Genomic DNA, 57484 nt, shown 5'->3' with positions numbered 1-57484 from the left:
TCAACCTGGGACACGGGGTTACTCCTGATATCAAGCCAGAAACATTGAAGCGATTGACTCATTTAATCCATGATTATTCAAGTGAAAATTAAGAGGTGACTCCCTTTGGCAAAGAAAAAAATGGGCCTGTTGGTTATGGCCTATGGAACTCCTTATAAAGAAGAAGACTTAGAACGTTATTATACGCACATCCGCCGTGGCAGAAAGCCTTCAGAGGAAATGCTTACGGATTTACGGGAAAGATATGATGCGATCGGCGGTATTTCACCGCTCGCCCGCATTACGGAAAACCAGGCGAAAGCCATTGAACAGAAACTGAATGATATGCAGGATGACGTAACATTCACCTATTATCTTGGTCTAAAACATATTGAGCCATTTGTAGAGGATGCTGTTGCTCAAATGGCGGAGGATGGCATAGAAGAAGCAGTATCCATTGTTCTTGCCCCTCATTACTCTACTTTCAGTGTCAAATCGTATAACGGCAGAGCACAGGAAGAGGCCGCAAAATATGACAATCTGACCATCCGGTCTGTTGAAAGCTGGTATGACGCACCTGGATTCATTGGTTTCTGGAAAGATCAGATTCTGTCTGTCTACGATAAAATGGATGAAACGGAACGAAATAAGGCTTGCCTGATTGTCTCTGCCCACAGTCTCCCGGAGAAAATCCTGAAGGGAGGAGACCCTTATCCGCAGCAGCTGGAGCAAACGGCTGCCTTAATTTCTGAAGCGACAGGGATTAAGAATTATGAAATCGGCTGGCAAAGTGAAGGGAACACCCCGGATCCTTGGCTTGGTCCGGATGTGCAGGATCTGACAAGGGATCTTTTCCATGAAAAAGGATACCGTGCGTTTGTGTATGCACCAGTCGGGTTTGTGTCTGATCACCTTGAAGTGTTATATGACAACGATTACGAGTGTAAAGTGGTCTGTGAGGAGGTCGGAGCAAGCTATTACCGACCGGAAATGCCGAATACAAACGCCAAATTCATCGACACCCTGGCCCGTGTTGTTCTTGATAAAGCCAGGGAGTAGGAGGTCTGTATGACAGCGCATAAACAGATAGCTATCATCGGTGGAGGCATTGCTGGCTTGACAGCAGCCTACTACTTGCAAAAGGAAATAAAGGAACATCAGCTTCCCTACGAAGTTAAACTGCTTGAGGCGAGCGATCGTCTTGGCGGGAAAATCAGCACTGTGAAAAAAGACGGGTTCACGATCGAGCGTGGTCCCGATTCCTTTTTAGCACGGAAAAAAAGTGCTGCAGAGCTTGCCGAAGAGGTTGGACTTGGTGATAAGCTCGTTCCTAATGGGACAGGACAGTCCTATATACTTGTTAAAAATAAGCTTCATAAAATGCCGAGTGGCTCTTTCATGGGGATCCCTACGAAAGTCCGGCCATTTTTGTTTTCCAGCTTATTTTCTCCTGCCGGAAAACTCAGAGCCGCCGGAGATTTCATCCGGCCAAAAAGTGAACCACGCGAGGACCAGTCACTCGGAGAATTTTTCCGCCGCCGCCTTGGTGATGAAGTCGTCGAGAATTTGATCGAACCACTTCTATCCGGAATTTATGCAGGCGATATCGATAATCTCAGCCTGATGGCCACCTTCCCGAATTTTTATCAGTTGGAACAGACACATGGCAGTCTGATAAAAGGATTGAAGGAGACTATGCCTGCAGCTAAAAGAAAGGCTAAAAAAGCAAAAAAACCAAGCATGTTCCGGACTGTGGAGAATGGTCTCGAGTCTCTCGTGAGGGCGATTGCAGCGCAGTTGGATGAAGGGACAATCCAAACAGGAATTGGTGTCGACCATATCGAGAAAAAAGAAGATCATTACCACCTTCTCTTAAGTGATGGGGAAGTGATGAAGCCGGATGCTGTGATTATGGCAGTTCCACATCATGCTGCTGAGCGGATGCTGAGCAAGTACGAATTTATGGCACCTTTTAAAGAGATGCCTTCAACATCCGTTGCCAATGTTGCGATGGCATTTGATGCATCTGCCATCAAAAAGGATATTGATGGAACTGGATTTGTCGTTTCGAGAAACAGCAAATTCCGGATTACTGCTTGTACATGGACGCACAAAAAGTGGCCCCATTCCACGCCAGAAGGGAAAGCACTTTTACGCTGTTATGTAGGAAAACCTGATGATCAGGAGGTCGTTGACCTTACCGATGAGGAAATCACGGATATTGTTCTGAAGGATCTTAATAAAACCATGAAAATTACTGCAGAGCCTGAGTTTACAGTGGTTACACGCTGGAAAAATGCTATGCCCCAATATACAGTTGGTCACAAAGCACGAGTGGAAGCGATTAAAGCAGACATGGCACAGGAGCTTCCGGGCGTATATCTTGCCGGTGGGTCATATGAAGGTTTAGGTCTGCCTGATTGTATAGATCAAGGGAAACACACGGTTGAGGAAGTGCTGGAATTTTTAAAATAAATATAAGATATAGGCCTGTTGAGCAGGTCAGCTTGTGGGGACATTTTCCGCAAGCTTTTTTCTTACCTTCAGGAACCGAGGACCCTTGAGGCAACTGAAATACTGATTCCACCATGAGCATCTGCCGATAAGTGTTCCTGCGAGCAAATTTCATTGCTGGGCGATCGTATTCTTACCAGCGTGCAACTCTGCCGTGAGCATACATCTTTGCCAAATACTGTTGTAGAATAGCAAGAGTATTTACTTCCTAACTGCAGACAATAAGGTCGACCAATTTTTTAAGAAAGAGGTTGACCTAACAGTGAAAAAAATGATCTTAGCAAGTTTATATTCCTTACTTCTGATCGGTTTGATCGGATGTAATGGACAAAATGATGGTGGAAACGGAGACGGAACAGCTGCACCTGAAGCTGTCAATTATGGTCCTGGAACGATGCAACGTGAAGGGGATATCCGTTTTTTCACTGAAAGAAATGCTGATTATGGTGTGTTTCCAGAGGATTTCAACTGGAACGACGGGGTTAATCAAAGGATTGCCCGTAATGATGGCCAGGATGGTAACAGACAAAGAAACACACAGGGAAACACACAGCAAAATGGGCAAGAAAATCAACAAAATAATCAACAAGTTAACGAACAGGCAGTTGGTGATTTCCAAAAGCAGGTGGTCCAGCTTACGAACGAGCGAAGAAAAAACAATGGACTTAAACCGCTGAAGATCGATAACCAAGTGATGAAAGTTGCCCAGAAAAAGTCAGAGGATATGGCGCAAAATGGTTACTTTTCGCATACTTCTCCGACTTACGGAAGCCCGTTTGAAATGATGAAGCAATTCGGTGTCGATTACCGTACTGCTGCGGAAAATATTGCTGCTGGCCAGGACACTCCTGAACAGGTTGTGGAGGGCTGGATGAACAGCCCAGGTCACAGAAAAAATATTTTAAATGGTGAACTCACCCATATCGGTGTTGGTTACGCAGAAGAAGGCGGAGCAAGAGGCACATACTGGACACAAATGTTTATCGGAAAATAACTTGTAAGGGTTCCGGTCTTGGATCGGGGCCCTTATTTTACATTAGGAATGTATAATAAATAGGTTTTTTCTAATTAGAACAAAAAAAAAGAACAGCTGTTTTGCACGGCTGTTCGAGAAGGAGAAAAGTGTTTCTACATGGTAATAATTGTGGAATAGGATAACAGCACCTTAACGTGCTGGGTCATCACAATCATCACAGAGGTTACCGTAACAATCAGCTTTTTCATCAATCTCGTGTCCGCAGTTTGCGCATTGCTTCCGTGGCAGGTTTCTAAAGAACTCAACAATACTCATCATGTTCATCGCCTCCCTGACGTTTAGAAGAATATTACAGTTCCATTGTATTATAACAATGGAATATTTTCAATAGTCTGTTATAAAACAATGTAAAATGAGTACATAGCCCAGATAGGAGGAAACTGGTTTGAAATGGACCGTAATTGGATACTGGGGGGCTTATCCCGCCAGTGGCAGTGCAACTTCTTGTTATTTGCTCGAAAAAGATGGTTTTCGGCTTCTTATTGACTGTGGAAGCGGAGCATTGTCCAGGCTCCAGGAAACAATCGATCTCATGAGTTTGGATGCAGTGATTCTATCCCATTATCATCATGATCACAAAGCGGATATAGGCGCACTTCAATATGCATGGCTGGTACAAAACACGCTAAACAACACGGAAAGAATCCTTCCTATATACGGACATGGATTTGATTCAGATAATTTCGCAGCTCTGAGTCATCATTTCACTGAGGGAATAGCTTATGACCCTTCGAAAAGTCTTACGCTGGGTCCATTCGACATTCAGTTTCATAAAACCCAGCATCCTGTCCCTTGCTATGGAATGAAAATAGCTGACGGAAATGCCAGCATCGTCTATACGGCTGATACGGCTTTTTCTGAAGACTGGATTCCATTTGCCAAAAATGCTGATCTGCTGATTACGGATACAAATTTTTATAAAGGAATGGATGGCAGAGGGCCAGGGCATATGACGAGTGAAGAAGCAGGAATTCTCGCGTCAAAAGCAGGAGTGGGACAATTATACCTAAGTCACCTCCCACATTTCGGCGATCATAAGGAACTTGCCAAACAGGCTAGCGAAGTATACAGGGGCCCGATTGAACTTGCCAGGGAAAATCTCAAATGGACCAAAGATAGGTAAGAGGACGCATTGTAATTGTTTCTTCCGTCGTATTTGATTACAATATGAGATGGCAGTATTTTTGAAAGGAATGATCGCATGTTATTTATTGACAACGAAGGTATCAATGACCCTCACATCAACCTTGCTATAGAAGAATATGCATTGAAGAACCTCGATATCAATGAAACATACTTACTTTTTTATATTAATGAGCCTTCTATTATCATCGGGAAAAATCAGAATACGGTAGAAGAAATCAATACTGACTATGTCGAGGAGAACGGCATTCACGTGGTACGTCGTCTATCCGGTGGAGGTGCTGTTTACCATGACCTTGGCAACTTGAACTTCAGTTTTATTACCAAGGATGATGGGGACAGCTTTCACGATTTCGCGAAATTTACAGAACCGGTCACCGAAGCTTTGCAGAAGCTCGGTGTAAATGCGGAATTATCCGGGCGTAACGACCTCGTTGTGGAAGGCCGTAAAATCTCTGGGAACGCGCAATTTTCCACAAGGGGACGCATGTTCAGTCATGGGACTCTTATGTTTGACTCGGAGGTGGAGCATGTCGTTTCCGCACTCAATGTCAAAACGGAAAAAATCAAATCAAAAGGCATCAAATCTATTCGCAGCAGGGTGGCGAATATATCCGAATATCTCGATGAATCGATTACGATGGACGAGTTCAAAAGCATGATTCTTCGTTATATTTTTGATGTGGAAAAGGTAGAAGATGTCCCTCAATATGAATTGACCGGCGATGACTGGAAGGAAATCCACAATATTGCGGAAAAGCGCTACAAAAATTGGGAATGGAACTATGGAAAGTCACCAAAGTTCAACATCCAGCACACAAAGCGGATTGAAGGGGCAGGAAGCTATGATGTCCGCCTGGATGTAGCGAAAGGAATTATCAATAATGCCAAGATTTACGGAGATTTCTTCGGGGTCGGTGACATAAGTGAAATTGAGGATCGTCTGATCGGCACCAGATATGAGAAATCGGCAATAGAAGAGAGCCTCGGGGAAATCGATATATCCCACTATTTAGGTAAAATTTCAAAAGAAGATTTTTTGGATATCGTTTATTAAGAACTTTGCCTCGGGGATTCCCGAGGTTTTATTTTAGGAAATAAACTCTTTGCAAAGAAGCCCCTCCATATAGTGAATACTTGTTTTTACTGAGTTAGCAGGTTAAAGAAAGAATATTCTGACAGAAAATAGTAATAACGCAATGGCTTTGCGGAGTACCGCAATATCTTTTCGGTGAAGGACGGACATGTCTATATTACAATAAGGACATAGGTTGGCTGAAGGATTCAAACGGAATCCTGAAGTCAATATCCCATTGCATACCCTTGCAATGGATGGATTTCCATAATTGGTGTTATGGAAATCCCGATGGAAAAGCCTTCGATACCAGCGAAGCTTTTTCATTATTTAATTCCCTCACTCAAAAGTTTAACCAGTCGTCTCTTTGCCAATATCCTTGATGGATATTGGCCTTTTTTTATACTTTAAGAAATTTTAACTTTGTTAAGGATGTAAAACTAAGACTTTCGACATAAGGACTTGGTGACTAGCCAAGTTTTTCTAATGCAAAAAAAGTGCGTTCCTTCAAGAAGGACGCACTTCCAAAATTTCAGGACGGTTTCCGATAATCAATCAGGAATTCATCTTCGGTGATATAAAATTCTCTGACTGGGCGGTAGGGAAGAAGGTTCAGCCGCTCCAGCTTAAAGTAATTGACCCGCTTATAGGGGTCGCTGTCTATGACTGGAAGCTCCTTTGTCTGCTTCATATAATTGTCGACCGCTTTTTGGACATGGTCCAGGTCGATAGCAAGCTGACGATCGGCTGCAGGGAAAATTTCATAAGTTTCACGAGACATATAATAGGTTTCAGTTGGAATTCCTTTTAGATAAGGGGCGATCAGGTCATAGTCAATAGTTAAATCATTCTTAATTATTACACTCAGCTCGACACCTTTAGGCAGCTGGCTGGCATAATCATTGACTGCTTTACGCACCTTTTCGATGGGGATGCTCTTTTTCTCATAGTTATCGGCAGGTTGTTCAGAAGGTTTTCTTTGCTTTTTCCTCTTCCACATGAGCTCGAGCCTCCTTTGGTTAGATTATCGGCGGTTTGTACACACTAATGGTGGAGGTGTGTAAGATGGAGACGGAGTTTACTGAACCTGAACTGGAGGTTTATACGTTGCTGAACCCTGATTTTGGCTGGCCGGTGGATGATTGCTGGAATGATGATCACCGTAAAGAGATAGAGTCTAGAAAAGATCCTTTATCCTGATTATAGCATTTCCCCGGGACAAACAGAAAATACCAGCTGCTGCCCCCAGCCTTCCCCGGGAGAAACAAATATTTCCAGTTAGGGGTATTTAGACATAAAATATTTTTGTGGATAATCAGGACTTTGTTCGTGTTTTCTGCTATATTAAAAAAGGATAGAAGCAATTACTGCTTCTATATCTTGATATATGGAAAGGAAGATGACATGAATGAGTCAAACAGAAAAAATAGAGTTTGAATTAACTGCACAAACACTAGCATTAATTGCCGTGCCTGGCCCGTATGGAAAGGTGATAACCGAAGCTATTGAAAACAGCCATACGCACGAAATCTACGTCCACCCGGGCAAAGTGATCGATGAGGCTTGCCGCTACTTTGCTTCCAGCCTTGACGGCAGGCTGGCAGGCACGAAACAGGTTTCCGGATTTTCCCACAAACCCCCGATCGTCATCTCACACACTATGGGTATTTACTTCTTCCCGATTTTCTCTCCAAAACGAAAAGACTGCTCCTGGATAGCCCACAGTCATATCCAATCCTTTGAAAGCCATGACGGCTATACTACACATATACATTTTTCTAACGGCACTTCCGTCCAAGTCCCGGTATCAGAAGGCATGATCGCCAATCAAGTACAGCGCACCGCCCAGTTCCGTTTTATGCTGGAAAATCGTATTAAGCAGTCGGTGCTGTACACCGCTGAAAAAGTAGCTGAACCGATGCAGGGAAGAGGTTTGGGTGCTCAGTAGAATAAAGATCATGGCAGCCACTCCTGGTGCTTCGTAAGTGCGGGAATCATCCATCTTGGTGATCATAACCAAAGTCCATCGTAAAGTTCTCTGATTGTTAGATAATAAAAAAAGACACCCCCTCTTGATGGAAGGATGTCAGGCTTTTTCCTGGTTTAATCTCTGTTAAATGAGCTGTATCCGGGATGGAACAGGATCAAGCATTCTTTTGGGTATATTGCGGGGAAGCGTGCAGGGCTTTTTGCATGAGGTCGAACAGGATGTTTTCGACTTTTTTGCGGATTGCCGGGTTGAAGTAGTTCCTTTTTTCTTCGTAGCCATGAGCGAGGAAGAGGAAAGAGGTGAAAGAATCATTTTTGCTGACCTGGACTACCTGCAGCTTTTCCTGATCCATTTTCGCACGCAATTCCTTTCGTTCAGAGCGGGCCGTGGTTTCCATCTTCCCGAGCAGTTCAAGGTAATGCTCTTTGATTTTGAACTGCCCTTTCTCGATATGGCGGCGGTCCTGCTGAATAACGACCAAGGCCATCGAAAGAAATAAATAGCGGGAGATAAGTGCTAATTCTTCTTCTTTCAAATAACGCATAACATTTCCCTCCGTAGCGAACGTTTGTTCTGTATTGTTATTATATCACGAACAAAGAAAATGTATGCAAGTTTTTTTTGGGAATCATGGAAACCTCATGCTGAATTAGCAAAATTTGGGGTAAAATATGGATATGCCCATATACATTGCTATCGTTAGTCAAAGATCTGGTTTTTGATTAGAATGGATGTAGTAGACAGGCATATGAAGGAGTTATTTCCATGTATTCCCTTACGATTACTTTAGCTAAAGTCAAGCAACTTTACGAAGATGAGATGCTTTACGAATATATCATGGCCCAGCTTGAAAAATACGAAAGCCTCGGTCCTCTTCCCGGAATCCTCCTTCCGATGATTGAATCATTCCTTCCCATTCTTCCGCTGGTCGCTTTTGTGCTGGCTAATGCAGTTGCCTATGGTTTGTTGAAGGGGTTTTTCTATTCCTGGATCGGTTCGAGTGTCGGAGCTATCATTGTATTCACCATCATACGAAGACTTGGGAAAAAAAGATTCATGCAATTTATCAGCGAGCGCAAACAAGTGAAACGGGTCACTTCCTGGGTAGAAGAGCACGGTTTCGGCCCATTGTTTTTGTTGATGTGCTTCCCATTTTCGCCTTCTTCGATTATCAATGTAGTGGCGGGACTGTCCGGTGTAAGTAGACAGCAGTTCGTATTGGCAGTTCTGCTTGGAAAATCCGTGATGATTTTTACGATTGCTTACGTCGGCGCCAGTATCAGGTCATTCGCTGAACACCCGGTTAAAGCGATCGTCGTCGCTGTCTGCATCGCGTTATTTTGGATACTAGGAAAATTCCTCGAGAAGTATCTCCAGCGCAAAGCAGAGCGTAATCGGGTACGGGAAGATTAAAACGGTGTCAAAAGGGGTAAGATGTTGATAGAAAAAACCCCTGGAGGCATAGTAATGAAAAAAAGCAACTTTTGGAAAATAATCCGTACAGTAGCATTCGCCTTGCTGCTGGCAGTGTTTTTCCGTTCTTATTTGTTTGCCAGCTATATAGTCGAAGGCGAATCGATGGAACCAACTCTGTATGACGGAAATCTGTTAATGGTCAACAAGATCGTTTATGACTGGCAAAATATCAATCGGGAAGATGTGATCGTCTTCCACGCCAATGAAAAAGAAGATTATGTAAAACGGGTCATCGGAGTCCCCGGAGACCATATAGAATTCAAAAATGATCGGCTGTATGTAAACGGTAAAGAACATCCAGAACCTTATTTGGAAACATTACGCCCGGACGATGGCAAGTTATTTACAAAAGACTTTACGTTAGAAGAAGTGACCGGGTTTGAAGAAGTACCAGAAGGACATTTGTTTGTCATGGGAGATAACCGCCGGGACAGCTTAGACAGCCGCTATTTCGGATTCGTCCCAATGGAGAGTGTCGTAGGAAAAGTGGATGTCCGTTACTGGCCGATGTCCCAGCTGGCCATTCAGTTTTAAAACGTGGTGAATACCGTGGATAAATCGAAGCCACTAAAAAACTGACATTTTTAAAAAAACGGTCTGTATGGAGAGTTGTTATCCATACGGACCGTTTCGTTTTTGTCCAGAGAATTTTAAAAATGGATGGTGATGATAACTCTTTGGAGCTGTTTTGAAGGCGAGTTGATCCATATGTTTTTCTGATTTCAAGCTGGCTGAAGAACTTTTGGCTTTAGCCCCAGATTTATAACACTCTTCCTTAAGGGGACAGGTTACTGAAGTTTATGACGACTACAGTTATATCACTGTTGCTTCGACGATGAGCAAGAGGCGGTGACGCCTGCGGGAACAGCGCGAGCCGAGGATCCACTTGGTCAAGCGATCTTTTTGACCAAATTAGCTGAGGTCGTGCCCGCGGCAAGCATCCGCCGGCAAGCGATTTGTGAGAATCAATAACAAACTTTAACAGCTCCTTTAAATTAAATTATAAGGACTTTTCAATCACTTCGGAGAAAATCCGGGGTGTTTTTTTAGTCTTTCGGGTGTAAAACGAGTTATCCCCTGCCTTTCAGATGGCCGGCTAGGAGCGGCTGGGCCGCAATTTTTCACAACGGGCAGCTGATATCGAAAGCATGATTAGTATACAGAATAACAAAGCCAGGAAACAGATAACCGCATGAAAAGGGAAGAAGGGCGCGGCGAATGAGCCTGCGCTTGCTCCTGTAAGGAGGACAAAGGAATAAATGGAAATAGCACTTCCCCGGTTATGGACAGCTATTTTTCCAATCATCAAGATGACCATCGGAATGGTAACGGAGGTGGAGGCAATCATCAGAACCGAAGCCCAGAGCAGTGTGCCGGTTGTCAGCTGAAACATAGCAGGAAGGAAAGCCGCTACCATGATGGCAAGAAAAGAGCACAGCAGGGTAGACGGGTGAAAATAGGTCTGTAGCTGCCGGACGAAAACAGAGGGCAGGATTCCGATCAGTCCGATCATTCGGAACTGCTGTAACGTGAGACCGAGTGGGTTGTTGTTTTGGTCCATATACCATTCGAAACTGCTGTAGAACAGCATGATGGTGAACAGCAGAAAGAAGCTGATCATATATAGTTTTCGCAAGGAAGATTGCCGGAAAAATGATAGAATAATAGAGAAGGAAAGTGATTTGTTTTTACCTGTAAAGCGGTCTGATGGGCGAAGGGCGGCGAACAGTCCCAGCGCACAAAAGCCATACAACAGGAAAAATAGGATGAACACTGCCTGGTAATTGTAAGTGAGGCCGAAATGGGCGGCGATGAGCTGGCCGAATATCCCGGCGAACAAAAAGCCGGTATTAATCATAGCGATGACAAAAGCCTGGGTATTGCCGGTGAACTTTTTAAAAGTGTAACTGAAGGCGGTCGGAGCAAAGCTTGCTGCCAGGAAACCCTGGATGGCGCGCATGAAGCATAAGACGGTCAGGGAATCTGTCAGAGCAATAAAGCCGGTTACAAGCATCACCGCGCTCATTCCGACTTTTAACAGGCGTGTATTGGAATAAATATCTGCAAGCATTCCAAAAAACAGCAAGCCGACAGCATAGCTGGAAATGAACAACGTGCTTGTGAGTGAAGTTAACGATGCATGTGTAGCGAAGTGATCAGCAAGTGCAGGGTGGAGGGGGAGCATGGTATACAGGTTGCTTGCGATGAATATGCCGCACAGTACCAGTACCAATGCTTGAACCGAGTTTTTCATAGGCAGACTTCCTCCATCATTTTGAATATGTATAGTGTCACCATATGTAAAAAGAGCAGCAATGTGCCTGCCAAGGAGGAGTACAGTAATGGGGATTCGTTTTTTGCTCGGACGGGCAGGTGCCGGCAAAAGCACGGCCTGTCTAAAAGAGATTGAGAATAAATTAAAGGAAAACCCCAAAGGGCCGCCGATCATCTACCTTGTCCCGGATCAAATGACGTTCCAGCAAGAATACGCAATGCTGAAGCAGGACGGTATTGAAGGTTCAATTCGGGCCCAGGTCTTCAGCTTTTCCAGACTGGCGTGGAGGATTTTACAGGAGACTGGGGGAAATACGCGCAAATACATAAGCTCAACTGGTATCCAGATGATGCTTCGGAAAATAACCGAAGAGCGGCCAACAGAATGGCGCGTTTTTCAAAAAGCGATCGAAAAGCAAGGTTTTATGGAACAGCTGGAGGGTATGATAACGGAATTCAAACGTTACCGCATTACACCCGACATGCTGCATCAGCAGATGGAGACTATCGACAAGTATACCCATCAGTACAGTAGTGAAATTGCACTTCGCAATAAGCTGGAGGACCTTTCCTATATTTATGATCGGCTTACCCTTGCTCTGGAAAATCAATACATTGACGGGGAGGATCAGCTCCAGCTTTTGGCGGATAAGATACCAGAGACGCGTTTCCTGGAAGGTGCAGAAGTGTATATAGACGGTTTCCATAGCTTTACGCCACAGGAGTTGATGGTGATTGAAGCGCTGCTTCAGAAAACACAGTGCGTCCATGTCGCGCTGACATTGGATGAACCGTCACGGGGAGAACGTTCGGAGCTTGATTTATTTCATGAAGCTGGTGAAACGTATGAAATACTCGCCCAAATAGCAGAAGAAAGCGGGATCAAATGGGATGGAGCAGAGCATCTGGATCATCAGGAAGGCAGATTCAAAGAACGTCCGTATTTCCGGCATCTTGAGCAGTACTTTGACGAACGGCCCGCCCCGCCGTATGAAGGAAAAGCGCCGATTCAAATTGCAGAAGCTGTCCATCCGAGAGCAGAGGTGGAGGGGGTGGCCCAGGAAATGCTGCGGCTTGTCCGCGAAGAAGGCTACCGTTTTAAAGAGTTCGCCATCCTTATGCGTGAGCCGGAGGTATATCATGATTTAATTACGACCGTTTTCCGTGATTACGATATTCCGGTATTCCTGGATGAAAAAAGGACGATGCTCAATCACCCGCTGATTGAACTGATTCGCTCCGGTATTGACGTTGTGGAAGCGGACTGGCGTTATGATGCCGTATTCCGCCTGTTGAAAAGCGGATTCAGTATCTCTGATGACGATCGTTACCCATTAGATGAAGACGCCATTGATGAACTGGAAAATTACGTACTGGAATATGGTATTCGCTCACGAAAACGGTGGTGCAGTGAGGAACCGTGGGTATATCAGCGTTTCAGAGGGTTCGACCAGGCTTCCCAGACAGATGAAGAAAAGGCGAAGCAGAAGCGGATCAATAAATACCGTAAGCAAGTGGTGGATGTGCTCGAAAACTTCGATACCGATCTTCGAAAGGCAGAGACTATTGGGGAAAAATGCCGGGTCATATACACGTGGCTGGAATCGATGCGCGTACCTGAGCAATTGGAACATTGGCGGGATGACTTTGATGAGAGCGGGGAAATAGAACGAGGGAGGGAACAGGAGCAGGTATGGGATGCGATCCTCCAGCTGTTAGAAGAAATCGTGGAAATGGCAGGGGAAGAAACAATGTCCCTGCAAGTGTTCCGGAACACAATGGAAAGCGGACTGGAGTCACTCCGTTTTGCTCATGTACCGCCCAGCATGGATCATGTCATCGTCGGTACAGTTGACCGTTCCCGTATTTCCGGTATCAAAGCTGCATTTTTGCTTGGCGTGACAGAGGGCATCTGGCCGATGAAGCCATCTGGTGACGGAATGATCAGCGAGGATGAAAGAGAGCTGTTGGCTGGTCATGGTATGAAGCTGGCTGATGGAAGCAAACGTCAGCTCCTCGATGACCGTTTTTATGTTTATCTCGCCCTGACTATGCCAAAGGACAGGCTTTGGGTCAGCTATCCGCTCAGTAATGAAGAGGGGAAATCGAAAACCCCTTCGCAGATCATCCAGAGGCTGGAAGAGATTTTTCCTTGCTGCCAGGATCACCTGCTGCTGCAGGACCCGGATGACCTGGAGGATGCGGAACGGTTCATTACCACAAAGACAAAAACAAGGGGAGCTTTGACATCACAGTTATCCCGTTACTTGAAAGGTTATCCGATGCGGTCTGTCTGGTGGGATGTCTTTAATTGGTATGTTCGCCATGAACAAAAAGACGGACTGACCAATAGAATTTTACACAGTCTGTTCTATAAAAATAAACCAGTTAACCTGACGAAAGAAACAACGAACCAGCTATACGATAAGCAGGTGAAGGCAAGTGTCTCCCGGCTCGAAATGCATAACAGGTGCTCTTACCAGCATTTTGCCAAATACAGCCTGCAGCTTGAGGAGCGCAGGACGTATAAGCTGGATGCCCCCGATATCGGACAGCTTTTCCACGAGGCGCTGAAAAAAATAACGGAATGGATCCAATCGGAAGGGAAGGATTTCTCCCATCTGAACAAACAGGAGAGCTCGTTGTATGCATCACGTGCGGTTACCGAGCTTGCCCCGATATTGCAGCATCAGATTCTGCACAGCTCGAACCGCTACCAATATCTGCAGCATAAGCTTCAGAATGTTATTGCAAGGGCAGCATTTGTGCTTAGTGAACAGGCGCGCAGCTCCAAATTTTCCCCAGTCGGTATGGAGTTGGGTTTCGGTCCTGATCAGCAGCTGCCACCGCTTACGCTCGATTTGCCGAATGGTTTCGAACTGATGCTCCGCGGCCGGATCGACAGAGTTGATAAAGCAGTCGGCGAAGAGGATTTGTTTTTACGGATTATCGATTATAAATCGAGTGCCAAAGGGCTGAACTTAGTTGAGGTCTATTACGGCCTTGCCTTGCAGATGCTCTCGTATCTCGATGTCGTACTGACCCATGCAGAGCAGTGGCTTGGTGCGAAAGCGACACCTGCCGGGGTGTTGTATTTCCATGTCCATAATCCAATGATTTCCGGTAAGCAGAAAATGGCCGATCAGGCAATTGAGGATGAAATCTATAAAAAGTTCAAAATGCAGGGATTGCTCCTTGAGAATCAACGGATCGTACAGATGATGGACACCAAATTGGACAAAGGAAGCAGTAATGTCGTACCTGCCGGTTTGAATGCAAAAGGCGGGTTCTATAAATACTCCAAAACAGCAGACATGGACATGTTCCAGCGCCTCCAATCCTATATAAGGGACATAATGGTCAAGGCAGGGACTACCATGACGAGCGGGGAAGTAAAGCTCGATCCTTTCCAGCAGGATCAGCAGGTTGCCTGCACATACTGTCCGTTCCGTTCTGTCTGCCAGTTTGACCCGACACTTGATGAGAATAATTACCGGAAGCTTCAGAACATGAAGGATGAGGACGTGCTGGAGCTGATATCGAAAAAGGAAAGAGAGGAGGATCAATAATGGTACGTTGGACAAAAGAACAGGAACGAGCCATCTACACGAGCGGCAGGGATGTCCTCGTATCAGCTGCAGCAGGTTCCGGAAAGACAGCTGTGCTTGTAGAGCGCATCATCCAGAAGCTGCTCCATAAAACAGACCCTGTCGACATTGATTCCCTGCTTGTGGTGACATTCACCAACGCAGCGGCCCAGGAAATGCGAAACAGAGTCGGTCTTGCCCTTAGTAAGGCGCTTGAGCAGGAACCTTCTTCTACTCATCTGAAAAAGCAGTTGTCCTTGCTGCAAAACGCTTCGATATCAACTTTGCACTCCTTCTGTATGGAAGTAGTCCGTCGTTATGCTTACCTGCTCGACCTCGACCCCGGTTTCAGGATTGCGGATGACATCGAGGCGGATCTGCTCCAGCAGGAAGTGATCGAAGAATTATTCGAGGACTGGTATGGTAAAGAAGGTCCTGAACGCGAAAAGTTTTTCGCTGTAGTGGACCGCTTTTCCAATGACCGGAGTGATGTGGAAGTAGAAGCCTTAGTCATAGACTTGTTTACGTTTGCCATGCAGAATCCCTCGCCTGAGGCATGGCTGGATCAAATGGTTTCCATGTACCATGTGGAAGAAAATGTATCTGAAGATGATATTACGTGGTTGAATATCCTGAAGAAGGAAGTGAATAGTCAGCTGAAGGCGATGGAAGCAGAAGCAGAAAAAGCCATGGCCATAACGCGTGATTCTGATGGTCCTTACCATTATGCCGAGGCGATCGAAGCGGATCTCGCCATGATACAGGAAGCGAAAGGGAGACTTGCTGTTTCGTGGTCTGAGCTTCAGGAATACATGCCTGCAAGTAAATTCGCCAAGCTTTCCGGAAAACGAGTGGATTGCGATGATCGGAAGAAGACAGAAGTGAAAAAGCTAAGGGATGGATATAAAAAAAGGTGGAATGATCTTGCCGAGGAATGGTTCACCCGTTCCTTGACGGGTTATCTGCAGGATATGAATGAGCTTTATCCCGTCATCCTCCAGCTGGTCGAACTGGTCAAGGATTTCCGCGATCGTTACACCCGGCTGAAAAAGGAAAAAGCGATCGTCGATTTTTCCGATTTGGAACATTATTGCCTGGATATTTTACGGGATGAGGAATCAACTGCCGGGCAGTTCATCCCATCGAGTGTCGCCATGGATTTTCAAAAGAAATATACCGAAGTGCTCGTCGATGAATACCAGGATACGAACCTTGTCCAGGAAACACTACTGAGGCTGATAACTGGAGACCAAGGCGGGAACCTGTTCATGGTAGGAGATGTGAAGCAAAGCATCTACCGGTTCCGGCACGCTGAACCAACGTTATTTTTAAACAAATATGAACAGTTCAAATTGGAAGAGAATTCGGGAGAACGAATCGATCTTGCCCGTAATTTTAGAAGCCGTAAACAGGTGCTGACAGCAACGAATTATATCTTCAGGCAGATTCTTGACAAGGAAGTCGGGGAGATGGATTATGATCCGGACGCGGAACTGATTTACAGTAATACGATTTACGACGAATTGGCGTCATCTGATGCGGAAGCAGAACTGCTGATCATAGACAGGGAAACACAGGAAGAACAGCAGACAGATGGCGAGGATTATCGCGATCTGGAGAAAGCGCAACTGGAAGCCCGTGCTTATGGCCAGTTGATCAAACAGTGGATTGGGCACGGTGACGAACCGGCATTGCATGTGATCGATAAAGATACGGAAATGCAGCGTCCGATCCAGTATCGTGACATCGTCATTCTGATGCGCTCCATGACATGGGCGCCGACGATTGTGGAAGAACTCAAGCAGCAGGGGATTCCTGTCTATGCCGAATTGTCGACAGGGTATTTCGAAGCGATCGAAATCAAAGTCATGCTCAGTCTCTTGAAAGTGATCGACAATCCTCAACAGGATATTCCACTTGCAGCTGTGCTTCATTCACCAATTGTCGGTCTGGATGAAGAACAGCTCGCGCAAATCCGCCTAGCGAAAAAGAGGTCTACCTACTACGAGGCAATGAAAGAATTTGCAGGAGATATAGAGATAAAAAGAAAAATCAACCACTTTCTCGAGCAAATTCATTCCTGGAGGATCAGGGCACGGCAGGGTGCTCTATCCGAATTGATCTGGGAAATTTACCGGGAGACCGGTTATTATGATTTCGTCGGAGGCATACCAGGCGGCCGGCAGCGACAGGCTAATTTGCGGGCGTTGTATGACAGGGCCCGTTCCTATGAGGCGACATCCTTCCGGGGATTGTTCCGGTTTCTCCGGTTTATTGAACGTATCGAGGAACGGGGAGATGATTTAGGTGCGGCTCGCGCATTGGGAGAGCAGGAAGATGTCGTTCGGATCATGACCATCCATAAAAGTAAGGGTCTTGAGTTTCCTGCTGTCATCCTCGGTGCAATGGATAAACAATTCAATCAGCAGGATTTGCGTTCCAAATATCTGCTTCATAAAGATTACGGTTTTGGTACCCGTTATATCAATCCGGAAAAGCGGATCATGTATCCGACACTTGCATACCATGCATTAAAACAGGAAAAGCTTAGAGAAATGCTCGCGGAGGAAATGCGTGTCCTTTATGTGGCACTTACCAGAGCGAAGGAAAAACTCGTCATGGTTGGTAACGTAACTTCCTTCGAAAAAAAGCAGGAAAAATGGCAATCCTTTATGGAACATCCGGACTGGGTACTTCCGCCGCGTTACCGTTTGGAATCAAAAAGCTACCTGGACCTGGTCGGGCCAAGTCTGATTCGCCATCATCAAGCCCATCCGTTAAAGCAGCCTGACGTCGAAGTGAAGACAAAGGAAGATATATATCGTGATGAATCAGAATGGCGCGTCAAAGTCAAGCATGGCAGTGTGTATAATGAACTGGATGAGCTTGAGAAAAAGCGCGATGAACGTCTGCAGCAGGCAGTTCGCGATTGGGTGGAAGTCGATGGCAAGGAACAGGAGAAGTTCGTAGAGAAACGATTGAGCTATGAATATCCACATATGCAAGCAGCAAAATCACGGGCTAAGCAATCAGTAACAGAATTGAAGCGGCATCAGGAAGGGCTCGATGAATATGGAAGCACAGAATTGATTAAACCGTTCAAAGCACCAATCGTAAAACGCCCAAGGTTCATGCAGGAAGAAAAGACGTTATCCGCTGCAGAGAAAGGGACAGCCATGCATACAATCATGCAGCATATTCCCTTTCACCGGTCTTTTTCTGAGGACGAAGTCCGGGAATTTGTTTTGGGACTGGTAGAGCGGGAGATTCTGAGGCAAGAGGAAGCGGATGTTATTGACACAGCTGCCATTGCAGCGTTCTTCGAGACGGAGATCGGAAAGCTTGTCCTGCAATCAGACCGGATCGAACGGGAAGTACCATTCAGCTTGACGCTTCCTGCCCACCAGGTCTATAAGGACTGGGAAGGCGGGTCTGATGAACACGTATTTATCCAGGGTGTAATCGACTGTATGGTGCCTTATGATAACGGCTGGCTGATTCTTGATTATAAGACAGATACGATTAATGAGCAGATTACTCCGGATGTAGAAGAGAAGCTTGCGAATCGTTACCGGACCCAGCTGGGTCTTTACCAGACAGCTCTTGAAAGGATATGGAAAGAACCCGTCGTGAAGAGATGTTTATATTTCTTTGACGGCCCATTACTTGTCAGTCTGGATTAACCGCATAAGGAGGGGGACATTATCAGTAAGGAAACTTGCGGACTATGTGGTCGTTCTCCAGTTAAAACCAGTATCCATCACTTAATCCCGAAACAGTATGACGGAACGATGGGTCCTACTGTCCAGCTATGCGGGGCCTGTCACAGACAGATTCATGCATTGTTTCATAATGATGAACTGGCAAGATTTTACCATACCGTAGAACGGATTGCTGACCATCCTGATGTGGAACGGTATCTTCGCTGGGTGAGAAAACAGGATCCCAGGAAGCGAATTTTAACCAGAAAGTCTAATCGTAGGAAGAGATAATCAAAAAGTGTCCGTCATGGCCTTGACCAGCCATGCGGACACTTTTTTACGTGCGTGAGGAAAGACTGCGTTTTTGTCTCATCCAGCTGTTGCGCCTACCCCTTCGAGGTCTTAAGCCATTCCTCTCTGTGACAAAGACCGTCACTGCAAGGCTTGACTTAAGCTGGTCGGGGGTGGACAAGGCGCTTCAGCATTTGTCTCATCCAGCTGTTGCGCCTGCGTTTTTGTATTTCCTAGGCATTTCCCACCACATTTTGGTCATTCACATCCGGATCGAATGGATTGGTGGTGCTGAAGCCGTTATTCGTATTGATAAAGTCTCCAGTGTTTATGGAGCCGGAGCCGGCGTTTGTTTTGGAAGTACTTTTCGGAGCCAAGTAAAAGGCATCTCCAAAATTAATAACCCCACCGCCAACACTGTTGATTTTTATGGGGCCTACAATAGATGGCATCTTACCCCTCCTTCTAGAATGGGCTTTCCTATATAGTATGCAAAACGCTTTGGCAAGTTCGTTTTAATAACCCTGAGTCATTGGCACATTCAGTCTCTTAAGATACGGATATGCTTGACTCTGGATTCAGCATCCAGGTATTCAAGACTCCCGACCTGGAGCATGGATGAAGTGGAAATCCCGATGATACGCACGGAATCCACATGAATAGTTGTATTTCGGTGATAATGTCTGTCATCAATCTGTGCCTCTGGAAGCGTCTCTTGCAGCTGGAGGTCGAAAATTGGAAATTGCTCAAATTTGACCATGTTCTCTTTATAAAAAGCGCCTTCCTTCTGAACAGCTATGACCCGTGAAAATGGGCGTGCCTGTTGGGAGTCTCCGATTACAAATGTAGAACTGAAAACAAGGTCATATAAATCAATGTTATTAACCTTGACCAGGCGGTTAATCATCCTTGGCACCTCCACGGGCGGCATCCCCCGCGCCTCCGCCTGCTGAAAGTGGGACAAACCCTCCAACTATGAAGGATTCAGGAGGCGTATCAAAATAAGAATTAAGACGGATTTGCCGATTGTCACCAATTAAAAAAACAGAAGAGGACGTTATGCCGGTAATTTCCACGTTGCCGACATGAAGTCCCCAGTTGTGAATGATGAAGGACATTACATATCTTCTCCTTTTTGCTGTATCAGGAACTGGGCGATAGAATGCTGGATTTCCTGTTTAATCTGTTCGATTATGACGTTAGGCTGTGGAGGCGGGTCGGCTTTTTCATGATAGGTGATCCTTTCAGGAAGCTGATTACGGATGTCCTGAATGATATTATGCTCCATTTCACGGGTGGTCTCGATGCTCTGTTCGTTTCCGAGGTCTCGGATAAGTCCGCTTCCTTGTTTCAGTAAAAACTGGTCAAGCTCTTCTAAGATTTTCTGGTTCGCAGGCTTTTGTACCTGGTAATGGTTTTTCAGTAAGGAATGGTCATCCATGTCGTTCAATTCCTGGGGACTCAATCCAATATGGAGCGTCCCTTCGAGAGTTTCAATTTTCAGCTGGTCAAAATTATATTCAATTTTTTCAATGACTGTCCTGGGCTGTTCGGAATGGTTCTGCTCTAATTTATCGAGTTTTTCATACAAGGCTTTGATTTCCTTTTGCTGCTCATTAAGCTGGAGAAGCAGTTGTTCCATATACTGCTGCCAAGATCCGTAATGATTCATTCCCACCCCTCCTCCAGGCATTCTTTAGTACTAATTTATGCAAAAAGCCCAGTTCCGTGATTCCTGACCAAAATTAAACCATTTACGTCGGCCCGGACAGTGGAACAAGTGGCACATCATCGGGAGCAGATTCAATCACAGCGTCCTGGCCTAATGGTTCTGCAGGAGGTGCAGGCTTCGTATAGCCTCCAGTATTATACATTTCTGCACGGGATTGGATAGTGCCAGCACTTCCTATTTGCAGGACAGACGAATTAGAGATCGCCCCGATTTTGAGCAGGTTGATACAAATAGACTGATGGATAGTAATTCCCATAATTTTTCCTCCTACACTTCCACTGTAGTGGATTGGTCGGTATCATCTGAATCATTTACATAGGTGATTGAACGATTCAAATCGATTCGGATGCCATCACCTGAGTTGAACGAGCCGCCCCCTGCAAAAGTTTTTGCGGAGCTTGTTGGCATGATGTTGTATACGTCTCCAATATTGAAAATGCTTGAGGAAGAAATAGATAATACTTTCACAGCCCCGACCTGTGCAGGCATGGTGAAATCCCCCTTTCAAAAAATATATTTTTTAAACCTATCCACGATCTGGCCATAACAAGTAAAATAGAAGTATAGGAGGGTGGTAAATTGAAAGATGTTGGCACACCGCTGACAGAAGCTGATCGTCTTCACTGGATTGATGCTTCTCGTGGCTTCGCAATATTCGGCATATTCATGGTCAATGTTCCCGCCTTTCATGCCCCATATTTTCTATATGGAGGAGGAAGGGTCTACTGGCCGACAGAACTGGATATATTCATACAGAATGTGATTGATATTTTTTTTCAGGCTAGCTTTTATACGTTATTTTCCTTTTTATTCGGTTTTGGAATCCAGATGATGAAGGACCGGCTGAGTGAAAAAGGATTGGCATTTAAACAGGTTATCTTCAGGAGATTACTAATATTAATTGGATTTGGTCTCATACATGCATTTTTAGTCTGGCACGGTGATATTTTATTATCATATGGAATTATTGGGCTAGCGTTATTAGCATTCTTGAATCGGAAAGATGGGACGATTCTTGCATGGGCAGCTGGGATTCTGATGTTTTATGAAGTCCTTTTCAGTTATGCCTTATACCAAGTCCGTAATAGCCTTGGGGGAAATATAAATCAGGCGGCGATCGAACAGGCAATGGATAACTATGGAAATGGAACATTACTGGACATTTGGTCGCAAAATTTCAGGGACTGGACATATTCCAATGCGTTATTCAACTGGCCGTTTCTCATCATGAGCCTGCTGCCGCTTTTCTTACTCGGAATGTACTTCGCAAGGAAACGATGGCTGCACAAGCCTACACAAAACCGGTCTGTTCTCATTAAATGGTGGAGTGCTGCGCTTCTTATTTTCTTGGTTTTTAAAGCAGGCCCATATTTGTTTGGTAATCCCGAATGGTTCCAAATTCTTCAGGATAATGTTGGCGGGAGTGCCTGTGCTTTGTTTTACGTGACTTCAGTAACCCTTGCAAGTCAATCTACTCCAGGGCAGAAACTGTTCCAACCGTTTGTCAGTGTCGGCAGGATGTCGTTATCCAACTATATCCTCCAGTCTCTATTTGCTTTTCTTTTATTTTATTCGGTGGGCTTTGGGCTGTATGGGCAGGTGTCCCCATTAGGGAGCGTGGTCATTGTCGTTCTGTTTTTCAGCTTACAGGTTTTACTCAGTAAGAAATGGCTTGAAGCATACCGGTTTGGTCCGTTGGAATGGTTGTGGCGTTCATTGACTTATGGGAAGAAGCAAGCATTAAGAAGGAGAGAACGAGGTTAAGTACAAGAAAGGCAGGGGGTCCAAGATGAATCGTGATCACATCAGAAAAGAAGGCAGGAAGTGGGTAGAAAAAGGGATCATTGATGAAAGCCAGCTGGAAGAACTGGTGGAGTTGTATCCAGGTCGAAGCAACCGGCCGCTGTTACTGACATTTGCGGCTATTTTCATCGGCTTGGGCTTTTTAAGCTTTATCGCTTCCAATTGGTCTGCTATTCCTGATATTGGAAGGATGACGATTATCATCCTGGCTTTGATTGTTTTTTATTTAACAGGAGATGTCGTTTACCGGAAAAAATCCCGGCCGGTCGGGCTAAGCCTGATAACTATCGCTGTGCTTATTTTCGGATCAGGCATTTTCCTTACCGGACAGATGTACAATTATACGTCGTTCAGTGCGTTCCCGTTTTTCATCTGGGCAACGGGTGCCTTCCTGGTATTCGCCATTTATGCTGACCGGTTGTTATTTACTCTGGCCATTATCATTGCAACTATAGGGCAAATCTACAGTGCCATTAACTATATGGAATTTTACAGCTTGATCGGATTGTTACTTTTGATTGGATTCGGCTACTTTGTTTATCGTCATGCTGACTGGCTGTATGCCACATTATTTTCACTCAGCTTCGTTTTACAGGCGTTGATCCTGACTGTTACAGAGCATCAAGTCTTTTATTGGCTGATCGTTTACCTGCTCGGATTATATGTAGCAGGAATATTAATTGCAAAGCCGAATATCCGATTGCCTTTCATCCAAGTCAGTGTAACGGGCATGTTTCTGCTGGCGGTTTGGCAGGTGTTTTTCCTTGAATACGAATTTGTGACAGACAACATTGATGGGGGCTTCTTATTTCCACTGATTTGGACCGTATTGATGGCAGGTGCACTCCTTGTAAGCTGGAAAGGGAAAGCTTTTTATACTGCGATCAATCTTCTATTGTTCCTGCCAGTTTTCTATGTTGAAAGCGGGGCAGTACTTGTATTGTTATTATTGTTCGCGTTTTCCCTTGGCTGGTTGATTTACGGGTACCAACAAGGGAGCGCCTCCCAGATCAACAAAGGAACGATCAGTTTTGTCTCCAGCACAGTGATTGCCTATACACAGCTTGCCTGGGATTTCATGGATAAATCGCTATTTTTCTTCCTCGGGGGAGTGCTATTGTTTACGCTCAGCTTCTTCCTTGAGAAAAAACGCCGTGACTTTACGAAAAGGGGGAGGGCGGAATGAAACGTATCGCATTTTATGTAATCGTTGCACTGCAGGTTTTGTTTCTTGCGGGTATGTCCGCTTCTTATTATGCGATGGACACATTTGGAGAAACCATTCATTTAAAAACTGCCCCTGTCGATCCGACTGATCTTTTCTACGGGGACTATGTTATTTTGAATTATGAAATCGAAGAGATCACGGAAGAAAAATGGAGTGGGGAAGAGCCATCTCATGGTGAAAAGGTGTACGTACTACTTGCTGAAGCAGAAGAGGGAGTGTATGAGGTAAAGAAAGCTTCCACCGAAAAACTTGAAGCTGGTAAAGGGGAAGTAGTGCTGAAAGGGAAACACCAATGGACGGATATGTCGAGCAGCCTTCACCGCATCAGCTATGGCATCAACCGTTATTATGTAGAAGAAAATACAGGAAGGAAGTATGAACAGAACCAAGGAGGGATGATTGTCGAAGTAGTTGTTGCCCCTTGGGGACAAAAGAAAATTGTCGCCATTAATGAATCATAAACTTAAAAAACCGTGCTGCTGATAGCACGGTTTTTAGTTTGTAGAAATAACTTGTACTTTTCACCAACTGATTCTAACTGGAGGAAAGCGTTTTTAGGAGATGGGAATATTGCCGTTGAGGAATTTCATCTTTTCCGTAACCCGGGGGCGTGGACTTTCTCGACAGCTGGTATATTTATATGAAACTTTATGGTTGGAAGAACGACACATAACATGAATAGGCTACATACTAGTTTTTGATTTTCATCGAGTGTCCATCATGAAGGCTATTTCCATAGCTGGAACGGTAGTGGAGATCGTAAGAACCGTAATAATCCCATTGACCGTTTCCTGCTGCTTCTGCGGTAGCAACCGCACCCACACTGACAAGACTAAACAAAATCACTGCAAAAACGAATTTTTTCACCCATATTTTCCTCCTTTTATCTTTTGAATAACACAAGTCCCAGCCCTGCCAGCATTCTTAAAATCGCTGGCAGAGCTTGCCCTGTTTACGTCTGAATGACTTCAGTGTTAATTTAATAGTTTCTTGATGTCTCTTAGTTTTACTGACATCTCATCGGAAATACTGCCATTATCAATCTGCCTCTTTAATAGTAAAAATGTCCTGTAGATAGTGTGGCCCTTATCGCTTAATAGATAGACTTTACTACCTGCCTTGAATTTACCGCTTCTATAAGTAACGATAAAATCATTCAAACTCTTCAATTTATGAGGAGCGATATCATTGTTGTCTCCTCCAAACATATAAGGTTCTAAACTTTGAATGACATCCAGGGAATCTTCTTTTACGCTGGAGTGGAGCCCGTTATGAATTTCATAATTTGGATAAAGTCCCTTAATCTCATCTGGAATTTCCTGTGCTGAAAGATAGGATAGGACTATTTTTCGATCTTGCTTGTAGGGGTTGCCCCTCCCAGGAGATGGCCTATCGGGATCGGTAAACCTCCTCATCATATTGAGCTGATTGATGATAGCTTGTTCCAGATCATTCATTCGATATTTATCTCCGTCGGTGTCAATGAAGGTACCAGCCTTGTATTTATCTTGAAACTTATCTAATACTTCTCTTTCATTTTTATGAAGCGGCCGTTTTTCCTTAAATGCCTGATCAAGGATGGACAGTATCTGAAGTGAATCTTTCTTGACATCATAATGGATTAGTCCCCAGCTTTCCGCATGAGAGTCAGGGCATGCTGCAAGTACAAGAAACGTCAGCGTCAGTAGTATAATCCGACTCATCTCGCCATCCCTTCCTGCTATGTATTACCTTTATTTTATACGAATATCGAAATGATGGAAGACCATAAATTAGAAAACCTTTGCTTCAATAGAAATTCTCAGCTGAAAACGAGTAATTAATAGCATGCAGCACAGCGCTCACGAACAGAAAAATCCCGCGTGGAAATAAAAATTTCCATGCGGGATTTACCTTTGTTATGTTTACCTGGTCTGAATCAGGAAAGGACTTCTTTGATTTGGTCAATTGCCCACTCAAGATCGGTACGGTTAATGATGAGCGGAGGAGCGAAACGGATGACGTTCTCATGTGTTTCTTTACAGAGAAGTCCCTTTTCTTTCAATTGCTCACAGTATTTGCGTGCCGGTTCGTGGAGTTCCACACCGATGAACAGACCTTTTCCTCGTACTTCTTTGATGACAGGGTTATTGATTTTTCGTAATTCACCCATCATCAAGTTTCCTAGCTCGAGGGAGCGATCAGCCAGCTTTTCGTCTTCGATAACATCAAGGGATGCAACCGAAACGGCACTTGCCAGTGGGTTACCGCCAAATGTTGATCCATGAGAGCCTGGGTTGAAGACACCTAGAACTTCCCGGTTTGCAACAACACAGGAAATCGGGAATACGCCGCCGCCCAATGCTTTACCGAGAATCAGCATATCTGGTGTGACATCCTCCCAGTCACATGCGAACATTTTTCCGGTACGGGCCAGGCCAGCCTGGATTTCATCGGCAATAAATAAGACATCGTTTTCTTTACATAGTTCAGATGCTTCTTTTAAGAATCCTTCCGGAGGGATGACGATACCGGCTTCACCCTGGATCGGCTCGATAAGGAAGCCTGCTGTATTTTCCGTAATAGCTTCCTTCAAGGCGTCGATATCGCCGTAAGGAACAAGTTTGATTCCTGGAAGCAATGGGCCAAAGCCGCGCTGATACTCTTCCTCTGAAGATAAAGAAACAGCTGTCATGGTGCGTCCATGAAAGTTTCCGGTACAGGCAATGATTTCTGCCTGATTTTCCGGAACACCTTTCACATCATAAGCCCAGCGGCGTGTCGCTTTGATAGCTGTTTCCACTGCTTCAGCCCCTGTGTTCATCGGAAGAGCCATTTCCTTGTTTGTCAGCTTACAGATTTTCTCATACCAAGGCCCGAGCTGGTCGTTATGAAAAGCACGGGACGTCAGGGTGACGCGGTCCGCTTGTTCCTTCAAAGCGTCGATGATTTTCGGGTGACGATGCCCCTGGTTGACTGCTGAATAAGCACTGAGCATATCCATATAGCGGTTACCTTCAGGGTCTTCCACCCATACGCCTTCCGCTTTTGTGACAACAATCGGGAGTGGGTGATAGTTTTTTGCTCCAAATTCCTGGGTCTGGTCGATGATCTCTTGACTTGTTCGTGACATAGTATCCCTCCATAACTAATCAAAATCTTGTTACATTATAACAGGTTTTTTCTAAATTTTCTTTTTTGTGACAGAATTTCGTACAAACAGGTTTCATTATGTATATCTCGAGCAATCATGGTACTATATCCATAGATTGCTAAAAAAGGAGGAATATACAGTGGCACATCTACATATCACCTCATGGGTGATTGCACTCGCGCTTTTAATACTCGTCCTGACTTTTTCACGAGCAGGCAGAGCGAAACCAGCCAAGATCACACAAATGATATTACGTCTTGATTATTTACTAATTCTTTATTCAGGAGGAAGCTTGTTCGCTTCCTATGCATCTATTGATCTTCTTGTTATTGTCAAACTGCTTGTCGGACTTTGGGCAATCGCGTCTATCGAAATGGTTGCTATCAAAGTTTCGAAAAGTGAATCGGCATCCAGCTGGTGGATACAGCTGCTAGCAGCGTTTGCACTTGCATTAATATTAGGATTCGGAATTCTTCCAATGGGAATTCTACCGGCCTGATCAATAATGGGAATAAAAAACCTGGCTCCTTTTGGCGCCAGGATTTTTTTATGCTTTAAGAAAGTTTAACCTTGTTAAAGGATTATTGTATAAGTAAAACGAAGGCTCGCCATAAGGACTTAGCGACAAGCCAAGTTTTTCTTATGCTCGCCAATGCGCTGAATACGCTTGCTCAGGGGCGCTTTAGGCTCGTGAACGTGCAAAATACACTCGCCCAGGCCTTTTTACGCTCGCCAATGTGCAAAATATGCTCGCTCAACTTCTTAATGCCCGCAGTAAGTAAAAAGGTGGGCAAGTCATTCTGATTTCGTTTCTAAATAAGGAACAAAAAACAAAAAGAAGCTGTCCTGGCGGGTTTTAGCCAATTGGACAGCTTCAAGGGGGTTATTTTTGGATTACAGCGTGAGCAACAGTTTTCTATGTTATTGGGGGGTAACGAAAGTAAACTGTTGTCTTACAATTTAAATGATAATAATTATCATTATCATTGTCAAGGGGAATAACGTAAAAACTTATCCTACATACGGACATGTCTTTCGTTCATATATTAGAATATCTTTTGGGTTACAGACAGAAGGAGTGCATGCCTATGTGTGGCATTGTTGGATGGACAGATTTTGGCAAGGATTTGAGGGAGCAACAGGCTGTCATCGCACAGATGGGGAGGAAACTGGAGCATCGCGGTCCTGATGAATCGAATCAATGGCACACTGCGCATAATGCATTCGGACACCGCCGGCTCATCGTAATCGATCCTGCGGGCGGACGCCAGCCTATGAAAAAACAGGCTGGGGAGAAGAATTATGTCCTCTGCTATAACGGGGAGCTTTACAATACGGAAGATATACGGTCGACCTTAAAGAAAAAAGGTTGGTCTTTTCATTCCCATTCCGATACGGAAGTGCTGTTGACAAGCTATATGGAATGGGGGGAGGCTTGCGTAGACCATCTTAATGGGATTTTTGCATTTGCTGTCTGGGACGATGAAAAACAATCTTTATTTTTGGCCCGTGACCGGCTGGGGGTTAAGCCGTTATTTTATACAGAACATGATGGAGGTTTTCTGTTTGCATCGGAAATAAAAGCGATTCTCGCTCATCCAGGAATCACTGCTGCCCTCGATGAAACGGGTCTCCATGAATTGCTTGCCTTAGGGCCCTCACGAACACCAGGAGTTGGAGTTTTCAAAGGGATCCAGGAGTTACGCCCAGGTCATTGTGCCACTTTTACACGTTATGGGTTGAAAATAAAAAGGTACTGGAATGTGGAAAGTAAACCTCATGAGGATTCATTGGAAAAAACGATCGAAAAAGTGCGTACGTTGTTTCTCGATGCTGTGCACAGGCAGCTCGTTTCCGATGTGCCGCTGGGAACCTTTTTATCAGGCGGGGTCGATTCCAGTGCAATTACGGCACTGGCAGCTGAAAAATATCGCCAGGATCAGGCTGGGCCTTTGCATACGTTTTCCATAGATTTTGAAGGAAACAAGGAACACTTTAAGCCGAATGCCTTTCAGCCGGAGAGTGACCATGATTTCATTGCACTGATTCAAAAAAAGCATGGAACGAACCATCATACCTGTCTTGCGGATAATGAAGAGCTGGTGCGACTTTTGAAACAGGCAACTGCATTTCGGGATCTTCCAGGGATGGCCGATGTAGATTCCTCCTTATTATGGTTCAGCGGGGAGGTGAAAAAGCAAGTGACTGTCGCATTATCTGGTGAATGCGCCGATGAGATTTTCGGAGGATATCCATGGTTTTACCGAAAAGATGAGCTGGAGAGGGAAGGGTTTCCGTGGATTCGCTCCCTGGAACTTAGGAATGGGCTGTTGACGAAGGAGATGAAGAATGCGCTTGATTTGAAAGGGTATATGCTCGAACGGTATCAGGAAACTATCGACGAGACGCCATCGCTTAAAGGGGAATCGCAGGAAGAACAGCAGCGGAGACAGATGTTTTATTTGAATATGAACGGCTTTATGCAGACCTTGCTTGATCGGAAAGATCGGATGAGCATGGGAAAAAGTATCGAAGTTCGTGTGCCATTCAGCGATCACCATCTGGTCGAGTATGCTTGGAATATTCCTTGGGAGATGAAGTATCTCGGCAGCCAGGAAAAAGGGCTGCTTCGAAAAGCATTGGAAGGCATTTTGCCAGATAAGGTGTTGTACCGGAAGAAAAACCCTTATCCCAAGACGCATAATCCTGTCTACACCGATGCTGTTGTCCGTTGGATGGATGAGATTCTCGCAGATAGCCATTCACCTTTGTTCCAGCTGTATGACAGGGAAAAAGTAAGGCAGCTGACAGCATCACGTGGGAAGGAAATAGCAGTTCCTTGGTTCGGACAACTGATGACTGGACCCCAGCTTCTCGCTCATCTATGCCAAATCGATTATTGGCTTAAAACATATAAAATATCTTTATGATTCCTTGAAGAAAACCATATAGAAAGGAGTTGGGAAAAAAAGCATAAAATAATCCGAACGATTCATTTACATCAGTTCGGATTGGATGCGTACCGGGATATATTTTTTTACCATCGCTTCGTCCAAACACTCCGCTTTCCGCGGGCACGGCCTCAGCTAACTTGGTCAAGAAAAACGTTTGACCAAGTGGAGCTTCGACTCGTGCTGTTCCCGCAGGAGTCTGCGTATTTGGGATACGCTAATTCTCAGCGTATATAAGGTTTAATTATAATCGTCGTTTCTGAAACCATTGTTTTTTCTTATTTCCCAGCCTCTGTACTTCATCTGACTTCATAAATGTTAAAACCGAAAGCAGCCATTTGAATAGATTCGTCTATTTGGCTGGTGTCATTGGTTAATAGATCTCTGACCGTTACATTTTGTAACGTTTTTATAGCCACCTCTTGTTGCTCAGGAGAATTATTAAGGATAAATACGAGTTTCTGATGTTCGTGTTGTTTTTGATAGGCGATACAAGCTGAGTTGTTGGTTTCCAGGAAGCGGAAGGAGGCTTTATTTCCGAAAGCAGGTTCAGTTGATCTTAGATGAAGCAGCTGCTTAACAAAACGGAAAAGATCCCGGTTCTGATGTTCTTCTTCCCAAACCATGCATTTACGGCACTCCGGATCCGCACCGCCACTCATGCCGATTTCATCTCCATAGTATATGCAAGGGGTGCCGATAAAGGATAATTGAAATAAGTATAATAGTTTTACTCTCGTGACCTCATTGCCAGCAAGCGTCAAAATCCGTGGTGTATCATGGCTGTCCAGTAAGTTGAACGCTACTTCATTAACATTGGCGGGATACATGTGCAGTACTTGGGTCAGGTTGTTTTGGAACTCCTGGGACCCGATTGTTCCTTTTGCAAAGAAATCGACTGCACTATTGGTAAACGGGTAGTTCATCACGGCATCAAATTGCTCTCCCTGCAGCCAGGGCATGGAATCGTGCCAGATTTCACCCAGAATATAGGCATCTGGTTTCACTTCTTTGACAGTTGTGCGGAATTCTCTCCAGAAAGCATGATCGATTTCATTGGCGACATCGAGTCTCCAGCCGTCAATATCAAATTCTTCTATCCAATAACGGGCAACTTTAAGTAAGTAGTCTTTCACTTCCTGATTTTCTGTATTCAGCTTCGGCATTGTCGATACAAATCCAAAGGTGTCATAATTTGGCATAGGTTTTGTCTGGACTGGAAAGCTCCAAATGTGGAACCAGTCCTTGTACTGGGAGGATTCTCCCTTTTCTAATACATCCTGAAAAGGTGGGAAGTAATAGCCGCTATGGTTGAAAACAGCATCGAGCATCACCCGGATGCCACGCTCATGGCATTCCTTGACGAGCATACGGAACGATTCTTCGTCGCCAAACTGTGGATCTATTTTCATGTAATCGATGGTGTCGTATTTATGATTCGAGTAGGCATGAAAGATTGGCGTAAAGTAGATGCCGTTGATTCCCAGTTCCACGAGGTGGTCGAGATGCTCTACAACGCCCTGGAAGTCCCCGCCGAAAAAATTTTCCCTTGTCGGAGGTGAACTCCCCCACGGGAGCCTACCTGCAGGATCGAGTGAGGCATCACCATTAGCGAACCTCTCAGGAAAAATCTGATACCAGGTTGTCTCTCTCACCCATTCTGGTGCTTGAAAAACATCTGCTGAATTCAGGTAAGGAAAACAGAAATAATAGGCTGTATCATCGGGAGCCGCGGCATAGAACCCTCTTTCCGTGTAAAAGGCTGTTTCTTTACCATCAGACAAACGGAATCCGTATCTCAGTCTGCGGTAAGGAGGTTTCACAGCAGCTTTCCAGAAGTCATGAAGATTGGATGATCCGGTCTTTTCCATAGCGATAACATGGCTGACCCAGCCTTTATCTCCCCATTCGTAGGGGTCACCATAAATCAGCTCTACACCCTCCATATCCCCTTTTTTCACTTGAATCATGATGTGGAGAGTGTCTTTATCATAGGCATAAGCGAAATTATCTTTCGGCCGGTGATAGACAGCTTCTTTGAACAAAAACATCATCCTTTCAGTACAATCGTTTGCGCAAATCAGTAAATTATCCGCGTTTATTACTATTCTAAAGGTAGCGATAACAGGCGGTAAAGTCAATAGGAATTTATGTCGTAAACTGCAATAATTGAGATGAAAAAGTATTGGATTGTCAATGTTTATGGTGCTTTCGACAAAAATATCAAAATAGTGTTGCAAATTATATCCGGAAATGTATAATAAAAGACAACTGTTGTGCAATCGTTTTCGCAAATTGGATTTTGGGAGCGATTACAAAAGCAACGGAAAAATTTATGGGAGGTCAATCATATGAAAAAATGGTTAGGCTTGTTGTTTACAGCCCTGTTACTGGTGGGAGTACTTGCTGCTTGTGGACCGGATAAAACGGAACAGGAGGCAAGTAGTGATGCAGGTGGGGATGAATCTGGAGCAGCGGATGGCGAAATGCCTGAAAAACCAGAGAAACTGACGATCTGGATGAATGCTGAAGAAAAGCGGGAAGCAGCCTTGAAGTCAATCACAGATAAATATACGGAGGAAAAAGGGATAGAAGTAGAAATCATTCCGATTTCAATGCTGGATCAGGTCGAGAAGCTGGCGGTTGAAGGACCAAGTGGTAATGGACCGGATATCATTTTCCAGCCGCACGACAGAATTGGCGACCTGGTACTGCAAGGGTTGATTGATCCAGTAAGCCTTGGTGATAAGAAAAGTGAGTACACAGAAACTGCTGTGGAAGCTGTTACATACGATGGAGATGTGTGGGGATACCCAGCTGTTACGGAAACCTACGCCTTTTTCTATAACAAATCATTGGTCAAAGAAAAGCCGGAAACGATGGATGATTTGATGGCTATTGCAGAACGTGACACAAAGGCGGGGGAAGACAAGTACGGATTTTTGATGGAGGCAGCGAATTTCTATTACACCTATCCGTTCTTTTCTGGTAATGGCGCCTATGTGTTTGCAAAGGAAGATGGAACGTATGACATCAACGATATCGGTCTGAATAATGAAGGTGCTGTCGAGGGTGGAAAAATGATTCAATCCTGGTTTGAAAAAGGCTATATTCCACAGGACTTGACTGGGGATATTATGAACGGACTGTTCAAGGAAGGGAAGGTGTCGACGGTTATCAACGGACCTTGGATGGTGCGCGAATACCAGGATGCACTGGGTGAGGATCTGGCCGCTGTTCCACTCCCGCTACTCGATAACGGAGAACATCCGAAATCTTTTGTCGGTGTAAAGTCCTATATGCTTTCCTATTACTCTAAAAACAAAGAATGGGCAGAAGATTTGATGGGGTACATCACTAATAGTGAAAACGCCATGACTTATTACGAAATGGCCGGTGAAATGCCAGCCCGAAAAGATTCCATCGAAAATGCGGCGATTGCTGACGATGAAATCATGTCAGCATTTGCAGAACAGGCGACCTATGGTGAGCCTATGCCTGGCATACCTGCTATGCAGCAGGTCTGGGAACCGATCAACAATGCGCTGCAATTTATTTCCAAAGGGGAACCGGTCGAGCCAGTTTTGAATGAAGCCGTACAAATCATCAAGGATAACATCGCGGCTTCTGGTGCCCAATAATCATAATAGAACACAGACGGGAGGGTGGAAGGCCTTGGTGCCTTCCATCTCCCTTTTATCTACATAGGGGAGGAAATTCGTATGGCAAAGGATGATAGACAAACACTGAAGAAGCCCCGTAACATTGCCACATTATTATCTATACTTGTTCCGGGACTCGGCCAGATCTACAACCGTAGATTTGGAAAGGGGCTCCTGCTGTTTGTCATTGCTGTTTCGTTTTTGGTGACCTTCTGGGATTATATTGATATTGGAATCTGGGGATTGTTCACACTGGGAACCATACCAAGAGAACATCATTCCATCCAACTATTGATTCAGGGATTCATTTCTGTAATTATCCTGGTGTTTGGAATTGCCATTTACCTTTTTAATGTGAAGGATGCAAGGCGGGATGCAATCGCAAGAGAACATGGAAAACCGAACCCAGGACTTTTCCGTGCTATGCAGGATTTCTATGATAGGGGTTTTCCTTATTTCATGATACTGCCCGGCTTGCTGATGCTGATTTTCATCGTGGTACTACCCCTTGCCTTTATGATTTCACTCGCATTTACCAACTACGACCAGTACAATTCTCCACCCCGTAAATTGTTGGACTGGGTCGGTTTTGAGAATTTCGTAAACCTGGTGAATGTGGAAATCTGGCAGGATACCTTCTTCAATGTATTTACGTGGACCATCGTCTGGACGGTTGTCGCTACCACGCTGCAGATTGCGTTAGGTCTATTTCTTGCTTTGCTCGTCAATGATAAACGCATCAAATTCAAACGCATGATCCGTACGGTCCTGATTCTGCCTTGGGCAGTTCCGGCGTTTGTTTCGATATTGATCTTCTCTGCATTATTCAACCCGACCTTTGGTGCCATCAACCGGGATGTTCTAAGTCAATTTGGCATGATGATTCCGTGGCTGTCGGATCCATTCTGGGCAAAAGTTGCACTGATCATGATCCAGACATGGCTTGGTTTCCCGTTTGTCTTCGCATTGTTTACAGGAGTGCTGCAAAGTGTTCCTGCCGATATGTATGAAGCGGCAGATGTGGACGGGGGAACCAGACTGCAGAAATTCAGATTCATTACATTGCCCCATATTCTGTATGCGACCGCACCGCTTTTGATCATGCAGTATGCAGGTAACTTCAATAACTTCAATATCATCTATTTGTTCAACCAGGGGGAACCGGCCGTCAGGGGACAGTCTGCCGGCGGGACCGATATTCTTATTTCCTGGGTATACAAGCTGACCTTTGAAACGAACAACTATAATATGGCAGCTGCGATTACGATCATCATGGGATTGATGGTTTCGATCTTTGCATTTTTCCAATTCAGGAGAACGGCAGCCTTTAAAGAGGAGGGACGTTACTGATGGCTATGAATGCGAAAACAAAATCAAAAATCGAAGTAACGTTGATATATCTTTTCCTTGCGGTGATGTTTGTGGTGATTGCCTACCCGCTTCTATGGACAATCATGATGAGTATCAATCCCGGGACGAACATGCTCGTCACAAAAATGATTCCAGACAACCCGACGCTTGAACACTATCTGTGGCTGTTTACGGACCCGGGAAGTGATTATGTCATCTGGTATAAGAATAGCCTGATGGTCGCATTTGCCAATGCCACCGGTTCGGTTGTTTTGACATCGTTAATTGCTTATGCTTTCTCACGCTACCATTTCATCGGGAAAAAGTATGGGCTGTATACATTTTTGCTGCTGCAAATGTTTCCGGCATTGATGGGAATGGTAGCATTGTATATTTTACTCAGTACTATCGGGCTCATCGACTCCCTTGTCGGTTTGACCCTGATTTACCTTGGCGGGCAAATACCTTTCAATGCCTGGCTGGTCAAAGGGTACTTCGATACTATTCCGAAAGAACTGGACGAAGCTGCCAAAATTGACGGAGCGGGCCATTTGAAAATTTTCTGGACGATCATGCTTCCCCTTGCCAAACCGATTCTTGCCGTCGTTGCTTTGTTCAATTTCATGGCACCGTTCATGGACTTCCTTTTGCCGAGGATCGTTTTGACAAGTCCGGAGAAATATACATTGGCGCTTGGACTGTTCAATTTTATCAACGATCAATTCTCGAATAATTTCACGAGATTTTCTGCTGGGGCTATCCTGATTGCTGTACCGATCGCTCTCGTGTTCTTATTGCTCCAGCGTTACCTGATTTCCGGATTGACATCAGGGGCTACGAAAGGGTAATAATAGGAATGTAGATTTAATACTGATCGAGGAGGAGCGGAAATGAGACTTAGAGCACTATTATCTCTGTTCATCATTCCGTTTCTTCTTTTTTGTTCTTTTCCTATTACTGCTTTAGGAGCTGATGAAAAAGAAGATGGATGGAAAGATGAAATGATTTATTTCATCATGGTTGACCGTTTTTTTAACGGAAATTATGAAAATGACTATGAAGTTGACCGGGAAGACCCCAAAGCCTATCACGGCGGAGATCTGGAAGGAATCATTCAAAAGCTCGATTACATAAAGGACCTTGGTTACACAGCTATTTGGATTACACCGATTATGGATAATGGACCAAAGGGCTACCATGGGTACTGGGTGAAAGATTTCATGAAAGTGGAAGAGCACTTCGGAACGATGGAGGATGCCAAGCGTCTCGTCGAGGAAGCTCATAAACGTGATATGAAGGTATTGTTTGATTTTGTAGTCAACCATACGGGTTATAATCACCCGTGGCTGGAGGACCCTGAGAAAAAGGACTGGTTTCATGAAGAAAAAAGAATGATGGGAGAAAGTCCTTCCGTGCTTGAGAATGCGTGGCTGGCTGGACTGCCGGATCTGAACACGGAAAACGAAGAAGTGAAACAATATTTATTTGATGCAGCGGAATATTGGATTAAAGAAACAGGGGTGGATGGATTCCGTCTGGATACGGTCAAGCATGTACCTAAAGAGTTCTGGGCTGATTTTAATGATCATGTCAAAAGCGTCGACCCAGACTTTTTCCTGCTGGGAGAAGTGTGGTACGACAATACGAAAAAAATCGCCAGCTATGAAGAGACAGGAATTGATTCTTTTGTCGACTATCCTTTATATGAAGTGATCAATCAGTCTTTTCAAGAAGCAGGCAATGATCTGTCCAGACTATATGATGTCTGGGAGGCGAATAAAACCTTTTTTGAACAGCCGGCCATGCTTGCTTCTTTTATCGATAATCACGATAATGTCCGGTTTACAAGAAAGGCCCTTAAGAATAAACAAAATCCGGTAACTAGATGGAAACTTGCCCTGGCTTATCAATTTACTGCTCCGGAAATTCCGATCACTTATTATGGGACGGAGGTTCCATTAGATGGAGGCAAGGATCCGGATAATCGCCGGCTGATGAATTTCAAATCAGGAGATGACACGCTGGAGAAATGGATCCAGCAGTTAACGGCCCTGAGAAAAGAGTTCCCTGCCCTGACAAAGGGTGACTATAAGGAACTGTACAGTAAAGATGGACTAGCTGCTTACAGTCGGAGCTACGAAGGTGAGACAGTCGTAATCGTCATTAACAATGACACAGAAACGAGAGTTTTTGAAGTGTCAGGATTGGAAGAAAACAAACAGCTGCGCGGCGTTTTAACAGACGATCTGGTCCGTGAAGTTGATACAGGCACTTATAAAATCGCAATGAACCGGGAGCAGGCGGAGATATATGTGATGGAAGAAGACACAGGTTTCAACTGGTTACTAATCTCACTGATTGGCGGTGTGTTTGCAGCATTTGTCGTCGGCATCATTTATTTGAGTAGGAAAAGTAAACGAATAGAAGCACAGGAAAATGTATAGATAATTTCCCTGAATAAGACTACACTGTTAACAAAGACAGAGTGGGCGAGGTATTTCTCCTGTTCCTATTTTCATAGCCCCCTCTCATCAACAAACGTTTAAATACATCGTATCTATCATTTATCCCGAAATAGAAGGTGAGTATCATGGGAGTTACTATCAAAGATGTAGCCAAATCGGCTGGAGTTGCCCCATCAACCGTTTCGCGGGTGTTAGCGGATAACCCGAGAATCAGTCCAGCTACGAAGAAACGTGTCCGAAAAGCAATGAAGGACCTAGGCTACCACCCCAATGTCAATGCAAGGAGTCTTGTCAGCAGTTCAACTCAGACGATTGGGGTGGTCATGCCCTCCAGTGCTGATAAAGCATTACAAAATCCGTTTTTCCCTGAAGTATTAAGGGGAATAAGTAATATAGCGCACGATCTGGAATATTCTTTACTATTGTCTACTGGTGATTCGGAGGACACCATCCTCGAAGCAGTCAAACGGATGGTATATGGCAACAGGGTCGATGGTGTCATTCTGCTTTACTCCCGGTTACGTGATCGAGTGACCGAGTTTCTGTATGAAAAAGAGTTTCCGTTCGTCATCATCGGAAAGCCGAGTGAAAACATGGACAGTATCAGCCATGTCGATAATGATAATGTCCAGGCAGCAAAGGAAATTACCGGACATTTAATCAGTCTCGGTCATTCACGAATTGGATTTATTGGGGGATCCAAGGATCTTGCCGTCACTCTCGACCGGCTATCCGGCTATCAGTCAGCACTCCAACAGGCGGGGTTACCAATCCAAGAGGAATATCTGGTCCACACCGAATTTTTGAAATCAGGGGGAAGAAAAGCAGTCCATGAACTGTTCAAGCTATCTCAACCACCGACCGGGCTTGTTATTGCCGATGACCTGATGAGCCTTGGAGTAGTAAATATGCTGGAGGAATTCGGATTATATGTACCAGAAGACATTTCTATTGTCAGCTTTAATGATGTTTACCTGGCAGAAATCACCAGGCCGCCACTTACCACTGTAGACATCAATATTTATGAGCTTGGTGTTCATGCATGTAAGTGCCTGGTGGAGAAGGTGAAAGACAGTAGTGAGCCCGCCAAACGGATCATTGTCCCTTTTAAGATCAAGTACCGCTCTTCTGCGGCAAAACGAGAACAAACCTGAAGCGACGAGAGCCGGAAGCCGGCTCTGCTCCTGTCAGGGGATGAAAAATTTTTACGGATGGGTGCAAACGTTTGCGCTTAAAGTGAATTCAAAGGGAGAGGTGGATATATTGAAAAAAATTACTGAGGTAAATGAATGGAAAATTACAGAAAACCAGCTTTATCCAGAGGACAACCGATTATCAGAGAGTCTGTTCAGTATCGGTAACGGAAAGATGGGGATGCGCGGAAATTTTGAAGAAACATATTCTGGAGATACCCATCTCGGCACTTATATAGGTGGCATCTATTATCCTGATAAGACAAGGGTCGGATGGTGGAAAAACGGTTATCCGGAATATTACGCGAAAGTGTTGAATGCTCCTGAAGTGACAGGAATTCGGGTTTATTTGGACGAGGAAGAATTAGATCTGCATACGTGGAAGGTGACGGCGTTCCGGCGGGAGCTCCATATGAAACACGGATATCTTTATCGGGAGTTTACTGCCGTCAGCCCATCAGGAAAACATATCGAGGGCAAGGTGACTCGATTTTTCTCAATTGTTGACTCCTCCATTATAGGTGTCAAATATGAAGTTAAGTCAACAGATTTTGAAGGCAGGATTTCCTTCGAGCCTTATTTAGATGGGGATGTTCGCAATGAAGATGCCAACTACGACGAAGATTTCTGGATGCCTGTCCATCATGAATATGCATTTGAACATGCAGCTTTGACGATGAGGACGAGAAAAACAGAATTTGATGTAACAGCTGCCATGCAAACGAAATTGATAGGGGAAGGCATTCGGCAAGGAAAGGTGGTAAATGAGGAAGAACATGTCGGGCATCATGTCTCCGCCGCCATCAAACCGGGGAACAAAATTACCTTTTATAAATTTGTATCGGTGGTTACGAGCAGGGACTATAATAGAAACTCTCTTTTAGAGGAAGCGAAAAGTCGTGTAGCCAAAGCAGCGGATGAAGGGTTTACCGGCTTGTTCAAACAGCAAATGGAAGCGTGGGAAAAGCGCTGGCAGCATGCAGACGTTTCGATTGGTGGAGACGTATCTGCCCAGCAAGGTATACGGTATAATATTTTTCAACTGTATAATACTTACACTGGAGAAGACCCACTCCTCAATATCGGTCCGAAAGGCTTTACGGGAGAAAAATACGGTGGAAGCACCTACTGGGACACAGAAGCGTATTGCCTGCCATTTTACTTGAGCACAGCTGATGAATCGATCGCTCGTAATCTATTAATATATCGTTACCGCCATTTAGATAAAGCAAATGAAAATGCCGCTAAGTTAGGGCTGAAAGGCGCACTTTACCCGATGGTGACGATGGATGGGGAAGAGTCCCATAATGAATGGGAGATCACCTTCGAAGAAATCCACCGGAATGGCGCAATCGCCCATGCTATCTGGAATTACATCAATTATACCGGGGATGCATCTTACCTTGCAGACTATGGGTTTGAAGTACTCGCGGAAATAAGCAAATTCTGGGCAAGCAGAGTCAACTTCAACCCACGTAAAGGGAAGTATATGATTTTAGGAGTCACCGGGCCCAATGAATATGAAAATAACGTCAATAACAACTGGCATACGAACCGGATGGCTTCGTGGACATTAGAGTATACGCTGACAGCTGCTTTATATTTGGAAAGAAACCATCAGAAGCGTTTTATCGAGCTGAAAAATGAGCTCGGACTCACGGACGATGATTTTGAACATTGGAAAGATATCATTACTCATATGTACTATCCCAGTGATAAGCAGTTAGGGGTCTATTTACAGCAGGATGGTTTTCTTGATAAAGACCTGATGCATGTTTCTGATCTCGATCCAAAGGAGCTGCCGTTAAACCAGAATTGGTCGTGGGACAGAATATTACGCTCCTGCTTCATCAAACAGGCCGACGTGTTGCAGAGCATGTACTTTTTGAACCACCGATTCACATTAGATGAAAAGAAACGGAACTTCGATTTTTATGAGCCTATGACAGTCCATGAATCATCCCTGTCCCCATGCGTCCATGCAGTTCTCGCTGCGGAGATCGGGTATGAAGAAAAAGCATACGAAATGTACTTGCGTACGGCAAGACTCGACCTTGACAATTATAACAACGATACGGAGGATGGACTCCATATCACCAGTATGGCTGGATCCTGGCTGGCAATTGTCCATGGATTTGCTGGCATGCGGGTGAAAAAGGGGGAGCTGCATTTGAAGCCGTTCATTCCAAAAGCGTGGGATAATTATGCCTTTAAGTTAAATTTTCGGGGACATTTGGTCAATGTCCATGTCGACCATCAACATGTGACGATTACACAGGAAAAAGGAGAAAGGTTTACTTTGTCTCTCGATGGACAGTTGATCGACATACCCGAAGCAGGGAAAATTGAGGTATAGCAAATATCGGACGAACGACCGTGCTTTTCTCATGAAATTCACGAGTCTACTAAAGAAGACCTTTTCGATCTAAAGGATTTGTTAAAGATTCCTGTTGGTTTAAAAATCGCTTGTCGGTGGATGCTTGCCGCGGGCACGGCTTCAGCTAAATTGGTCAAGAAAGTCACTTGACCAAGTGGATCTTCAGCTCGTGCTGTTCTCGCAGGCGTCACCACCGAACGCTCATTGTGGAAACGGCAATGGTATTACCGTTTATAAACTTCAACTATTGTTACAATGATTTCTTTGACTTAAAAGAAGTCATTTTTTCTTTTCTTGTACACTAAAAAAGCACAAAACCTTGCAATCGCCACTGCAATAGTCTTTTCTAATCGAAAAGGATTTGTTAAAGATTCCTGTTGGTTTATACAAACCGCTTGTCGGTGGATGCTTGCCGCGGGCACGGCTTCAGCTAACTTTGGTCAAGAAAGTCACTTGACCAAGTGGATCTTCAGCTCGTGCTGTTCCCGCAGGCGTCACCACCGAACGCTCATTGTGGAATCAACAGAGGTTTAACAAAAAAAGGGCTTTCCCAAAAGGCCTCATTGAATAAAAAAGCCACGAGAAGTTGATTTTTCTTGGTGGTTTTTTTCGTACTTTAAGAAAGTTTACCTTTGTTAAAGGATTAAAGTATAAGTAAAACGAAGGCTTTCGCCATAAGGACTTGGCGACAAGCCAAGTTTTTCTAATATGTAAAAAAAGAAGACCTTCGCATTGTTGATTGCCAATTTGGGCGGGGAAACGAGGAGACTCTTACGGGAGAGGTATGGCTGACGAGGCCCCGCAGGTCAAACCCGAGAATTCTCCTCCAACTAGCTTAACCCAGAGGGGTAGAGAAAATCTGTAACCTGGCAAGCATCCACCGGAAAGCGATACATAATAATCAACAACAGGCATTAACGACACCTTTAGACTTGAGCATAAAAGGATGGCCGAGGGGCTCTAGCTTTTGCGCACAATTCTATTGCAGAACTGTCCCAATTTTGGAATAATTGTAATTAAATGTAAGGGGGCGTGGCAGCTCTGTTTGGGGGTCATGAATTAAGATGGAAAATGAAAGTATCGACCAGAGGAGAATCAGGGTAAAAGATAGCGAAAACAACTGGTATTTATTTTTAGCGATGGTTGTCCTGATCAGCATTATCAAATCTTTCTCTAATGAAGTGCCAATAATTCTTTACTTAGCAGCACTTGCATCTTATGGCAGTTTCGTTCACGCCACTCGAATGAGCAAAAAGAGCAATGAGGAGCTCTGGGAGATGTGGGAAAACCGGTGGGCTGAACGTAAGCAAGTATTTCAAATACGGGAAGCAGTCGAAAACTTCACAGGAAACCTTCTTCCTGTATTCCTTGTCAGTGGTTTTACTGACATCTTCCCTATTATACTAGCTATGATTGCCCTTATTGCCGGTTACCGGAGGGGAAAAAAGAAATGGGAAGCTAAACAGTATTATTGGCACGAATTTAAACAACATGAAGAGACCTATAGCAAAGCCGGCTAGAATTTCCAAGAATCTGCAGGGCAGCGGGGGAATATGGATGAAAACGACATGTCATGTAAACATTGATGAGTATACTAACAGGGATATTAAGGGCCTGGAAGAAATCGTTAAAAATCATGATCATTTTCACAGTGAAATGTATATCAGCGATAATTTGAATTTTGATAAATCCTTGCCATGGGTTTTTACGAAGTACGAGGGAAAACGTCTTGTGGGTGTGATGTGTCTGTTTGTACCTACTAACAAAGAGATTGAATTGATGGCGATCACTCACCCGGATTTTCGCAGGAAAGGCAGCTTTAATGAGCTTGAAGAAATGGTGTTAAAGACATGGCGGCAACATTGCATTCCATCTTTGTTATACGTCGTGAATGCACAGTCCTCTGCAGGTAATGCTGTTGTTTCTAAAAAGGGTGCATCTTATCAATTCACAGAATATAAGATGGAATGGAATGGCCGCCAGGTATTTTCAAAGGATAAGAGGCTGGCAATACATCCAGTTGATAAGAGTAAAACAAATATTCTAGCCGAAATACAAGAACGTTCTTTCGGTCTCTCATTTGCTGATTCGATGAGCTTTATCAACACATCCATTGAAAAAGACAATCATCACCATTTCCTTTGCTATTTAAATGGTTCTCCTATCGGAATGGGCGCATTTGTTGTCGGTCGCTCCATATCCATTTATGGTGTATGTATTTTACCTGAGTTCCGTGGGGAGGGGTATGGGAAAGGTTTGATGGAGCATTTGTTAAAAGAAGCCAGTACATTTAAAGGAAAACACATTACGTTGGAAGTGAACAGCAGTAATCATCGGGCATACGAGTTATATAGGAAACTTGGCTTCATCGAAGTGAGTGCGACAGGTTATTACCGCAGAAAACTCTTCACAAAACCTGTTTGACTGTCCAATAATCGACTGCAATAGCAGCATCGTCAATAACCTTCTATTTCCACGGGCACGGCCTCAGCTCCTTAGAAGACACAGATTGCTTTTCTTAGAAACTTCGGCACGTGCTTTTCCCATGGAGGAAATGGTTTTGGCTATGCTAAATAGGTGTTAACCTAACGTATTGTTACTGTCTGAATATCCTCGTTTTCCTTCATGACGTATACCAGATATCTACAAACATTCTTTAAGCGATATCGCCTGCTTTTCGGCGCATCCTCCTGCGAATGAACCACCAGATAAATGGAATCGCAGCAAGAATAAGAATAGGGGAATAGCCAATAACCGCGACTGTCACCCAGGAGACAAACTGGGTCAGCCCGTTTAATGATTGGACGAATGCCTGCTTGGTCTTTTCCCAAGTATTTAATCCGCCTTCATTCAAGGAAGGAACGGTTACTTTCGTTTCTTCAATTGATAAAGTGATCGTGGAAAATTCACTTTGGTTTTCTAAGTACTTCATTTTGCCGAGTATCGTTTCAATTTCTGCCTGGACTCTTTCTAGATCCCGTGAAATACGAATCAGGTCCTCGGTCTTTTTTGCGCCATCCATGAACTCAAGCAATCTTTCTTCCACTTTTTTCTTGGCAGTAAGCCGGGATTCAAGGTCGACATATTCCTCTGTAACATCACGGCCGGATACTTCCCGTGATATTATTTTGTCACTATAGCTTTTCAGACTGTCTATGAAAGCCTGAAAGTTGCCCTGTGGAATACGTAATTTGATATGGGCGCTACGTTGACCTTCTTCCCGCTTATGAATATTTTCTTCGACAATATAAGCATTCTTATTGGCGGAGTTTTTCGTAAGCGTTTGATAAAACTTGTCATAATCGTTCGTCTCAAGTGAGATATGCGCATTGTATATGATCATTTGATTTTGCACGCTTGCCACAAGCTCTTTTGATTCTGGAGCAGAAGCTTCCGACAGACCGCTGCTGTCTTCTGTTGCAACCGTGCGTTTATTTTCCTCACTCAACTGAGCCATATCAGCGCTTTCACCTGCTGAATCGTTTTGATTGCTGCAGGCTGCAGTGAAACAGATACAGAACAGCCCCATAACAAATAAATATTTCAATTTTTCCATAAGTGATACCCCCTTTTATAGGATAGTCGTTTTGTGTGACAAAAATGTTACAAGATGCTGATGATAATAGTTGGTATTTAATAAGAGAAAAGGGAAGGTTATAAGCAGAGCAGAAAAACTTGGCTTGTCGCCAAGTCCTTATGGCGAAAGCCTTCGTTTTACTTATACTTTCATCCTTTAACAAAGTTAAACTTTCTTAAAGTGAGAAAAAAACTGGCTCCAGACTGGAACCAGTTTTACGTATGATTTGATGAGGTTTAACGGTAAGGTTTATTCAGGAAGAATAAGGCGAGCGTGCCGGGGCCGGAATGAGCGCCAATTGCGGAGCCGACCATTTCGATATGGACTGTTTTTGTCCCAAATTCCTCTCGGACCATGGCAGCGAGCTGTTCGGCAGCTTCCAGGTCGTCGCCGTGACTGATGGCGACATGTTGACCAGCTAAATCTTCCCCGCGCTCTTTCATGAGTTCTATCATCCGCTTCAGTACTTTCTTTGATCCGCGGATTTTTTCAAGAGGAACCAATTTACCGTCTTCTACATGTAAAAGAGGCTTGATTTTTAATAATGTTCCCACAAAAGCTGCCGTTTTGCTTACACGGCCGCCGCGGTATAAGTATTCCAAATCATCAACGGTGAAGATATGTTCCATATGTTCTGCATGATAGCTGCCGATTTCAAGGATTTCTTCCACGGTAGCCCCCTTGTGAGCCAGCTCTGCGGCACGAAGAACTATCAGTCCATAGCCGAGTGACGCGCATTTGGTGTCAATCACGTGCAGCTGAAAGTCAGGATAATTGCTTTTGACTTCATCTTCCATCATTTTTGCAGTCTGATAGGTCCCTGACAGTTCAGAAGAAATAGCAAAATAAATGCACGGCTGTCCGGCCTCCGCGTACTTGACGAATACATCTCTGAATGCCTGAGGGGACGCCTGGGAGGTTTTCGGTGCTGCCCCTTCACGCATGGCATCGTATACCTTTTTAGGGGTGATGGTCTTTCCGTCTAAATAATCTTCGCCATTCAGTGTTACTTGTAGGGGAACCATTTCCAGATCATATTCTTTTACGTGCTCTTGAGACAGGTCACTTGCCGAGTCACACAGAATTTGGACTGTCATCCTATCACCTTCTTTACTGGGATTAGCTTATCTCATTCAAGTTTATTCGTATCCTTGAATACTGTCAAAATATTTCATCTTTTAAAGGGATGATAGTTGAAAACGTTTATATATAATTACAGCTTGATTTTTAGGTTTAAGGAGTGATAAAAAAAGGTTAGTGATTTTATAATGAGATAAATGAAATGTTGTTTATATAAAGGAGGCAGCCATGTTTTATTTCGAAGCAAAGCGAATTGTCGTCGTCATATTCGGAGCTATTCTAAATTCCCTTGCCCTGAATATGTTCTTAATTGAAGCGAATGTCTATGCCAGCGGTTTTACCGGAGTGGCACAGCTCTTATCGAGTATCTTCAGGGATTTCCTCGGGATACCTGGTCTTAGTACTGGTCTTATTTTATTTGTTCTAAACATACCTGTCGCCATACTTGGCTGGTTGAAAGTCGGTAAAGGGTTTACTGTTTACAGCGCGCTTTCTGTCCTGTTTACGACAATATTCCTTGAAATCGTACCTGCTGTCCAGCTTTCACCGGATATAATCCTGAATGCCGTGTTTGGCGGGGTACTTGGCGGATTCGGTGTCGGGCTGACATTAAAATGGGGTGCCTCCACCGGTGGTCTGGATATTATTGCTATGATTCTGTCCCGGATGAAGGACAGGCCAATCGGGATTTACTTTTTAGTTATCAATAGTGTCATCATCGCTCTCGCCGGCATTTTGTATGAACCGGAAAACGCCTTGTATACCTTGTTAACGTTATACGTGACTACCCGTGTGATTGATGCCATCCATACTCGCCATGAGAAGTTGACAGCAATGATTATTACAACTAAGGCTGCAGAGCTGGAAAAAGCGATTCATGCGAAAATGGTACGTGGCATCACCACATTGCCTGCACGTGGGGCGTTCACTCAGCAGGATAAGAACATGCTGGTAATGGTCATAACAAGGTATGAACTATACGATTTACAGAATATCATCCATGAAGTCGACCCTCAGGCGTTCACAAATATTGTGCAGACGACGGGAATATTTGGATTTTTTAGAAAAGATGACTGATTTTGTAACAATTATGCATTATAATCGACAATAAAGGTAAACGAGAAAAAAGGATGTGTCATCATGAAAAGGAGATGGATAGGCTTCATGGCAATCGTCGTCTTGCTCATGCTTGCAGCGTGTTCGGACAAGGAAAGCCAGGGAAACTCCGGAGATGAAGGAGCGGAGGAAGAAGTGAAAGAGGAAGAAATGAAGAAAGAGAAGGATTCCGAAACGGCAAGTACAGAAGTGGACATTAAAAAAGCGATAGAACAGCTGGTATTTAACGTAGAGGTCAGCCAATCGGACCAGAAAGTCATATTTGATTTCAGTTTGAAAAATACCGGGGACAAGCCATATAAGCTTGGTTTCACATCCGGCCAAAAATATGAAATTATCGTCCGTGATCAGGATGGCGGGACTGTTTACGTTTTCTCAGAGGGAAAAATGTTCACCCAGGCACTTGAAGAGAAACAGCTAAAGCCAGGAGAGTCGCTGTCTTTCACAGAAACCTGGGAAGGAGAGAAGAAGCCAGGCGAGTACACAGCGGAAGTCACCATGCAGCTCGCTTCCATCAATGACATGCCGATTGAAGCGAAGCCATATAAGATAACCAAACAATTTACTGTTTCCGAAAAGACGGAATCGCCTAGCGAAGGAGAAAATACGCTCGGTGATGGAGAAGCATTCCGCAATATCAAAGTAAGCGGCAGTAACGGGCATTACACTGTCACCGGCGAAGCCCGGGTTTTTGAAGGAAACTTCATGTATAACGTGGAAGATGGCCACAACCTGCTGGTCGATAATACAACATACCAGGTTGATGAAGGTGCACCTGCATGGTCCGAATTCACCATCAATATCGATTTGACTCAGGAGCAGCTGCCTCAAAATGGAACGATTACGCTAACCTTGTTCCAGCAAAGTGCTAAGACTGGAAAACCTGTGAATGTAAATTATATTCCGCTCGAACAGATTAACTGACAAAGTAAAAGGGAATGTGCACAAGGCACATTCCCTTTTTGGGTATTCAGTGATTTTTGAAACATTTCAACGGACTGCGCTTACGCTTTTGCTGCCTCTGTTTTAATAACCATGCTTTTCAAAAACTTCATTTACCTTGGGCGTCAATGCTTCCCAGTCGGCGTCGAATGTTTTATTGACAGTAATGAAATTCTGGAAGCCGAAGACATTATCGACACCATCCAGTTCCATCAGATCGTTCAGGATTTCATGCTCGCTGGTTTGTCCAGCCATTACGGATACACTTCCGTCACCTTTGAAAACCATTGAGTCAGTGGTGAATTTCATCGCGTTAGGGTTAGGTGTTGCTTCTGCTCTTACACTCATGCTAAAACCTCCTCCATACATCTAATCTTATTTTAGCAAAAATTCTTTCGTAAACAAACAATCTATTCTAACAAAACGACCTTTAATGGAGTATGATACAAAAAAAGGTCATTTACAGGAGGTATAGAAATGGAAGAAAGAATCATCGGTACGCTGCAGGGTGTCAAAGATAAGAATTATGAGATCCACGATTCCTACAGTCTTCCAGATTTGACGACCATGATGCTGCAGCGGATTGGATCGACCGACCCGGAGCTTCGTAACGGACTGATCCACAACATTTTTACTACCTTCATAGAACGGAAATATTATAATCACGAACAGATGCGTAATATTCTTAAGTCGATTTTAAATAAAAATTATTTATTCTACCGGATCCATTTTTCCTCCCAGGAAGAAGATGCTGTGTTTAAGCGCAGTTATTCCATGCTTTTATTGCCGCCGATCATGGAACAGCACAAATTAGAACCATTTTTGACGACTAAAGAGATCCATCAGATTTGGAGCGATCTAAAACGATACCTCCAGCAGGAAAGGGACCACCGTGGTTATATACCTGGCAAAGGCTGGGCTCACGCGATAGCCCACGCTGCAGATGCCGTGGCAGCGGTTGTGGATTGTGAAGAAATCACCGTCACAGAGGTTAAAGACATGCTCCCTGTCATCCGTGAACAGTTCCTGATTGATAGTCCGTACCTTCACGATGAAGAAGAACGGATGGTTACGGCGATCATGAAAATGTTTGAAAAAATAGAAGAAAACGAGAAAGTGGAATGGCTGGAAACCTTGCTGCATAAACGGGAAAGCTGGGATGATCCAAAAGAGGACATCATTATCAATAATTGTAAACACCTGCTCCGGTCGATGTACTTTCGTTCCCTTTACGGTGATCACCGTCAGCTGACACTTGTGCTGGAACGCCTCTTACGAACGTTAAGAAAAGAGGAAGCTTACTAAGTGAAAGGATTTACTGTCCTTTGGAGAGGATTTTGGGCAGGGAGTGTCTCTGGTGTTGGTTTGGGTGCCTTTTTATGGCTCAGTGAGACTGTAACTGGGAAGAAAGTATATACCTTGTTATTGAATGTCGATTTTCTGCCGGTAATTGGGAAAGTGGAATGGCCAGTCTTTATAGAGTGGCTGTTCCATATGGTTATTTCCTGGGCAATAGGGATTCTATATGCATGGCTGATTCTTTATTGCTGCCTGGATGACCATTTGCACAAATGGCTGCTGTCGCTCGGATTCGCTGCACTTGCTGCTGCCACTTACTTTCCCCTGACTCTTCATGCTGAAAAGGAAACTTCCTCTGTCCACGATTGGACAGCCCTGTTATTGTGGCTGGCCGGGCATGTGGTATACGCGGCTCTTCTTAAAAAAGCCGATGATTACAATTCCCTGTAGGGTAAATGAAAGAGCAAGCAAGATGTTTGCAAAGGATCAGTGTGTCTCGTTATGTTTGAATTAGTTAGGATAAGGATAGACAAATGATGGAAGAGATTTTGAATGGAAGGAGTAGATTGTGATGAAAGTTTTGGTAGCAGGAGCAAATGGGCATACTGGGAGACTATTGGTGCAGAATCTTGACGCAGCAGGCTATGAAGCCTATGCAATGGTTCGGAAGGAAGAACAGAAGCAAGAGATGGAAAAGCTCGGCGGCATTCCCGTCTTAGCTGACCTTGAAGGTGATGTGGGTCATGCAGTCAAAGGGATGGATGCAGTGATCTTTGCTGCCGGGTCCGGTTCCAAAACCCCACCTGAAAAAACAAAGGATGTAGATCGTGACGGTGCGATCAATTTGATAAAGGCTACGGAAAAATTCGGTGCCAAAAAATTCATCATGCTCAGCGCAATGAAAGCTGACAACCCGGAGCAAGGACCAGAAAAGCTCGAATACTATTTGAAAATGAAAGGGGAAGCCGACGCTTTCCTCAGAAACACGGAACTTGATTATACCATTGTGCGCCCCGGTGCATTGACGAATGAACCAGGGACAAGCAAGATAAAGGTTGCGGAGACACTCGACCGCGGTTCCGTATCCCGTTCAGATGTCGCGAAAACGATGATTGCCTGCCTCGAAGAGCAGAACACGTATCGCAAGACCTTTGAAATGCTGGAAGGCGATACTCAGATTGAAGAAGCTTTGAAAAGCTTATAAACAGATAAATACCCCGGAGCCTCCTGATAATGGAAGCTCCGGGGTGTATTTGTTTCGGAGATGATGCTAGGCCTGGTTATGGCGTTCTAGCTGTTGTTCCAGCTGCTGCAGCTGTTGCTGTTCTTCAGGTGAACAATTATTATAAGCAGATTGAATCACCTGTCTGGCAGCCTCTTTTTCGCGCTGACGGTTCGCCCCGCGAGCGTTGGTGAAGCGGTTGACGGCATTTTTAGCATTTTGAAAAAGGTTATTTTCCAACCTAAAAACCTCCTACAGTGTGTCTGTCAGATTCCTCGCGTTTTCTTTCCACGTCTGAAAATCTTTCGCGGTAAGGAAACTGTTCATCATGCTTCTTCACAGCATCAGAACCTTGCTGTACAAACCGTTTCGATTTGCTTTTTTTAGTCATATAAAGACCTCCCGAATAAAAAAAGCCTGAACGTATCAACGTTCAAGCTTAGTATGGCTTAAAGAGGGAAACCTATCCGCTATCAAATATTGGATTAAATGGCTTTTACATTAAGCTTCAAGTAATCCTCAAGGAAGTTCCCAATGCCGTCATCCATATTGGAATGGGTGATATGCTTTGCGACACTTTTCAATTGGTCGATGCTATTTTGCATGGCAACACCAACTCCTGCAAATTCGATCATTTCGAGATCATTATCTTCATCACCAAACGCAATAATCCTGTCTTTCGGGATATGATAATAGCGAGCGATCTTATCAAGACCTACTGCTTTATTCATCCCGGCACGGACGATTTCGATTACGTGCCAAGGAGCACCCCATTTTCGATGCTCAATCAGCTCGGCATGATTATCGTCCAATTCCTGTCTAAGCTCTTTTACCTGGTCTTCGTGCGGGTAAATCAATAAAGAGGTAGGATCCTCTTTTAAATGGGTCTGTAAGTCGCCGATCGTCACAGGATGATTGTCATGGGTATGGAATATTTCCATCACTTCCTGATCATACTGGTCCAGATACACGTCATCCATGATTTCCGCAAGCATGTTTTTCACTTCCAGCTCATAGCAGGATTCGATGATTTTTCTCGCTGTACGTATAGGAAGCGGAGAGTGAAGGGCATCCCACTTATGGTCTGTCGGGTGGTGGATTAAAGCACCATTGAAATTGACCATCGGTGTATCCAAACCCAATTCATGGTAAAAGTCAATACTTGCCCGATGTGGCCTGCCGGTAGCAATAACCACGATGTGTCCTTCTTCTATTGCTTTCAGGACAGTTCGTTTCGTACGTTCACTGATCACTTTTTCATCCGTAAGCAATGTGCCGTCTAAATCCAAAGCGATTAAATGCTGTTGTTTGTTCATATTATTCACCTCGTCTGCTTCTAAGTGTATATTATCTGTATGTTTTTGCAAATGATTGCATTCCCATATCCATTGCTTTTCAAGTGGGAGAATGAGTGTTACGCTTTAATTATATATTGTCAATATTAGGATTTTTTTAACCGCAAGTAAAGTTTTTAATAAAGAAGGGAACAGGAATAATGGTAACGGTTTATCGTGAAACTATAAGAGAAATTCCGGTTTTACATGTCGTCGAAACAGAGAGATATGATGACAAGCTTCCTGTTGTTACATATTTCCATGGCTTCACATCTGCTAAAGAACATAATCTGCCACAGGCTTACCTGATGGCCAGAAAAGGGTTCCGGGTAATATTACCGGACAGTAATTATCACGGAGAAAGAGAAATCGACCAATCCCATCAGGATCTGCAGTTTAAATTTTGGGAAATTGTTAAATCGAACCTTACTGAACTTGCAGACATCAAAGAAGAAATGGATTCAAAAGACTTGGTTAAAGGAGAAAAATTCATCGTCAGTGGTACAAGCATGGGAGGTATAACAACTGCTGCTGCCCTGACAAAGTATCCGTGGATTGATATTGCTGCCGTGATGATGGGTTCCCCGAAGCCGTTGGCATTTGCGGAAAAAATGATCGCAGATGTCAGGCAGATGGGAGTGGAATTGCCGATAGAGGAAAAGCAAATCAACGAGCTGATGAAGTCCCTGACAGATATCGATCTGTCCATGCAGCCAGACAAATTACAGGGACGTCCTATATTCTTTTGGCATGGAGATGCGGATCCTGTCGTCCCATTTGATCATTCCTACGAATTTTATAATGAAGTGATCAGCCATTATAAAAATCCTGAGAACATCCGATTTTTAAGAGAAGTGGGAAGGGACCACAAAGTCAGCAGATTCGCCATTTTAGAGCTGGTCAATTGGTTGGAAAAACACGTATAAGTGATTTATATCATTTTAAACACACAGGGTTTTTGTTTATAATGAAATTGAACAAAATTGAAGGGGGAAGCATTGTGGATAAAGCACTTGAAGAAAACTTGATGGGCGCTCTGGAAAATGTCATCGATCCTGAGCTTGGCATAGATATCGTCAACCTTGGTCTTGTTTACGGGGTTGATATCGATGATGAGGGAGTAGCTACCGTAACCATGACTTTGACAGCGATGGGCTGCCCGCTTGCTGGAGTAATCGAACAAGATGTCAAACGGGTATTGTCTGATATCCCAGAAGTGAAAGAGGCAAACGTCAACATCGTTTGGAACCCGCCTTGGACAAAAGACAAGATGAGCCGTTACGCTAAAATTGCTCTTGGAATTCCAGATTGATGGACAAGCAGACTCTGCCCGTATGAGGCAGAGTCTTTTTCCTTTTACTGCCTGTAAAACATAAAGGGGGGAGTCCATGGCAGGGAATTATGATTTTCCCATCATCCAGGTTGTCGGCTATAAAAATTCCGGAAAAACGACAGTCACCGCAGAGCTGATCAATTATGCTTCCAGTCAGGGCATACGTGTTGCTTCCCTGAAACACCATGGGCACAGCACCGCGCTTACCCCCGTCCATACAATCACAGACAGCAGCCGTCATAAACAGGCAGGTGCATTTTTATCAGGTGTGGAAGGCGGAGGAGCAATACAGCTGGAGTTCAACGAAATCGAGTCACTTCCGCTTGAACGCCTGTTGGATATTTATGAAATATTCACACCGGATTTAGTAATCATGGAAGGGTTTAAAAAATACGACTATCCTAAAATTGTGCTAATAAAAAATGAAAAAGAAATGGAACTGGCTTCCTCTTTATCGAACGTAAGGGCTGTTATCGCCTGGGAAAATGTCACTGCGGATGTTCCAATTTTTCATATCAATAAATGGCGACAGCAGCTTTCGGAACTCATGAGACTGCTGTTGGAAGAAGGAGGCTCCTGATGAGCAAGCGGTTTTGGATTACAGAAACGCCGATTTCCATTCCTGAGGTCGTGGATATCGTCAGCCGAAGAGAAGCAGGTGCTATAAACACCTTCATCGGTACAGTCCGGGAATTCACCAAGGGAAAACGCACGCTGTATCTTGAATATCAGGCTTATGTTCCTATGGCTGAAAAAAAGCTCGCCCAAATTGGAGAGGAGATCAAAGAGAAATGGCCTGATGCTGAGACTGCTATTTCTCACCGTATCGGACATTTGGATATAAAGGATATTGCCGTGGTCATCGCCGTTTCGACACCACACCGTGCAGATTCCTACGATGCAAGCAGGTATGCAATTGAACGAATCAAGGAAATTGTACCGATCTGGAAAAAAGAACATTGGGAAGATGGGGAAGAATGGATCGGAGACCAAAAAGAAACAAAGGCATATCCGAAAGGGTATCCCGAGGAGAGTGATCAGCTATGACAAAAATTTTACTCTTTGCAGGTTTACAGGAAAAGACAGGCGAAGAAGCAATCGAGCTTGATTTTTCAAAGGGCAGTGTCAAAGATCTGAGGGAGCAGCTGCTTCAAGAGTACCAATTAGAGGATTTCAAGACAGCAATGGTGGCGATCAATGAAGAATTCGCAGCTAACGACCGTCTCATTGAACAGGGAGATATCGTCGCTTTTATCCCTCCGGTAAGCGGGGGATAAACTATAAAAAAGTGCCAGCCGCCAAGAAGGTGGCTGGCACGTTTTGTTACATCAGCATTTGCTTGGCATGGGCACTCATTTTGTCCGGTGACCATGCTGGATGCCAGACCAGGTCTACTTTGACATCATTGACTTCATCTATTCCATAGATCATCGTTTCCGCTCCCCCGACGATACTGTCGTGCAATGGACAACCAGGTGTGGTCAGCGTCATTTTGACGTGTACATCATTGTTCTGGCTGACATGAATATCATACACCAGACCGAGATCAACGATGTTGATGCCAAGCTCTGGGTCAATGACCTGGTATAATGCTTCCTCCACCCTTTTAACTAACTCCATTTTTCTTCCTCCTTTCATTACCGGGTCAAAACACGGATAATCGATGACACATAGCAAAGTGATGTAACAGATATAATCCCTTGAAATCCCCAGACCAGTGCAGGTACGTGTAATAACGAGGCGGATGTTAATCCAAGCACACCGATGGTCAAGGAAATAAACAGGGTGGAGCCCCACTTTTCCTGAATCATATCCTTCAGAACCGGCACGTCCTTTTTACCGACATGTCCGGAATATTTATGCGTCCACCAGAGGAAGGGCACAATTTTATACAGATATCCCATGATGCTGAAAATGATCCAGATCATGATATAAAGATAAATTCCCCAGCTCCAGATTCTGCTGTCTTCTACTTGGAACAGGCTTAATCCGAATGCAGCAAAATGAAGTAACCAGCCGAAGCCGATGGCAATTAATGAAAATAGGAAGGGACGATCCAGCTTTTTTTTAATCCTTTTCTGCAGAATTTCCTTCATGTCTAAAACGAAAAATGTAAACCCTGCAAACATCAGCCCCCAGGCGCTAATAAGCCCGGCAGGCATTTCGAGCCATACAGATACCAGCAGAAGTACCAGCCCGCCGCAATATGTAACGAAAGCTTTTTTTGCCCATTTCATTTCAAAACCATGGGAAAGACTGAACATTGGTACCATCTTATAGGAAAAACCGAAAATCAGCAGAGTGAACCAGCCTGTCAATCCAAACAGCAAATGTGTCTGAAGTAAATGATTATGATAGCTGAAGCCATACTTCATGCTCCAAGTCAATCCGAATCCGGCAATGATGGTTAGCAGCAGGCTAATGAGGGCGCTCCCGACGAACCAGCTCATGATATTTTTCTGTTTCTGGCGGGTTAGGGTCATCAGCATCTGGAATAAAAACATGATGACGCCAAGGACAGCCAGCCCACCGCCGATCATGGCATATGCCGGAAAAAAGGACAGTGACAAGGAAAGGAACAGGACCCCCGCTGCTGTTAAGAAGAATTGGACGAATCCGAATGTTTCATTCCAGATAGCTGTTAAAAAAGCGACTGGAACAAGCTGATACATTGCTCCCATTACAACCATGACTGCCCAGCCAAGCAGCAGGAAGTGGGCGGCCATCCAAATGTCCGGCATACGGAATACACCATTTGTTAATGAATCACTGTTCAGAAACAGGATGATTTGCGAGATGACAAACGACCCCAGTCCAAACATAATGAAGGATAATGGAAGTTTGATGTTCGTTTCAGTTTTTTGGTTTGCTGCTGGTTGGTTCAAGGCAGGTATCATTGTTATCCACCAGATTTCCTGATTGTGATTCGGAAACTGCCGTCACTTTGTTCCTGCGTTTCATAATGATGCCCGAGTTCATCCAGCTCGGCAAACAAAAACATGGGTCTCCGGTCATTGATAATGACCAGCTGATCTCCGGTCTCCAACTCTTCCAGGGCTGTTAGTGTCCTCATCATCGGCTGCGGAGGCTGGAGGCCTCTGTTATCAAGTAACATTATTCTCCCTGCCTTTTTGTGAAAACAACCCGCCAGTGTTTTGGGGCTATGTTTTCAGCCTCATGATCGAAACCTTTTTTGTCCAGTACCTTAAACAGGGGTACAGGCTTGAACGGAGCATGAAGTATAAGCGCTTCCCCTTTTTTAAGGCCAGATACAGCAGCCATGATTTTTTGAAAGGGCTCCTTCTTAAGCTTCAAATCTTCCCGTACATCCAATTCCACAAAAGATGTTGGAATTTTCATCAACATCACCTCTTATTTGGTATACCCCTATGATAATCATTTTCAATTAGCTGTGATGTGATGCAAATCACGGTTTAAAATAATTCTTCTTCTAAAGCATCTGGATGGATTTTGAAATAACCATCCGTATCGGTATACACAAGCTTTTTCTTTTTTAGCTGTGTCAGTGTCCTGCTTACCGTTTCACGGCTTGAGCCGATCATGTTCGCAAGTTCCCGGTTTGTAAAATGGGTCTGAAGCTTGATCCAGTCATTTTTTTCTTCTATTCCGTAAAGCTTACCGAGACGGAGAAGCAGCATAATGATTTGCTCGTAAGTGTTATGAAGAATCTGTTCCTCCAGTCGGTTCTGCAAATCAACGATTTTATCTCCGAGAACTTTGAACATCTTGACGGAGATCTCCGGATGATTGATAAGGAATTGCTCAAAAGATGGGATTGGAATATAAATCAGTGTGGCTTCGTCTAAAATTTCTGCGTGCGCGGGACACTCATCTTTCCGGAAAAAACCTTGGTGGGGAAACATATCTCCTGGCTGAAGCACATTAACAATCTGTTCTCTCCCGTGGAAGTCTGTCTTATAGATCTTCACTCTGCCCTGGCTGATAAAATATACGTTCGTGAGCGGGTCTCCTTGCATGAAAACATGTGTGCCGGAGCGGTAAACACGAGATTTGGCCAGCTCAATCACCGGCTCCATCTCGGTATCAGTCAAATCTTTGAATAACGGAACATTCTGTAATAACTGCTGGGTAGAATGGAACGCCATTTCCCTGATCATCCTTTCACTTTTAATCTCTTTATAGTGTAGCATCTATAACCTGTATGACAGATAGATAATTTTGAACACTTTTAAAAGTAAACCATTAAATAATCAGTGATTAAAATCACAGGTGTCGCATGCTTCCCCTCACACCATGGATGTCGAAATAACGGTACGATAATACCCAGTTAGACAAAGGGGAAGTGAACCAGCATAGTTTCTTGAGAAAAGAACGTGTTGCTATTCCCTTGAGCTGCTATCAATAGAAAAAAATAACTAGGAAATAAAAATGAAGGAAATGACGTTTAAGGCAAAAATTAATGCACCGGATATCGAGCCGAAAATCAGACATCCACGGATTTTCGATACTTTCGACAACCTGGAAGATGGTGAAACACTGGAGCTGACCAATGACCACGATCCACGCCCGCTTCATTATCAATTCATGATGGAACGGGAAGGAAAGTTCGAGTGGAGTTACTTAGAAGAAGGGCCGGATA

General features: G+C 44.3%; 61 protein-coding genes (2 of these 61 running past the window's edge). 36 read left to right on the top strand and 25 right to left on the bottom strand.

The window, feature by feature from the left end:
* The 4 genes from hemE to JOC33_RS14790 all read left to right on the top strand — a co-directional run.
* Positions 1-92: the 3' portion of a uroporphyrinogen decarboxylase gene (hemE, locus tag JOC33_RS14805; RefSeq protein WP_205093324.1), read on the top strand. It extends 946 nt beyond the left edge of the window; only the last 92 of its 1038 coding nucleotides appear in the window; the start codon falls outside the window, past its left edge; it ends in the stop codon at positions 90-92.
* Between the two features lie 13 nt (positions 93-105).
* Complete coding sequence (gene hemH / locus JOC33_RS14800; protein WP_205093323.1) at positions 106-1038, top strand: ferrochelatase; 933 nt, start codon at positions 106-108, stop codon at positions 1036-1038.
* A 9-nt stretch (positions 1039-1047) separates the two neighbouring features.
* Positions 1048-2454 (top strand): protoporphyrinogen oxidase, encoded by a 1407-nt coding sequence (hemY, locus tag JOC33_RS14795; protein WP_205093322.1) that lies wholly within the window; start codon positions 1048-1050, stop codon positions 2452-2454.
* 310 nt (positions 2455-2764) lie between these two features.
* Positions 2765-3487 (top strand): CAP domain-containing protein, encoded by a 723-nt coding sequence (locus JOC33_RS14790; RefSeq protein ID WP_205093361.1) that lies wholly within the window; start codon positions 2765-2767, stop codon positions 3485-3487.
* A gap of 171 nt (positions 3488-3658) precedes the next feature.
* On the opposite strand, the gene yhfH is transcribed toward JOC33_RS14790, so the two are convergent.
* Positions 3659-3784 carry a protein YhfH gene (gene yhfH, locus JOC33_RS14785; RefSeq protein ID WP_420825720.1) on the bottom strand — a complete coding sequence of 42 codons (126 nt, stop codon included), beginning with the start codon at positions 3782-3784 and terminating at the stop codon, positions 3659-3661.
* Between the two features lie 130 nt (positions 3785-3914).
* Between yhfH and JOC33_RS14780 the strand changes: the two genes are divergently transcribed.
* A complete protein-coding gene (locus JOC33_RS14780) occupies positions 3915-4652 on the top strand; it encodes an MBL fold metallo-hydrolase (protein ID WP_205093320.1) in 738 nt (245 codons plus the stop codon).
* Between the two features lie 78 nt (positions 4653-4730).
* Complete coding sequence (locus tag JOC33_RS14775) at positions 4731-5729, top strand: lipoate--protein ligase (RefSeq protein WP_205093319.1); 999 nt, start codon at positions 4731-4733, stop codon at positions 5727-5729.
* 550 nt (positions 5730-6279) lie between these two features.
* Here the strand turns inward: JOC33_RS14775 and JOC33_RS14770 are convergent.
* The gene (locus JOC33_RS14770; protein WP_205093318.1) at positions 6280-6747 is read right to left on the bottom strand and encodes a DUF3939 domain-containing protein; all 468 of its coding nucleotides are present in this window, start codon (positions 6745-6747) and stop codon (positions 6280-6282) included.
* 65 nt (positions 6748-6812) lie between these two features.
* On the opposite strand from JOC33_RS14770, the gene JOC33_RS20590 reads away from it, so the two are divergent.
* Both JOC33_RS20590 and JOC33_RS14765 read left to right on the top strand, forming a co-directional pair.
* The gene (locus tag JOC33_RS20590) at positions 6813-6947 is read left to right on the top strand and encodes a hypothetical protein (protein WP_275577000.1); all 135 of its coding nucleotides are present in this window, start codon (positions 6813-6815) and stop codon (positions 6945-6947) included.
* 208 nt (positions 6948-7155) lie between these two features.
* Entirely contained in the window at positions 7156-7695 is a 540-nt protein-coding gene (locus JOC33_RS14765) for a competence protein ComK (protein WP_205093317.1), read from the top strand.
* A 196-nt stretch (positions 7696-7891) separates the two neighbouring features.
* On the opposite strand, the gene JOC33_RS14760 is transcribed toward JOC33_RS14765, so the two are convergent.
* Positions 7892-8281 (bottom strand): YhjD family protein, encoded by a 390-nt coding sequence (locus JOC33_RS14760; protein WP_205093316.1) that lies wholly within the window; start codon positions 8279-8281, stop codon positions 7892-7894.
* A 221-nt stretch (positions 8282-8502) separates the two neighbouring features.
* On the opposite strand from JOC33_RS14760, the gene JOC33_RS14755 reads away from it, so the two are divergent.
* Together JOC33_RS14755 and lepB are read left to right on the top strand one after the other, a co-directional pair.
* A complete protein-coding gene (locus tag JOC33_RS14755) occupies positions 8503-9150 on the top strand; it encodes a TVP38/TMEM64 family protein (protein ID WP_205093315.1) in 648 nt (215 codons plus the stop codon).
* Positions 9151-9204: 54 nt separating this feature from the next.
* Positions 9205-9747, top strand: a complete 543-nt coding sequence (gene lepB, locus JOC33_RS14750; protein ID WP_205093314.1) for a signal peptidase I — start codon at positions 9205-9207, stop codon at positions 9745-9747.
* A 562-nt stretch (positions 9748-10309) separates the two neighbouring features.
* On the opposite strand, the gene JOC33_RS14745 is transcribed toward lepB, so the two are convergent.
* A complete protein-coding gene (locus tag JOC33_RS14745; protein WP_205093313.1) occupies positions 10310-11467 on the bottom strand; it encodes an MFS transporter in 1158 nt (385 codons plus the stop codon).
* An 88-nt stretch (positions 11468-11555) separates the two neighbouring features.
* Between JOC33_RS14745 and addB the strand changes: the two genes are divergently transcribed.
* Entirely contained in the window at positions 11556-15056 is a 3501-nt protein-coding gene (gene addB, locus JOC33_RS14740; protein WP_205093312.1) for a helicase-exonuclease AddAB subunit AddB, read from the top strand.
* Positions 15056-18757: a helicase-exonuclease AddAB subunit AddA gene (gene addA, locus JOC33_RS14735; RefSeq protein WP_205093311.1), complete on the top strand. Its 3702-nt coding sequence runs from the start codon at positions 15056-15058 to the stop codon at positions 18755-18757. The genes addB and addA overlap by 1 nt, the downstream gene beginning before the upstream one ends.
* Positions 18758-19299: 542 nt before the next feature.
* Here the strand turns inward: addA and JOC33_RS14730 are convergent.
* The 6 genes from JOC33_RS14730 to JOC33_RS14705 form a co-directional block, all read right to left on the bottom strand.
* Positions 19300-19518 (bottom strand): spore germination protein, encoded by a 219-nt coding sequence (locus JOC33_RS14730; RefSeq protein WP_205093310.1) that lies wholly within the window; start codon positions 19516-19518, stop codon positions 19300-19302.
* 89 nt (positions 19519-19607) lie between these two features.
* Positions 19608-19973, bottom strand: a complete 366-nt coding sequence (locus tag JOC33_RS14725; protein WP_205093309.1) for a spore germination protein GerPE — start codon at positions 19971-19973, stop codon at positions 19608-19610.
* Positions 19966-20184 (bottom strand): spore gernimation protein GerPD, encoded by a 219-nt coding sequence (locus JOC33_RS14720; protein ID WP_205093308.1) that lies wholly within the window; start codon positions 20182-20184, stop codon positions 19966-19968. The genes JOC33_RS14725 and JOC33_RS14720 overlap by 8 nt, the downstream gene beginning before the upstream one ends.
* Complete coding sequence (gene gerPC / locus JOC33_RS14715; protein ID WP_205093307.1) at positions 20184-20738, bottom strand: spore germination protein GerPC; 555 nt, start codon at positions 20736-20738, stop codon at positions 20184-20186. Before gerPC ends, JOC33_RS14720 begins: the two co-directional genes overlap by 1 nt.
* Positions 20739-20820: 82 nt before the next feature.
* Entirely contained in the window at positions 20821-21054 is a 234-nt protein-coding gene (locus JOC33_RS14710) for a spore germination protein GerPB (protein WP_205093306.1), read from the bottom strand.
* An 11-nt stretch (positions 21055-21065) separates the two neighbouring features.
* A complete protein-coding gene (locus JOC33_RS14705; RefSeq protein ID WP_205093305.1) occupies positions 21066-21287 on the bottom strand; it encodes a spore germination protein in 222 nt (73 codons plus the stop codon).
* Positions 21288-21377: 90 nt separating this feature from the next.
* On the opposite strand from JOC33_RS14705, the gene JOC33_RS14700 reads away from it, so the two are divergent.
* The 3 genes from JOC33_RS14700 to JOC33_RS14690 are packed head-to-tail and all read left to right on the top strand — an operon-like array spanning position 21378 to position 24290.
* Positions 21378-22562, top strand: coding sequence for a DUF418 domain-containing protein (locus JOC33_RS14700; protein WP_239534222.1), 1185 nt, complete (start codon positions 21378-21380; stop codon positions 22560-22562).
* Between the two features lie 25 nt (positions 22563-22587).
* Positions 22588-23787, top strand: a complete 1200-nt coding sequence (locus tag JOC33_RS14695; RefSeq protein ID WP_205093304.1) for a DUF2157 domain-containing protein — start codon at positions 22588-22590, stop codon at positions 23785-23787.
* On the top strand, positions 23784-24290 hold the full coding sequence (locus JOC33_RS14690; RefSeq protein WP_205093303.1) for a GDYXXLXY domain-containing protein: 507 nt from the start codon (positions 23784-23786) through the stop codon (positions 24288-24290). The genes JOC33_RS14695 and JOC33_RS14690 overlap by 4 nt, the downstream gene beginning before the upstream one ends.
* 229 nt (positions 24291-24519) lie before the next feature.
* Here JOC33_RS14690 and JOC33_RS14685 read toward each other — a convergent pair whose 3' ends face one another.
* The 3 genes from JOC33_RS14685 to JOC33_RS14675 all read right to left on the bottom strand — a co-directional run bounded on the left by JOC33_RS14685 (position 24520) and on the right by JOC33_RS14675 (position 26941).
* Positions 24520-24696, bottom strand: a complete 177-nt coding sequence (locus tag JOC33_RS14685) for a hypothetical protein (protein WP_205093302.1) — start codon at positions 24694-24696, stop codon at positions 24520-24522.
* Between the two features lie 107 nt (positions 24697-24803).
* The gene (locus JOC33_RS14680; protein ID WP_205093301.1) at positions 24804-25532 is read right to left on the bottom strand and encodes a hypothetical protein; all 729 of its coding nucleotides are present in this window, start codon (positions 25530-25532) and stop codon (positions 24804-24806) included.
* Between the two features lie 215 nt (positions 25533-25747).
* On the bottom strand, positions 25748-26941 hold the full coding sequence (locus JOC33_RS14675; RefSeq protein WP_205093300.1) for an ornithine--oxo-acid transaminase: 1194 nt from the start codon (positions 26939-26941) through the stop codon (positions 25748-25750).
* A gap of 160 nt (positions 26942-27101) precedes the next feature.
* Here JOC33_RS14675 and JOC33_RS14670 point away from each other — a divergent pair, with 160 nt between their 5' ends.
* Positions 27102-27461, top strand: coding sequence for a DUF1516 family protein (locus JOC33_RS14670; RefSeq protein WP_205093299.1), 360 nt, complete (start codon positions 27102-27104; stop codon positions 27459-27461).
* 589 nt (positions 27462-28050) lie between these two features.
* Entirely contained in the window at positions 28051-29892 is a 1842-nt protein-coding gene (gene asnB, locus JOC33_RS14665; protein WP_205093298.1) for an asparagine synthase (glutamine-hydrolyzing), read from the top strand.
* A 320-nt stretch (positions 29893-30212) separates the two neighbouring features.
* Here asnB and JOC33_RS14660 read toward each other — a convergent pair whose 3' ends face one another.
* The gene (locus JOC33_RS14660; RefSeq protein ID WP_205093297.1) at positions 30213-31958 is read right to left on the bottom strand and encodes an alpha-glycosidase; all 1746 of its coding nucleotides are present in this window, start codon (positions 31956-31958) and stop codon (positions 30213-30215) included.
* Between the two features lie 306 nt (positions 31959-32264).
* Here JOC33_RS14660 and JOC33_RS14655 point away from each other — a divergent pair, with 306 nt between their 5' ends.
* From JOC33_RS14655 to JOC33_RS14620, 8 genes are all read left to right on the top strand, one after another.
* Complete coding sequence (locus JOC33_RS14655; RefSeq protein WP_205093296.1) at positions 32265-33554, top strand: extracellular solute-binding protein; 1290 nt, start codon at positions 32265-32267, stop codon at positions 33552-33554.
* Positions 33555-33635: 81 nt separating this feature from the next.
* Positions 33636-34925, top strand: coding sequence for a sugar ABC transporter permease (locus JOC33_RS14650; RefSeq protein ID WP_205093295.1), 1290 nt, complete (start codon positions 33636-33638; stop codon positions 34923-34925).
* A gap of 5 nt (positions 34926-34930) precedes the next feature.
* Complete coding sequence (locus JOC33_RS14645; RefSeq protein ID WP_205093359.1) at positions 34931-35773, top strand: sugar ABC transporter permease; 843 nt, start codon at positions 34931-34933, stop codon at positions 35771-35773.
* 42 nt (positions 35774-35815) lie between these two features.
* The gene (locus JOC33_RS14640) at positions 35816-37369 is read left to right on the top strand and encodes an alpha-amylase family glycosyl hydrolase (RefSeq protein WP_205093294.1); all 1554 of its coding nucleotides are present in this window, start codon (positions 35816-35818) and stop codon (positions 37367-37369) included.
* A 146-nt stretch (positions 37370-37515) separates the two neighbouring features.
* A complete protein-coding gene (locus tag JOC33_RS14635) occupies positions 37516-38544 on the top strand; it encodes a LacI family DNA-binding transcriptional regulator (RefSeq protein ID WP_205093293.1) in 1029 nt (342 codons plus the stop codon).
* 109 nt (positions 38545-38653) lie between these two features.
* Entirely contained in the window at positions 38654-40939 is a 2286-nt protein-coding gene (locus JOC33_RS14630) for a glycoside hydrolase family 65 protein (protein ID WP_205093292.1), read from the top strand.
* 1085 nt (positions 40940-42024) lie between these two features.
* Complete coding sequence (locus JOC33_RS14625; protein WP_205093291.1) at positions 42025-42480, top strand: hypothetical protein; 456 nt, start codon at positions 42025-42027, stop codon at positions 42478-42480.
* Between the two features lie 37 nt (positions 42481-42517).
* Positions 42518-43384, top strand: coding sequence for a GNAT family N-acetyltransferase (locus tag JOC33_RS14620; RefSeq protein ID WP_205093290.1), 867 nt, complete (start codon positions 42518-42520; stop codon positions 43382-43384).
* Positions 43385-43616: 232 nt separating this feature from the next.
* Here the strand turns inward: JOC33_RS14620 and JOC33_RS14615 are convergent, their stop codons facing one another.
* Positions 43617-44516: a DUF4349 domain-containing protein gene (locus tag JOC33_RS14615; protein WP_205093289.1), complete on the bottom strand. Its 900-nt coding sequence runs from the start codon at positions 44514-44516 to the stop codon at positions 43617-43619.
* A 257-nt stretch (positions 44517-44773) separates the two neighbouring features.
* Positions 44774-45634 (bottom strand): DegV family protein, encoded by an 861-nt coding sequence (locus JOC33_RS14610; protein WP_205093288.1) that lies wholly within the window; start codon positions 45632-45634, stop codon positions 44774-44776.
* Positions 45635-45845: 211 nt separating this feature from the next.
* Between JOC33_RS14610 and JOC33_RS14605 the strand changes: the two genes are divergently transcribed.
* Together JOC33_RS14605 and JOC33_RS14600 are read left to right on the top strand one after the other, a co-directional pair.
* Complete coding sequence (locus tag JOC33_RS14605; protein ID WP_205093287.1) at positions 45846-46694, top strand: YitT family protein; 849 nt, start codon at positions 45846-45848, stop codon at positions 46692-46694.
* Positions 46695-46757: 63 nt separating this feature from the next.
* On the top strand, positions 46758-47657 hold the full coding sequence (locus tag JOC33_RS14600) for a BsuPI-related putative proteinase inhibitor (protein WP_205093286.1): 900 nt from the start codon (positions 46758-46760) through the stop codon (positions 47655-47657).
* A gap of 102 nt (positions 47658-47759) precedes the next feature.
* Here JOC33_RS14600 and JOC33_RS14595 read toward each other — a convergent pair whose 3' ends face one another.
* On the bottom strand, positions 47760-48023 hold the full coding sequence (locus tag JOC33_RS14595) for a NifU N-terminal domain-containing protein (protein WP_205093285.1): 264 nt from the start codon (positions 48021-48023) through the stop codon (positions 47760-47762).
* A 129-nt stretch (positions 48024-48152) separates the two neighbouring features.
* On the opposite strand from JOC33_RS14595, the gene JOC33_RS14590 reads away from it, so the two are divergent.
* The 3 genes from JOC33_RS14590 (at position 48153) to JOC33_RS14580 (ending at position 50178) form a co-directional block, all read left to right on the top strand.
* Complete coding sequence (locus JOC33_RS14590; RefSeq protein ID WP_205093284.1) at positions 48153-48980, top strand: DUF2785 domain-containing protein; 828 nt, start codon at positions 48153-48155, stop codon at positions 48978-48980.
* On the top strand, positions 48981-49424 hold the full coding sequence (locus JOC33_RS14585) for a hypothetical protein (protein ID WP_205093283.1): 444 nt from the start codon (positions 48981-48983) through the stop codon (positions 49422-49424).
* 121 nt (positions 49425-49545) lie between these two features.
* Entirely contained in the window at positions 49546-50178 is a 633-nt protein-coding gene (locus JOC33_RS14580; protein WP_205093282.1) for an SDR family oxidoreductase, read from the top strand.
* Positions 50179-50244: 66 nt separating this feature from the next.
* On the opposite strand, the gene JOC33_RS14575 is transcribed toward JOC33_RS14580, so the two are convergent.
* The 3 genes from JOC33_RS14575 to JOC33_RS14565 form a co-directional block, all read right to left on the bottom strand.
* Positions 50245-50436: a DUF3813 domain-containing protein gene (locus JOC33_RS14575; protein ID WP_205093281.1), complete on the bottom strand. Its 192-nt coding sequence runs from the start codon at positions 50434-50436 to the stop codon at positions 50245-50247.
* A 1-nt stretch (position 50437) separates the two neighbouring features.
* Positions 50438-50587: a hypothetical protein gene (locus tag JOC33_RS14570; protein ID WP_205093280.1), complete on the bottom strand. Its 150-nt coding sequence runs from the start codon at positions 50585-50587 to the stop codon at positions 50438-50440.
* A gap of 94 nt (positions 50588-50681) precedes the next feature.
* Entirely contained in the window at positions 50682-51512 is an 831-nt protein-coding gene (locus tag JOC33_RS14565; RefSeq protein ID WP_205093279.1) for a Cof-type HAD-IIB family hydrolase, read from the bottom strand.
* Between the two features lie 179 nt (positions 51513-51691).
* Between JOC33_RS14565 and JOC33_RS14560 the strand changes: the two genes are divergently transcribed.
* The 5 genes from JOC33_RS14560 (at position 51692) to moaD (ending at position 54140) form a co-directional block, all read left to right on the top strand.
* A complete protein-coding gene (locus tag JOC33_RS14560) occupies positions 51692-52456 on the top strand; it encodes an alpha/beta fold hydrolase (RefSeq protein WP_205093278.1) in 765 nt (254 codons plus the stop codon).
* Between the two features lie 74 nt (positions 52457-52530).
* Positions 52531-52842: an iron-sulfur cluster assembly protein gene (locus tag JOC33_RS14555; RefSeq protein WP_205093277.1), complete on the top strand. Its 312-nt coding sequence runs from the start codon at positions 52531-52533 to the stop codon at positions 52840-52842.
* A 76-nt stretch (positions 52843-52918) separates the two neighbouring features.
* Positions 52919-53443, top strand: a complete 525-nt coding sequence (gene mobB / locus JOC33_RS14550) for a molybdopterin-guanine dinucleotide biosynthesis protein B (RefSeq protein ID WP_205093276.1) — start codon at positions 52919-52921, stop codon at positions 53441-53443.
* On the top strand, positions 53443-53910 hold the full coding sequence (locus JOC33_RS14545) for a molybdenum cofactor biosynthesis protein MoaE (RefSeq protein ID WP_205093275.1): 468 nt from the start codon (positions 53443-53445) through the stop codon (positions 53908-53910). The genes mobB and JOC33_RS14545 overlap by 1 nt, the downstream gene beginning before the upstream one ends.
* Positions 53907-54140: a molybdopterin converting factor subunit 1 gene (moaD, locus tag JOC33_RS14540; protein ID WP_205093274.1), complete on the top strand. Its 234-nt coding sequence runs from the start codon at positions 53907-53909 to the stop codon at positions 54138-54140. Before JOC33_RS14545 ends, moaD begins: the two co-directional genes overlap by 4 nt.
* A gap of 46 nt (positions 54141-54186) precedes the next feature.
* On the opposite strand, the gene JOC33_RS14535 is transcribed toward moaD, so the two are convergent.
* From JOC33_RS14535 to JOC33_RS14515, 5 genes are all read right to left on the bottom strand, one after another.
* Positions 54187-54483 carry a metal-sulfur cluster assembly factor gene (locus JOC33_RS14535; RefSeq protein ID WP_205093273.1) on the bottom strand — a complete coding sequence of 99 codons (297 nt, stop codon included), beginning with the start codon at positions 54481-54483 and terminating at the stop codon, positions 54187-54189.
* 17 nt (positions 54484-54500) lie between these two features.
* Positions 54501-55760, bottom strand: a complete 1260-nt coding sequence (locus JOC33_RS14530) for a hypothetical protein (RefSeq protein ID WP_205093272.1) — start codon at positions 55758-55760, stop codon at positions 54501-54503.
* Between the two features lie 2 nt (positions 55761-55762).
* Positions 55763-55978, bottom strand: coding sequence for a DUF2249 domain-containing protein (locus JOC33_RS14525; protein WP_205093271.1), 216 nt, complete (start codon positions 55976-55978; stop codon positions 55763-55765).
* Positions 55978-56223: a DUF2249 domain-containing protein gene (locus JOC33_RS14520; RefSeq protein ID WP_239534221.1), complete on the bottom strand. Its 246-nt coding sequence runs from the start codon at positions 56221-56223 to the stop codon at positions 55978-55980. Before JOC33_RS14520 ends, JOC33_RS14525 begins: the two co-directional genes overlap by 1 nt.
* A 74-nt stretch (positions 56224-56297) precedes the next feature.
* Positions 56298-56990, bottom strand: a complete 693-nt coding sequence (locus JOC33_RS14515) for a Crp/Fnr family transcriptional regulator (protein ID WP_205093269.1) — start codon at positions 56988-56990, stop codon at positions 56298-56300.
* Positions 56991-57282: 292 nt separating this feature from the next.
* On the opposite strand from JOC33_RS14515, the gene JOC33_RS14510 reads away from it, so the two are divergent.
* Positions 57283-57484, top strand: partial view of a DUF2249 domain-containing protein gene (locus tag JOC33_RS14510; protein ID WP_205093358.1) — the 5' portion only. It continues 29 nt past the right edge of the window; 202 of the gene's 231 nt are visible here — the first part of the coding sequence; the start codon lies at positions 57283-57285; its stop codon lies beyond the right edge, outside the window.

Origin of the sequence: Thalassobacillus pellis (assembly GCF_016908295.1) — a bacterium.
In the GTDB taxonomy this organism is placed as follows: domain Bacteria; phylum Bacillota; class Bacilli; order Bacillales; family Halobacillaceae; genus Thalassobacillus; species Thalassobacillus pellis.
The sequence above is the reverse complement of the archived record's forward strand: the minus strand, read 5'-3'. Positions and strand labels throughout refer to the sequence as shown.

Excerpts from the sequence above, each read along its gene's own strand:
- hemY (WP_205093322.1), top strand. The coding sequence starts at position 1,048 with ATGACAGCGCATAAACAGATAGCTATCATCGGTGGAGGCATTGCTGGC.
- JOC33_RS14790 (WP_205093361.1), top strand. The coding sequence starts at position 2,765 with ATGATCTTAGCAAGTTTATATTCCTTACTTCTGATCGGTTTGATCGGA.
- yhfH (WP_420825720.1), bottom strand. The coding sequence starts at position 3,784 with ATGAGTATTGTTGAGTTCTTTAGAAACCTGCCACGGAAGCAATGCGCA.
- JOC33_RS14775 (WP_205093319.1), top strand. The coding sequence starts at position 4,731 with ATGTTATTTATTGACAACGAAGGTATCAATGACCCTCACATCAACCTT.
- JOC33_RS14770 (WP_205093318.1), bottom strand. The coding sequence starts at position 6,747 with ATGTGGAAGAGGAAAAAGCAAAGAAAACCTTCTGAACAACCTGCCGAT.
- JOC33_RS20590 (WP_275577000.1), top strand. The coding sequence starts at position 6,813 with ATGGAGACGGAGTTTACTGAACCTGAACTGGAGGTTTATACGTTGCTG.
- JOC33_RS14765 (WP_205093317.1), top strand. The coding sequence starts at position 7,156 with ATGAGTCAAACAGAAAAAATAGAGTTTGAATTAACTGCACAAACACTA.
- JOC33_RS14760 (WP_205093316.1), bottom strand. The coding sequence starts at position 8,281 with ATGCGTTATTTGAAAGAAGAAGAATTAGCACTTATCTCCCGCTATTTA.
- JOC33_RS14755 (WP_205093315.1), top strand. The coding sequence starts at position 8,503 with ATGTATTCCCTTACGATTACTTTAGCTAAAGTCAAGCAACTTTACGAA.
- lepB (WP_205093314.1), top strand. The coding sequence starts at position 9,205 with ATGAAAAAAAGCAACTTTTGGAAAATAATCCGTACAGTAGCATTCGCC.
- JOC33_RS14745 (WP_205093313.1), bottom strand. The coding sequence starts at position 11,467 with ATGAAAAACTCGGTTCAAGCATTGGTACTGGTACTGTGCGGCATATTC.
- addB (WP_205093312.1), top strand. The coding sequence starts at position 11,556 with ATGGGGATTCGTTTTTTGCTCGGACGGGCAGGTGCCGGCAAAAGCACG.
- addA (WP_205093311.1), top strand. The coding sequence starts at position 15,056 with ATGGTACGTTGGACAAAAGAACAGGAACGAGCCATCTACACGAGCGGC.
- JOC33_RS14730 (WP_205093310.1), bottom strand. The coding sequence starts at position 19,518 with ATGCCATCTATTGTAGGCCCCATAAAAATCAACAGTGTTGGCGGTGGG.
- JOC33_RS14725 (WP_205093309.1), bottom strand. The coding sequence starts at position 19,973 with ATGATTAACCGCCTGGTCAAGGTTAATAACATTGATTTATATGACCTT.
- JOC33_RS14720 (WP_205093308.1), bottom strand. The coding sequence starts at position 20,184 with ATGTCCTTCATCATTCACAACTGGGGACTTCATGTCGGCAACGTGGAA.
- gerPC (WP_205093307.1), bottom strand. The coding sequence starts at position 20,738 with ATGAATCATTACGGATCTTGGCAGCAGTATATGGAACAACTGCTTCTC.
- JOC33_RS14710 (WP_205093306.1), bottom strand. The coding sequence starts at position 21,054 with ATGGGAATTACTATCCATCAGTCTATTTGTATCAACCTGCTCAAAATC.
- JOC33_RS14705 (WP_205093305.1), bottom strand. The coding sequence starts at position 21,287 with ATGCCTGCACAGGTCGGGGCTGTGAAAGTATTATCTATTTCTTCCTCA.
- JOC33_RS14695 (WP_205093304.1), top strand. The coding sequence starts at position 22,588 with ATGAATCGTGATCACATCAGAAAAGAAGGCAGGAAGTGGGTAGAAAAA.
- JOC33_RS14690 (WP_205093303.1), top strand. The coding sequence starts at position 23,784 with ATGAAACGTATCGCATTTTATGTAATCGTTGCACTGCAGGTTTTGTTT.
- JOC33_RS14680 (WP_205093301.1), bottom strand. The coding sequence starts at position 25,532 with ATGAGTCGGATTATACTACTGACGCTGACGTTTCTTGTACTTGCAGCA.
- JOC33_RS14675 (WP_205093300.1), bottom strand. The coding sequence starts at position 26,941 with ATGTCACGAACAAGTCAAGAGATCATCGACCAGACCCAGGAATTTGGA.
- asnB (WP_205093298.1), top strand. The coding sequence starts at position 28,051 with ATGTGTGGCATTGTTGGATGGACAGATTTTGGCAAGGATTTGAGGGAG.
- JOC33_RS14655 (WP_205093296.1), top strand. The coding sequence starts at position 32,265 with ATGAAAAAATGGTTAGGCTTGTTGTTTACAGCCCTGTTACTGGTGGGA.
- JOC33_RS14650 (WP_205093295.1), top strand. The coding sequence starts at position 33,636 with ATGGCAAAGGATGATAGACAAACACTGAAGAAGCCCCGTAACATTGCC.
- JOC33_RS14645 (WP_205093359.1), top strand. The coding sequence starts at position 34,931 with ATGAATGCGAAAACAAAATCAAAAATCGAAGTAACGTTGATATATCTT.
- JOC33_RS14640 (WP_205093294.1), top strand. The coding sequence starts at position 35,816 with ATGAGACTTAGAGCACTATTATCTCTGTTCATCATTCCGTTTCTTCTT.
- JOC33_RS14635 (WP_205093293.1), top strand. The coding sequence starts at position 37,516 with ATGGGAGTTACTATCAAAGATGTAGCCAAATCGGCTGGAGTTGCCCCA.
- JOC33_RS14625 (WP_205093291.1), top strand. The coding sequence starts at position 42,025 with ATGGAAAATGAAAGTATCGACCAGAGGAGAATCAGGGTAAAAGATAGC.
- JOC33_RS14620 (WP_205093290.1), top strand. The coding sequence starts at position 42,518 with ATGAAAACGACATGTCATGTAAACATTGATGAGTATACTAACAGGGAT.
- JOC33_RS14615 (WP_205093289.1), bottom strand. The coding sequence starts at position 44,516 with ATGGAAAAATTGAAATATTTATTTGTTATGGGGCTGTTCTGTATCTGT.
- JOC33_RS14610 (WP_205093288.1), bottom strand. The coding sequence starts at position 45,634 with ATGACAGTCCAAATTCTGTGTGACTCGGCAAGTGACCTGTCTCAAGAG.
- JOC33_RS14605 (WP_205093287.1), top strand. The coding sequence starts at position 45,846 with ATGTTTTATTTCGAAGCAAAGCGAATTGTCGTCGTCATATTCGGAGCT.
- JOC33_RS14600 (WP_205093286.1), top strand. The coding sequence starts at position 46,758 with ATGAAAAGGAGATGGATAGGCTTCATGGCAATCGTCGTCTTGCTCATG.
- JOC33_RS14595 (WP_205093285.1), bottom strand. The coding sequence starts at position 48,023 with ATGAGTGTAAGAGCAGAAGCAACACCTAACCCTAACGCGATGAAATTC.
- JOC33_RS14590 (WP_205093284.1), top strand. The coding sequence starts at position 48,153 with ATGGAAGAAAGAATCATCGGTACGCTGCAGGGTGTCAAAGATAAGAAT.
- JOC33_RS14580 (WP_205093282.1), top strand. The coding sequence starts at position 49,546 with ATGAAAGTTTTGGTAGCAGGAGCAAATGGGCATACTGGGAGACTATTG.
- JOC33_RS14570 (WP_205093280.1), bottom strand. The coding sequence starts at position 50,587 with ATGACTAAAAAAAGCAAATCGAAACGGTTTGTACAGCAAGGTTCTGAT.
- JOC33_RS14565 (WP_205093279.1), bottom strand. The coding sequence starts at position 51,512 with ATGAACAAACAACAGCATTTAATCGCTTTGGATTTAGACGGCACATTG.
- JOC33_RS14560 (WP_205093278.1), top strand. The coding sequence starts at position 51,692 with ATGGTAACGGTTTATCGTGAAACTATAAGAGAAATTCCGGTTTTACAT.
- mobB (WP_205093276.1), top strand. The coding sequence starts at position 52,919 with ATGGCAGGGAATTATGATTTTCCCATCATCCAGGTTGTCGGCTATAAA.
- JOC33_RS14545 (WP_205093275.1), top strand. The coding sequence starts at position 53,443 with ATGAGCAAGCGGTTTTGGATTACAGAAACGCCGATTTCCATTCCTGAG.
- moaD (WP_205093274.1), top strand. The coding sequence starts at position 53,907 with ATGACAAAAATTTTACTCTTTGCAGGTTTACAGGAAAAGACAGGCGAA.
- JOC33_RS14535 (WP_205093273.1), bottom strand. The coding sequence starts at position 54,483 with ATGGAGTTAGTTAAAAGGGTGGAGGAAGCATTATACCAGGTCATTGAC.
- JOC33_RS14530 (WP_205093272.1), bottom strand. The coding sequence starts at position 55,760 with ATGATACCTGCCTTGAACCAACCAGCAGCAAACCAAAAAACTGAAACG.
- JOC33_RS14525 (WP_205093271.1), bottom strand. The coding sequence starts at position 55,978 with ATGTTACTTGATAACAGAGGCCTCCAGCCTCCGCAGCCGATGATGAGG.
- JOC33_RS14520 (WP_239534221.1), bottom strand. The coding sequence starts at position 56,223 with ATGAAAATTCCAACATCTTTTGTGGAATTGGATGTACGGGAAGATTTG.
- JOC33_RS14515 (WP_205093269.1), bottom strand. The coding sequence starts at position 56,990 with ATGGCGTTCCATTCTACCCAGCAGTTATTACAGAATGTTCCGTTATTC.